Below are 57,671 nucleotides of genomic sequence, written 5' to 3' on the forward strand. Positions count from 1 at the left end.
TCAGTGACTATCAGGACATCATGGCCGACTTCGGTTCACTGGCCGATTTTGATCGCTTGCTGGAAGAAGCCCACAAGCGCGGTTTGCGCATTCTGCTCGACCTGGTGTTGAACCACAGCAGTGATGAGCACCCCTGGTTTCTTGAATCACGCTCGTCGAAAACCAACCCCAAACGGGACTGGTACATCTGGCGCGAGGGTAAGGATGGGCAGCCGCCCAATAACTGGGAGAGCATTTTTAACGAATCGGTGTGGGAATACGATGCGGCGACCGATGAGTATTTCATGCACGTATTTTCGCGCAAACAGCCCGACCTGAACTGGGAAAACACCGACATGCGTGCCGCGCTGTATGACATGGTGCGCTGGTGGCTCGACAAAGGCGTCGACGGGTTTCGTATTGATGCCATTTCCCACATTCGCAAGCAACCCGGCCTGCCGGACATGCCGAACCCCAAAGGACTGCAGACCGTGCCCTCCGCCGCCGGCCACATGAACGTAGATGGCGTGATGGATTACATCAGTGACCTGTGTGCCAACACCTTTGCCCACTACGACATCATGACCGTTGGCGAAGCCAATGGCGTCAACGTCGAACAAGCGCCCGAATGGGTCGCACCCGAAAAACGCAATTTCAACATGCTGTTTCAATTTGAACAGCTCAAGCTCTGGCAAACCGACGGTGCCGCCGGGCTCGATCTGCCGCACCTGAAGCAGGTGCTTACACGCTGGCAAAAAGGGCTGGAAGGCCGCGGCTGGAATGCCTTGTTTGTCGAGAACCACGACATACCCCGCATCGTTTCTACCTGGGGTGACGACGAGCGTTACTGGCGTGAAAGCGCCACCGCCATCGCCACCCTGTATTTTCTGATGCAGGGCACGCCCTTTATTTACCAGGGCCAGGAACTGGGGATGACCAACTACCCCTTCACTGAGCTGCAGCAATTCGACGACGTCGCCATTCACAACCTGGCCCGGCAGCGTCGCGAACAGGGCTGGGGCGAAGAGGATATCCTCACCAGCATTCGCGACAACGCCCGCGACAATTCACGCACCCCGATGCAATGGAACAGCAGCGAACACGGCGGCTTTACCACCGGCACCCCCTGGCTCGCCGTAAACCCCAATACCCGGGATATCAACGTCGCCAGCCAACAACAGGATTCGAATTCCGTATTGGCTTATTACCAGCAACTGATTCGTCTGCGTCGCAAACACCCAACGCTCATTTATGGCCAATACGACTTGTTGCTGGCAGAGCACCCGCAGATTTTTGCCTACAGCCGCAGCGGTGACGACCGCTTCATTGTGCTGTGCAACCTGAGCGACCAACCCGCAGACGTCGACCCGACACTGGTTGAACTGGACCGCGCGGCCCTGGTGCTTGGGAATCAGCCAACCGACATTGCGCCTTATGCATTAGCATTGGCCCCTTTTGAGGCACGGGTGTACCGGATTATTGATTCAAACAACGCTTAATCGTTGCGTTCGTCGTTGAAAATGACGCTATACTGACGGTTGATCCGACGACGGACTGAAGTGAGCGCCATGTCAGACAACCGGAAACCCAGCGCAAATGCCTGCCCCAAATGCCAGCCCCGCTCTGCACTGGGGCTGGCTCTTTGCATTCTGCTAGGGTTTGCTCCGGCGGCTGTATGGGCGGAAAGCGCCCCGACGCTTCGGCTGGTCACCGGTGACAATTATGCCCCGTTTTCCGATCAGAACCTGCCCTGGGGTGGCCTGGCCACGCACCTGGTACGCTATCTGTTCGAGCAAATCGATCAGGCGGTTGAGATTGATGTTACCGGGTGGTCCACTGGCTATCAGGCTGCATTGGACGGTGACTATGCTGGCACCTTTCCCTATATCGAATCGCAGCAACGCCTCAATGACTATCTGTATTCCGGCCCCTTGTTTACCGTCAGCTCCTACGCCTATGTTGATCAGTCGAGCACCATCAACGCCAGCAGCCCGGAAGACCTGGCCGGCTTGTCCCTGTGTCTGCCGGAAGGCTTTGCACACGGACCGGCACTGAACCCCCTGGTGGAAAGCGGCTCGATCACCCGCATCACCCCCTCGGACATGCCAAGCTGCTTTGCCATGCTGCAGTCTGGCGAAGCCGATTTCGTTAAGATCAACCGCTATGTGGCACGCGAATTACTGCGCAATGCCGGTGTTCCTCACTCGGCCATACGGGCGCTGCCGTTTCCGGTAGAAACCGTTTCGATGCACTTTATTGCACCGCGCAACCAAAACGGTTCGCCCGCCCTGATTGCCAGAGTAAACCAGGCCCTGGCAGACCTGCAGCAGGACAACGAATACGCCCGCTTCGTCGATGACTACCTGACGATCATCTACCCTCGTCAGATGCCTTCCAGCTCGGCACCGTAATCTGGCCCCCAGCGTTTGCGAATGCGGTCCATCACCTCTGCCAGGGCCAGAGAATCGGCCCAGCTGTGTTCCTCGCATTGCAGTAGCCCCGCCGCCAGGCTGCGGTTTACCGCGCTGAATTCATAATGGTAGCCCGTACCCAACAGCGGGTACTGCTGCTGGCTGACCGGCGCCTTACCTAGCTGCCAGCGGGCCGCCTGGCTGGCAAACCAGGGCGCCTTGATCTCGACCCAGCCGTCTTCGCCACTGATGGCCGCTTGCGTCGGCAATGGAAAGTCCAGGCTGTACGACAGCGAAGCTCTGGCCCCGCTTGCATAGTGCAATACGAGATCGGCAGACCGGTCCACTCCGAGAGCGCCCAGTGTCACGTCACCTTCGATGTCGTCGGGAACGCCGAAAAGGTCCAGAGGCAGCAGCAAGGGGTAGATGCCAATATCGAGCAGTGCCCCACCGGCCAGTTCCGGCGCATTTAAACGATGTTCCGGGTCAGCCGGTGCAGCGAAACCAAAGCTGGCCTGACAGTGGCGCACCTGACCAATACGGCCCGACTTGAGATCCGCCAGAACAGACCGGTAAACCGGGCTGAAGCGGGTCCACAGAGCTTCAACGCACAGCACCTGACAACGCTCGGCTGTCTCGTACAGGCTTTTGCTCTGGGCCGCGTTCAGAGTAGCCGGCTTTTCCACCAGCACGGCCTTGCCCGCTTCCATGGCCGCCATCGCCTGTTGCCGGTGCTGGGTATGGGGGCTGGCTATGTACACTACATCGATGTTATCCAGCGCGAGCAGAGTGTCGAGATCGTCGAACGCCAGAGCGATGCCATGGCGGTCCGCAAAGGTCTGTGCACTAGCCTGGGAACGCGAGCATACCGCGACAAATTCGCCACCGTTTCCGTGCCGGGCATCGGCCACAAACTGATCGGCCATACCGCCGGTACCAATCACGGCCCAGCGATAGGTTGAAGATGTAGCGGAACTGTTCATAAAAGACACTCCTGTGGTCACGGCAGACCGTTCTTGTTGTTAGATTTGCTTACTGGTACGGGTAGCGGCTCACTGCGTTCGGGTAACCCGGTTCATAAACCGCTGCGCCCGGGCTTCGCGTTCTTCATTCTGGCCTTTGTACAACACGGAGATTTTTACCCAGTCAGAGCCGACAACATAGAGCCGGTGGCGCTGAATCCGGTTTTCGGCATCGTACAACGCATAGCGGGCGGTCGATTCACTGCTTTGCAGGGGCTCATATACGCTCCCTGCCACCTGCTCGCGGTCGGTCTCCAGCATGCCAGCGGCCAATTCGGGCAACGGCTGCGTCAAGTCGCCGGTTTGCACCAGAAAATCCATACCCCGGCGCCGCAAAAACCAGGCGTCATTGTCCGCGTCCGGCTGGGCACTGGGTGCGGCTTCCCATTCCACGGCAATGGCATCGTTGATCGTGGTCGTCACGTAGTCGGGCTGATCAAGCGGTTTCAGGCGGGTTGGCCATTGCAGATAGACAAAGCCAATCAGTAATACGATGACGATCCAGAAGGTGGGGCGGCGTATGGCGTCTCGCCAGCCAGTAACCGGAGTGCGGTCGGCTGACGAATCATCCGGGCGGTGCGACACGGCAGGTTCTCTTTTGTGAGCTGAAATAAATAAACTGGCCGCACTTTACCGCAATGCACCGGTGCGGGCCAGTCGAACGACGGTGTGCGTCAATCCTGAATTTTGGAGAACTCCCGATCCAGCTCATAGCGCTTGGAGGTCACGTACTGTTCCATCCGCTCGACACGGCTCAGTGTCCGGTTCAGGCGCTCCCTGGCCGTACTGAGCCGCTCACCGGGGCTCTCTCCGTAACGAAACAAATTGCGTGGCCGATCCTGGTGGTTGTTTTCGTCGTACTGGTATTCCTGCTGCACCGGGCCCTTGGGGCGCGGCGCCATGGCGACGCAAGCGCCTACATAGGCAAGTAAAGTCAGGAACCCGAAGAACATAAACCCCGCCACGACGATCAGCCGGGCTATCCAGTGCTCAATGTTAAAATGATCGGCAAGCCCGGCACAGACGCCACCCACCCAGCCATCTTTCTTGTTCCGGTACAGGTTCATGCCGAAGCCTTCGCGACGGCGCTGCCAGAATTCTTTCTTAGTCATTAGAGTCTCTCCGACGAGTTAGCGGTCCCGCTTCCAGCGAGGGCTGCGTTCATCCAAAATGCCTTCCAGCGCATCGACCCGGTCGACGACCTTGTCCAGGGTACGTAGCAGGTCATCCAATTTAACCTGGTCATCCTCCGACAGGCCCTGTCGGGTGCGCCCCTTGTGACGATAGTCCAACACCAGCCAGATCGGCATGACCACCACCAGAAACAGAATGGTCGGGACAAACAGAAATTCAAAAAAATGCATGCCTTACTCCTTGCGGGCCGACCACTCTGGCCAGCCCGGGGGCTTAGTTTTGTTCCGGACGGTTTTTCATTTTCGCTTTCAGACGTTCCAGCTCAAGATTGACGCTGTCGTCCCGGACCAGACTGTCGATCTCGCCAGCCAGATCAGAGCGCTCACCCTTGCCCAGATCCATCGCTTCTATCTCGCTTTCCATCGAATCCATGCGCCGCTCATAGCGTTCAAACTTCTCGAACGCATCCTGCAGCGACTCGCGCGACAGTTGTTCTTTCGCCCGACGACGCGTCGATACCGTCTGATGCCGCATGACCATGGACTTCTGCTTCGCTTTGGCATCGGTCAGCTTCTGCTGCAATTGCCCGATTTCACCGGACAGCTGTTTCAGATGCTCGTCCAGCGCCTTGAATTCCTGTTCAATAATAGCCTCTTCCTCCTGCAACACCTGCTTTTCCGCCAGCGCTGCACGGGCCAGATCTTCCCGGTTTTTTTCAAGCGCCAGGGTGGCCTTGGCTTCCCATTCGGCCACTTCCCCATGCAAGCGGTCGAGCCGGCGCTGGGCATCTTTCTTGTCGGCGATGATGCGCGCTGAACTGCTGCGCACTTCCACCAGCGTTTCTTCCATTTCCTGAATGATCAGCCGAATCATCTTCTGCGGATCCTCAGCCCGGTCGAGCAAGGCGGTCAAATTGGAATTAATGATGTCGGTCAGTCTCGAAAAAATACCCATAGCTCATACTCCTGAGTGCCATATAGTCGTTAATAAGCCAGCTGAAACAAGCGTCCAGCGGTGTTCTAGCGTTCGTTGGTCGACCGCCCGACAAGATGCGTGATGCTCTCGTAGAGCATGGTCATCCAGACGAAGGTCAATAATCCGATGCCCAGGTGCGTCACGACGGCCAGGGCGCTGCTCAGCGTAATCATGCCCATGTACAGCGGTGCGCGCGGGTTCAACATAAACATATCCTGTCCCTCTGCGGTTCGGTCCTGAAAATCCCTGGCTACGTCATATCGTCAGTGATTGTGTGCGTTACGCAGTATCTATTACAGATACCATGCCAAGTTCGTAACTCATTGATTTATAAGAGCTTAGGTTATTTCAGGCTAACGCAGGCTGGACTTTACTGGTGTTAATGGCTAATTTATTTAGCCATATAAGCCATTATTAAGAGCAAAGACATGACCGAGCGCAGCCCACAGCGAATCCTTGGCGAAAGCCCGGCCTTGTCAGACCTGTTAGACCGAGTATCCCAGGTCGCCCCGCTCACCCGCCCGGTACTGGTCATCGGCGAACGGGGCACCGGTAAGGAACTGATCGCCGAACGGCTGCATTTTCTGTCGCAGCGCTGGCAACAACCGTTTCTGAAAATCAACTGCGGCGCCATCAGCGAATCCCTGCTCGATGCCGATCTGTTCGGCTATGAGCCCGGTGCTTTTACCGGCGCTACCCGGTTGCACAAAGGCCGCTTCGAACGAGCGCACGAAGGCACGCTGTTTTTGGATGAAGTGGGCAATATGTCGCAGGCGTTGCAGGAAAAACTGCTGCGGCTGATCGAATACGGCGAGTTTGAACGTCTTGGCGGCCAGCAAACCCTGACCGTCGATGTGCGCATCATCGCCGCCACCAACGAACACCTGCCGGGGCTGGCCGCAGAAGGCCGATTCCGCGCCGACCTGCTCGACCGCCTTGCGTTCGACGTACTTACCCTGCCGCCCTTGCGTCACCGCCACGACGACATCACCCTGCTTGCAGATCAGTTCGGCATTCAGATGAGCAGTGAGCTCGGCTGGGAGGTGTTTCCGGGGTTTACTGACCGGGCCCTGGAACAACTGACCAGACACCCCTTTTACGGCAATGTCCGAGAACTCAAAAACGCCATTGAGCGCAGTGTTTACCGCTGGGGTAATGAAGCCGAACCCATCGACGACCTGGTGCTCGACCCCTTTCACTCTCCCTGGCAGCCGGCACCGGAAACTACAGAAACCGGCTTTGCAGCAAACCCAGACGAAAGCTTCAGCGAACAGGTCAGTCGATATGAAGTGGCATTACTCGAAGGCGCACTGGATGCCAATGGCCGCCACCAGGGACATGCCGCCGAGGCGCTGGGGCTGAGTTACCATCAGTTTCGCAGTCAGTTGCGTAAGCATGGGCTGATTGAGAAGAAGACATAAGACCTTTGACATCAACCGGTCCGAGAGAGGAGTAGAGGTGGAACGGAAGTTATTACTCCGGTATCAAAAGCGACGATAAGGCTAGCGAGGGTTGGTAGGGGGGCTTTTGCGGGGGTATCTGAGGCATGGATGCCGAAGCTAAGCCTACATGGAGGTATTCACGGCGCCCCCGCAAGAGCGTCCCTGCCAACCCTCGCGGGTTCGAGGGATGCCCTTGATTTGGCCGCCGTATTTCGAGTAATTAAACCGCGTCCTCGCCCGTTTCGCCGGTGCGGATACGGATGACCTGCTCCAGGGAGGAGACGAAGATCTTGCCGTCGCCGATCTTGCCGGTGTTAGCGGCCTTGGAGATCGCTTCGATGACGGACTCCACTTTGGCATCGTCGATGGCGACTTCGAGTTTGATCTTGGGCAGGAAATCGACCACGTATTCAGCGCCGCGATACAGCTCGGTGTGCCCCTTCTGGCGACCAAAACCCTTGACTTCGGTAACGGTAATGCCCTGCACACCCACTTCAGAGAGGGATTCGCGAACATCGTCGAGTTTGAACGGTTTAATAATGGCAGTTACAAGCTTCATGCTGAACTCCTCAGAGTAACGGAATAGCTGGTGGATGCCTTGAGCATACCCTACCGGCCAGGCCATTCACAATTCAAGTGTAGGAGATTTCAAACACCTGTCAAAACCAGAACTCAATAGACTCACCCAACAAAAAAGGGCCCGAAGGCCCTTTTGGAAGTCAGAACGTTTTGTCCGGTATCACTTTGAACCTGTGAATTCCGGGTAAGCGTCCATGCCGCACTCGGCAATGTCGACGCCTTCGTATTCTTCTTCCTCGGTGACGCGAATGCCCATAACCGCCTTGAGGATTCCCCAGACAACCAGTGAGGCAACGAATACCCAGACGAAGATGGTCAGCGCGCCGATGATCTGGCCGGAGAAGGTCGCACCATCATTGGTGAACGGCACCAGCAACAGACCCAGCAAACCTACGACACCGTGCACCGAGATGGCACCAACGGGGTCATCAATCTTCATCTTATCAAGTGTTACGATGCTGAAGACCACAACCAGGCCACCCAGGGCACCGAAGAGCGTAGCCAGCAGAGGCGTCGGCGTTGACGGTTCAGCGGTAATGGCCACCAGGCCAGCCAGGGCACCGTTCAGGGCCATGGTCAGGTCAGCTTTCTTGAACCACAGGCGTGCCAGGATCAGGGCGGCAATAGAGCCACCGGCAGCAGCAGCGTTGGTGTTCAGGAACACCAGGGCGACGGCGTTGGCGCTTTCGGCATCCGCAACTTTCAGTACGGAACCACCGTTGAAGCCGAACCAGCCCATCCACAGGATGAAGGTACCCAGAGTCGCCAGCGGCAGGTTGGAGCCCGGAATGGCGTTGATTTCGCCGTTCTTGCCATACTTGCCCTTACGAGCACCCAGCAGCAGAACACCGGCCAGTGCAGCAGACGCGCCTGCCATGTGCACGATGCCAGAGCCAGCGAAGTCACTGAAGCCCAGGTCGCCCAGGGTGTACATGCCAAACACAGCCTGACCACCCCAGGTCCAGGAACCTTCCAGCGGGTAGATCACGCCAGTCATCACAACGGCAAACACCAGGAAGGCCCACAGCTTCATCCGCTCGGCAACCGCACCGGAGATGATCGACATGGCCGTGGCAACAAACACCACCTGGAAGAAGAAGTCGGAAGACGGTGAGTAGTAGCCGTCGCCGATTTCAGTAATGCCCGTCAGGAACAGGCCACCGTCGTACATGATGGCGTAGCCGCAGATCAGGTACATGGTGCAGGAAATGGAATACAGGGCCACGTTCTTGGTCAGAATTTCCGTGGTGTTCTTGGCGCGAACCAGGCCAGCTTCGAGCATGGAGAAGCCCGCTGCCATCCACATCACCAGAGCGCCACAGATCAGAAAGTAAAATGTATCGAGTGCGTATTGTACTTGCGTCAATTCGTTCATTGTTCAGTCTCTCCCGTTAGTCAACCCGGCTCAGATCGCGTCGTTGCCAGTTTCGCCGGTACGAATGCGAATCGCCTGTTCCAGCGGGGTCACAAAGATCTTGCCGTCACCAATTTTTCCGGTGTTGGCGGCCTTGGTAATCGATTCGATGGCGCGGTCGAGCAGTTCGTCTGAAATACCGACCTCAACCTTCACCTTGGGCAAAAAATCCACCACGTACTCTGCGCCGCGATAGAGTTCGGTGTGGCCTTTCTGACGACCAAAGCCTTTCACTTCAGTCACGGTAATGCCCTGCACGCCAATTTCTGACAGCGCTTCGCGGACGTCGTCCAACTTAAAGGGCTTGATAATGGCTGATACGAGTTTCATGTCGTTCACTCCTGTTGATTCCACCGTTGCGCTGAGAATCAGCACCGGCCCGAGGGTTTGGCCGCCACGATCAGTGCGGCAGCCGGTCACCCGAGTTACAATGTCCAATGCAACGGTTGGCTGCGATTGGTTTCATCCGTGGAGGGTCTATAGCGAAGCCCGTGCCAACTCGACTAACCCTTTAATATCAAGCAGTTAGCCATTGAACTGCGTCACAAACCGCGATGAGACGCACTGATTTGGAGCGCTGCACAATAAGTGTGCGGCATGAAAGCACCCCGATGGAGCACAGCCATGAAACTGCCCGAAGACCTACTCGACCAGATCAGCCGTCAGGCGAGTGAACTGTTCAGCCAGGGCCAGCAGGCCCGCAGCGAGGTGCGCCAGAACCTGCGCAGCTTAATGCAATCACAACTGAGCAAACTCGATGTCGTCAGCCGCGAGGAATTCGAAGCGCAACAGGCCGTGCTGCAGCGCACCCGCGAGCAGCTGGCCGACCTTGAGCAACAACTGGCCGACCTGGAAAGCCGGTTCAAGCCGTGACTTCCGCCACTGGCCCGGGCCAGGCACTCGCCTACACTCACTGACATCTGGTTCCCAGCGGAGAGAGACACGATGCGCACCAACCCATTGATCGCCCCGGCACTGGCCGGCACTGCCTTACTGTTGCTATGCCTGCCTGTCCAAGCATCTGACCACACAAAAACAGCGCTGATCGATATGGAAGATGCGCGTTCGGGGGGCTTTGGCGGGCCCCTGGTCAAGTTGGGGACGATCAACGGTGACAATGCCGTCATGATCGGTGGCGAGGGTGGCGCAACCTTCACTTCCGGCCCCCATTCGCTGATCATCGGCGGTGCCGGGTACGGCCTGGTCAATGAGCTGGAATGGGACGACACCGGGCGCAAACTGGAGATGGGCTATGCGGGCTTGCTGATGGGCTATACCCACCAGCCCGACCGGGTGGTGCACTGGGAAAGCAAAGTATTGCTGGGGGCGGGAAATGTATCCATCGTCGACAGCGGCGGCAGCAACGATGAAGATGCCAACTTCCTGGTCAGCGAATTCAGTCTCTCAGGCGAGGTCAATGTGACCGACTTTCTGGAAATCGGCATCGGCGGTGCCTACCGGCTGACCAGCGAACCGCTGATCGACAACCTGGATGCCGGCGACATTTCCGGCCCAAGCGTATTCATCAGCTTCCAGTTCGGGCAGATTTAACTCCGAGTTTAACTTTCCTAGGGGCCTGGAATCCGTGTCAGGCACCGGGTATACCTATACGGGTGGTGCGACACATCGCCCGGCATGAACCCATCCATGGGGCCTAGGCTTCGGGATATGAATCCCCTCCCTGGGATTCACCCTTCGGGCTCGCTGCGCTCATGCTAAAACGCTCCAAGCGTTTTAGTCCATGCTTCAGACTTCCCCAGATAGGTACACCCGGCACCAGACACTCAGTTCGTTGTTAAATTTAAAGAGTCGTTGTCAAACAGGCAAAGGGATATCAATCTTACGCATCAGGCTCAGCCCGATGTGCTGATCATAATAAGCCGCTTCATTGATGAAGGCCCCGTACAGGGTTTCGGTGCCTTCATAATTCAGGGTTTCACCTTCCAGTGTAATGAACAGCGGGTCGCCCGGCTGAATGGGCTGGTAATCGGTGTCTTGCCGATCGGGATGAATCATCGCTGTCAGCTCACCGCGTTCGTTTTCCGGTAACTTCAGCTTCTCGACAAACTGGAACCCTGGCAAAGACGCTGGCAATTCCGGCTGGTTGCCCGCGCGCACGGCCGCCAGGTAATCCAGCCCAAAGCGGGTTGCCTGGCGTGTTTTGTCAAACACATCCCAGCGCAGCATGCCCTGTGGCACTGGCCCTACCTCCACCAGTAAACCATGATGTTTAGCCAGTGAGATCAGGAAATTATCGCTTAGCCGGTCTTCCGGTTCGTAGAACAGCGTGACCTCAGGCATTTGCTGTTTGATGTAGAACGCCATGCCCACCACCAGGGCATCGTCTGATTTGATCACCAGGGTCGTCCCCATGTTCGCGGTGGTGGTGTGCAGATCGATTATAAAGTCGACGCGAGGCGCATCTTTCGGCCCCAGCAGGGTATTTAGCGACTTGGCGCGGTTTTGCTCGTAACCACAGAGACTATGGTCCGAAAGATCATCCCAGCTGAACTGCCGGTTCAGATCCTGATCCAGATAGCGCCGGTTGCAGCCATTGGCCTTGGGGTTGGCCAGATGCAATTCGGTCACCAGGCCATCCCGGCAGATTTCTTCGGGGTTGTTGCGCCAGTGCTTGAGCAAATGCACCCCGGTAAGCTCGTTACCGTGGGTACCGCCAGTGATGGCAACGTGTTTGATCGGGGATGTCGACATGAGGCACCTGCTTGGCTTGGCTGTATTCTCCTACCCAGTATGAGGTAGTTGGAGAAAAAGCCAATCCCCCACCCTATTCATCCTACCCAAGGCGATCGGAGAGATGGGTCATACAGGGCGTTGGTGGGTATTACTCAATCTATAGTTCGGTGTTCACGACCAATAAAGTGTCAGGTGCCGGGTGTGCCTATCCGGGGAAGTCTGAAACATGGACTAAAACGCCAGGAGCGTTTTAGCATGAGCGTCGCGAGCCCGAAGGGTGAATCCCATGGAGGGGATTCATATCATTCAGTCTAGGCCCCATGGACGGGTTTATGCCGGGCGATGTGTCGCACCACCCGTATAGGCATACCCGGTGCCTGACACGGACTCCTGGCACCAAGGCATATGCCGACCACCGAAACGCCTGTTACTTAACCAGCCCAATCTCGCGTAGCCGCTCCATCAGGTATTCATCGCTGGTGATCGGCGGGTAGCGTTTCGGGTTGTCTTCGGTGACGCACTGCGGCAGGGCATCCAGCGAAGTACCCGGGTTCGGGTGGACAAAGAACGGAATGGAGAACCGCGATACCTTGCCGGCCTCGCCTTTGGGGTTAACGACACGGTGCGTGGTTGAAGGCAGCACGTGGTTGGTCAGGCGTTGCAGCATGTCACCGACGTTGCAGACGATGGTGCCTTCAATCATCGAAATGCCAACCCACTCGCCGCGCATGTTCTTCACTTCCAGCCCTTCCTGCTCGGAACCGACCAGCAGCGTGATCAGGTTGATGTCTTCGTGAGCGCCGGCGCGAACGTTGGGCAAATTCGGGTCGGTGATGGGCGGGTAATGCAACGGCCGGAGAATGCTGTTGCCGTAGTTAACCTTTTCGTCGAAATAGTGCCGGTCTTCGCCGATAAACAAGGCAAAAGCTTGCAACAGTTCCTGAGACAGCGCATCCAGCTCGTAGTAGAGCCGCAGCATGGTGTCTTTGAACTCGGGCACTTCTTCTGGCCAGACGTTCGGGGTCAAGTCTTTGTGGGGGGCTTCGCCTTCGATCTCGCGGCCCACATGCCAGAACTCTTTCAGGTCGACGTGTTCTGCGTTCTTGGCAATCTCGGTACCAAAGGGGGTATAACCCCGGGTGCCGCCATTGTTTTTGAAATAGGCTTTCTTGGTGTCATCGGGCAGCGCGAAGACTTTTTCGGCCGCGCGCAGGGCGTTAATGGCCACTGACGAATCGATGCCATGGCCGGTAATGCCAGCAAAGCCCCAGGCTTGATAGGCCGCGCCCATTTCCTGAACAAAGCCTTCGGGGTCGGTTTTGAAACGGCGTAAATCGAGCGTAGGAATGGTGTTCATATCGGCAGTCTCTCGTTCAGGCGATGCCTGATAATACGGTTATCCCCCGCTACGGTGAAAATGCCGCAGCGGGGGATGGTCTCAGTGAGATCCCGAATCTTGTCGGGTGAGGCGTTTATTCACCTTCTAATCTCAAGTGTGTGACTGACCCGGCCGGGGATCACCCGGCCCAATGATCAGGCACGTTCTTTCACGTAGGGTTTGCCAATGGCCTTGGGCGCTACAGCGCGGCCAATAAAGCCACCCAGCAATACAACGGTCAGAATGTACGGCAATGCCTCTACCAACTGCACCGGCACTTCAAAGCCAAGGATGATGGCCCCCTGGCTGCGGTCGGCAATGGCTTGCAAGGCCCCGAACAGCAAACAGGCCAGCATGGTGGTTTTAGGCCGCCACTTGCCGAAAATCAGTGCTGCCAGTGCCATGTAGCCTTTACCGGCACTCATGTTCGGCGAGAACTGGGCGGTCAGTGCCACGGCCAGATACACACCGGCAAAGCCCGCCAAAACGCCACACACCAGCAACGCCAGGTAGCGCACCTGTGTTACAGAAATACCAGCCGTATCGACGGCCTGGGGGTTTTCACCCGTGGCCCGCAGACGCAAACCAAAACGGGTGCGGAACAGCACGAACCAGCACAGCGGCACCGCCAAAAAGGCCAGGTACACCAGAATATAGTGACCACTGAGTAATTCGGAGTAGATGCCACCGATAATCGGCACATCGGCCAGGGCATCAGCAAAGGGGAACACGATCGGCTCGAAGCGAGCGTTCAGCTCCTCGGCCCGGCTGACCAGGTTGGGCGTATTACCGCCCTGGCTGAACCAGTAGTTCCCCACCGCCGCCGTCAGGCCCGCAGCCAGAATATTGATCGCCAGACCCGAGACCACATGGTCACCGTTGTGGGTGACGGTGGCAAAGGCGTGCAGTTGGGCAAAGACAACCGAGGCCATGATGCCCGCGAGCAGGCCCATCCACGGCGAGCCGGTGTAATAGGCCGCCGAGGCACCGGCGAAGGCGCTGATCAGGATCTTGCCTTCCAGTGCAATGTTCACAATGCCCGAGCGCTCGGAAAACATGCCGGCCAGTGCGGCAAAAATCAGCGGCGTGGCATTACGCAGAGTGGCGTCCAGAATCAGAATAATGCTGTCGAATAGTTCCATGATCAGGCCTCCGCCGCGAGTTCTTCAGAGGCCTTTCTGCGGTTACTGGTTACCCGCAAATAGAGCCGTTCAATCGGATGCTTCATCATGTTTTGCAAGGCGCCCGAGAACAGGATAACCAACCCCTGCAACACAACAACAATGCGTGCGTCCACCGAGTATTCGAACTGCAGTTCACTGCCACCCTGGGTGAGGAAGCCAAACAGCAAACTGGCGATCACGATGCCGAATGGGTGATTGCGCCCCATCAGAGCAACCGCAATACCGGTGAAACCCATTTGGTTGACCAGATTCAGTTTGATCTGGTGGGCTTCGCCCTGCACCACGTTCAGCGCCATAAAGCCGGCCAAACCACCGCCAATAATCATGATCATGATGACAGTGCCCGGAATGCTGATGCCACCGTACTGGGCACCGGAGGCATTGCTGCCCATGGCCCGTACTTCATAGCCCCAGCGAGTCCGCCAGAGGAAGAACCAGACGGCAAAGGCAACAAACAGCGCCCAGAACATCGACAGGTTAAGCGGCGAACGGTCAATTGAAATACCAATCAACGCCAGCGCTTCATGCATCTTCGGGATCCAGGAAGACGGATCAAAGACCGCACTTTCCACCGACATGGTGCCGGCCGGTTTCATGAAGTTGATCAGCAGGTAGTTCATCAGCGAGGCGGCGATGAAGTTGAACATGATGGTGGTAATAACGATGTGCGAGCCGCGCTTGGCCTGCAGCCAGGCGGGAATCAGCGCCCAGAGGCCACCGAACACAAAGGCCGCAATAATGCTGATCGGCAGCAACACAATGAACGGCACATGGCCGCCCAGCCCCAGACAGACCAGGCCCACGCCCAGTGCACCGATATAGGCCTGGCCTTCACCGCCGATATTGAACATACCGGCCTGAAACACCACCGCCACGGCCAGCCCGGTAAAGATGTAGCTGGTCATGTAATAGAGGGTGTAGCCCCAGCCATAGGAGCTGCCAAAGGCGCCATAAACCATGGCCTGTAACGCATCGAGCGGATTAATGTTCAGATACCAGAAGACCAGAGCCGCTGCCAGGGCAGCCATGGCCACGTTGGCCAGGGGGATGACCCCCACGGTAATCCAGGCGGGTATACGGTGTTGACTCATGCTGGTTCCTCCGCCTGCAACGCCTTGATTTCATCGGGAACAATGTTGGCCATCATCAGGCCAAGTGTCCGTTCGTCGGCTTTGTCGGCCGGTACTTCACCGACGATGGTGCCGTCGAACATCACCAGAATGCGGTCTGAGAGCGAGCGGATTTCATCCAGCTCAACCGAGACCAGCAAAATGGCCTTGCCCGCGTCGCGCATTTCCAGGATACGTTTGTGAATGGATTCGATCGCGCCAATGTCGACGCCCCGTGTTGGCTGCCCAATCAGCAGGACATCCGGGTTCTGTTCAATTTCGCGGGCAATCACCAGCTTTTGCTGATTGCCCCCGGAAAAGTTGGCCGTTTTCAGATAGGGATCCTGCGGGCGAACATCCCAGCGCTCCATCTTTTCTTTACAGTCTTCAATAATGGCGCCTTGCTTCATTTGCAGAGCACCGTTGTATTCATGATTGCGGTGGTAGCCGAGCACAAAGGCTTCGTAGGCCGAAAACGTATTAATCAGGCCCATGCGATGCCGGTCTTCCGGAATGTGCCCGATGCCAGCCTTGCGCACTTGCGACGGGTTCATCGGGTGCTGGGCATCGAGGGTGTGGCCATTCAAATCGATGGTGCCACTGTCGACCGGAGTAATGCCCGCCAGCGTCTCCAGCAATTCAGACTGACCATTCCCGGAAACCCCGGCAATACCAACGATCTCGCCGGCACGCACATCCAGTGACACGTTATCGAGTCGTTTAACCCCGGCACTGTCAGTCATGCTCAGATTGCGCACAGACAGTTTTACATCACCCGGTGCGGAATCGCCTTTGTCGACTTGCAGCAAGACCTTGCGACCGACCATCAGCTCCGCCAGTTCTTCCTGGTTGGTCTCGGCCGTTTTTACATGGGCGACCATCTCGCCGCGTCGCATGACCGATACGTTATCGGTCGCCGCCAGAATTTCGCGTAACTTGTGGGTAATCAGAATGACCGTGGTGCCCTGAGCCTTTAGCGAGTCGAGTACTTTGAACAGATGCTCGGTTTCCTGCGGGGTCAGCACGCCGGTGGGTTCGTCCAGAATCAGAATCCGGGCGCCGCGGTACAGCGCCTTGAGAATTTCGATGCGTTGCTGAAACCCGACCGACAATTCTTCAACGGGTTGGTCCAGCGGTACCGACAAGCCGAATTCATCCGATAACCGGTTCAGTTCAGTGCGGGCTTTATCGAGGCTGTCGTCAATCAGTTCACCACTCTCGGCGCCCAGAACGACGTTCTCCAGCGCAGTAAAGTTCTGAATCAGCATGAAATGCTGATGGACCATACCAATGCCCGACGCAATGGCGGTTTTGGAATCCCTGATCTTCAGCACCTTGCCATCGATGGCAATATCACCCTGGTCAGCTTCGTAAAAGCCGTAGATGATGCTCATCAGCGTGGACTTGCCAGCACCGTTTTCGCCGACGATACCGTGAATGGTGCCTTTTTCGACCTTCAGATCGATGTTTTTATTGGCATGTACCGCACCAAAGTGCTTGTCGATGCCGCGCAGCTCGAGGGCGTATTCTGCAGCAGAGTGGGTCTGGGCAGTCATGGGTCACCCGGTCAGTAGAGGTTAATGGAAACGCTGTATGCTCTGAGAGTAGCCGAACATGCGTCGGGTCTCACTCGGTTCGGAAATCGTCCGAACCGGACGTCGCCCTCCCCGGGAGTCTGACAGACTCCTGGGGAGGGCGTTAATAATACATCGGCCGGAACCGGGGCAGGCCCGGGAACCGGCCGAAAGGGGAATGACTGACGAGAATCATCACCCCAATAAAAAAGCACTTGCCGCCAGGCAGGTGCTTTTAACAGCATCGAGCTGTGATCAGATATCGCAGCTGCTGGTAGCAGTGTAGTCGTGAACGCTGATGGAACCGTCCACAATACCGGCCCGGATTTCAGCCATACGAGTCTGCATTTCTTCGGTGATCAGGTCTTCGTTGAACTCGTCCAGTGCCCAGTCAACGCCGTTGGCACCCAGATCCAGAACCTTGATACCGCCTTCCCATTCACCGGCCTGAGCTTCTTCCCAGGAGGCGTAAGCCGCAACACCTACACGCTTGACCATGGAGGTCAGCATGGTGCCTGGCTGCAGGTAGTTCTGATTGGAGTCGACGCCGATGGCGTAAACGCCTTCGTCAGCCGCAGCCTGGTACACACCGATACCGGTACCACCGGCAGCCGCGAAGATCACGTCTGCACCCTGAGAAATCTGAGACTTGGCCAGTTCAGAACCACGGGCCGGGTCGTTAAACGCCGCCGGGGTTGAACCCGTCATGTTCTCGAAGTACTCGATGTCGCTGTTCACGTACTGGGCACCTTGCTGGTAACCACAGGCGAACTTGCGAATCAGCGGGATGTCCATACCACCGACAAAACCAACCGCGCCGTTCTCAGACGCCATGGCAGCCAGCGCACCGACCAGGAAAGAACCCTGATGCTCGGCGAAGACGATGGACTGAACGTTTGGCAGGTCAACAACAGAGTCGATGATGGAGAACTGAACATCTGGATATTCAGCCGCTACTTTCTCAACCGAAGATGAGTAGTTGAAGCCTACCGCTACGATCGGGCTGAAACCACGATCGGCCAGACGACGCAGACCCTGCTCACGCTGCTCTTCGTTTTGCGGTTCAAATTCACGGACGGCAATGCCTTTGTCCATGGTGAACTGCTCGGCACCGTTGCGATAGACCGCTTCGTTAAAGGATTTGTCGAACTTTCCTGCTGTGTCATAGACAACCGCAGGTTGAAAATCTTCCGCTGCGGCGATGGCAGCAGAAAAGGACAGCACAGCTGCAGCAGCCGCTTTCAACATTGGTTTCATGGTGAATCCCCTTTCAGCGTTAATGTTATGGTTGTTTTGCATACGCCCAACGAACCCCTCAAGGGGCCATTGGAAGCACTCTAGGCAAAGCTGACCGTTTGGTCAACCCCGCAAAGCTCGTTTGCAACAAACTGTTGCATTATACACAGCCACCTCGTCGTTACATCGCTAGAATCACAGCTGATTCATCCTGGATTCATCTATCGCGAAAAGCCCCGGTATCAGTGGCTCTCTCAGCCTTCCAGTAAGGGCACCGGGCACTGATTGTTCGAGGCATAGTTGTGCACCCGAATACGACCGTCAATGATGCGCTCACGCAACTGGGTCATCTCTTGCTCCATATCCAGCGTGACCAGTTGTCGATTGAAAATATCCAGCGACCAGTCCACGCCGTTTTCGGCCAGACCCAACTGTTGCACCCCGGGCTGCCACTGGCCGTTCACGGCCTGCTCCCAACTGGTGTAGGCCGCCACACCTACCCGCTTGACCATAGAGGTCAGCATGGTGCCCAGGTGCAGGTAGTTCTGGCTGGAGTCGACCGCAATAGCCAGAGTGCCACTGTCTTTGGCCGCCCGGTAGACACCAACGCCACTGCCACCGGCGGCGGCGTAAATCACTTCAGCACCCCGTTCTACCAGCTCCAGCGCCAGCTCGTTACCGCGCTCGGGGCTGGACCATGCCTGGGGGGTGTCGCCGATCATGCGCACCATGACCTGGGAATCATCGTCGACGTAATGCGCGCCCTGGGCATAACCGCAAGCGAAGCCACGAATAAAGGGCAGATCCATGCCACCGACAAACCCCAGTGGTGCGCCGTCTGTTCTCATCGCCGACAGCGCTCCGACCAGAAACGACCCTTCCCACTCTTTAAAGATCAGGGACTGAACGTTTGGCAGATCAACCACAGAGTCGATGATGGTGAACTGGATATCCGGAAATTCAGGCGCCACGGCGGTAAGCGCAGGGGCATATGAGAAGCCAACCGCAACGATCGGGCTGCGCCCCTGACTGGCCAGGTCCCGCAGGGCCGATTCAAAAGCATCGGCGGTGGAGGGGTTCACCTCCACTACATCGATATCGTAGGTGGACTGAAACCGGGTCACCCCTTCGCGAAACACCGCTTCGTTAAAGGAGTTATCAAATTTAACACCGTCGGAGTAAGCCACGGCGGGTAACACCTCGGCACTTGCCCAACTAACGCTTACAGCCAGAACAACACTGAATATACGAACCAATTTCATGCAAACCTCATATTTGACCTAGCGGTTAGTTTTTACACAGTATAAGGACTCTTGTCTGCCTGATCGAGCCTTGTCGACAACAATCATCAGCAGTACCTCCGGCAGATAAAAGGCGTACTCACATCACCCTCTCCCGGGCGCAGGAATCCGGGTCTATCCATTAGGTTCAGTCGGTTTTCAATAAGAAAGGGCCAGCCGATTGGCTGGCCCTTTCCGTTGGGCGGGAATTTTAAAGCGAGGATTGTACCAAGTTGACCAATGAGTCAGATGTGATGCCAAAATGAGCATACAGATCACCGGCGGGAGCCGATTCACCAAAGCTGGTCATGCCCAGCACAGCACCGTCGAGACCCACGTACTTGTACCAGTAGTCGGCAATTCCCGCTTCCACGGCAAAGCGCTTGATGCCGCGTAGCAAAACGGTATCCCGGTAGGCGACGTCCTGGGCGTCGAAACGCTCGGTGCACGGCATGGAGACCACGCGCGTCGCCACACCTTTCGCTTCCAGGGCTTCAGCGGCTTCAACCGCCAAACCCACTTCGGAACCGGTGGCGATCAGAATCGCCGCTGGCGTGCCGTTGCTGTCTTTGAGGACGTAACCGCCCCGTTCGATGTCAGCCAGCTGCTGCGCTGAGCGTTTTTGGTGCGTCAGACCCTGACGGGAGAACACCAGGGCACTTGGCCGGTCGCTGCTTTGAATCGCCGACTTCCAGGCAACGGCACTTTCCACCGCATCGGCCGGGCGCCAGGTATCCAGATTCGGCGTCAGGCGCAGTGAAGACAGCTGTTCAACCGGCTGGTGCGTTGGGCCGTCTTCGCCGAGACCGATCGAATCGTGGGTGTAGACGTGAATCAGCGGCTGCTTCATCAAGGCCGACATGCGTACCGCGTTGCGGGCGTATTCCATGAAGATCAGGAAGGTAGCGCCATAGGGGCGGAAGCCGCCGTGCAGAGCCAGGCCGTTCATGATCGCGGTCATGCCAAATTCACGCACGCCATAGAAGCAGTAGTTGCCGTCTGGCTCGGCCTGGCTGATGCCACGCGCGCCGCTCCACAGCGTCAGGTTCGACCCAGCCAAATCGGCCGACCCACCCAGCAGTTCAGGCAGGTTGGGCGCCAGTGCTTCAATGGCGTTTTGCGACGCCTTGCGGCTGGCGATGGTTTCCGCTTTGTCGTTGACACTGGCGATGTAGTCGTTGGCGATCTTGTCGAAATCAGCCGGCAGCTCACCTTTCACGCGGCGCTCAAATTCAGCCGCCAGGTCCGGATAGGCCGCTTTATATTCGGCGAACTGGTCATCCCACTTTGACTCCGCCTTACGTCCCTTGCCACGGGCATCCCAGGCGTCGTAGATGTCTTGCGGGATCTCGAAGGCACCGTGAGTCCAGCCCAGCTTCTTGCGGGCCAGCTCGATTTCATCATCACCCAGGGGTGCGCCGTGGCTGGATTCCTTGCCCTCTTTATTGGGTGAACCGAAGCCAATGATGGTCTTGCAGCAGATCAGCGTTGGCTGGTCGGTGTTTTCCCGGGCGGTTTCGATGGCCTGTTGAATCTCTTCCGGGTCGTGACCGTTTACCCGCGGAATCACTTGCCAGCCGTATGCCTCAAACCGCTTAACGGTATCATCGGTAAACCAGCCAGCGACTTCGCCGTCGATCGAAATGCCGTTGTCGTCATAAAACGCAATCAGTTTGCCCAGCCCCAGAGTCCCCGCCAGTGAAGACACCTCATGAGACACCCCCTCCATCAGACAGCCGTCACCAAGGAAGACGTAGGTATTGTGGTCAACAATGGTGTGACCCTTGCGGTTGAACTGAGCCGCCAGGGTTTTCTCTGCCATGGCAAAGCCAACAGCGTTGGCCAGGCCCTGACCCAGCGGGCCGGTGGTGGTCTCTACGCCCGGCGTATAACCGTATTCAGGATGGCCCGGGGTGCGTGAATGCAACTGGCGGAACTGTTTCAGATCGTCAATGCCCAGGTCGTAGCCTGCCAGGTGCAGCAGTGAATATTGCAGCATGGAGCCATGTCCGTTGGACAGAATAAAGCGGTCGCGATCAACCCACTTCGGGTTGGTCGGGTTGTGCTTGAGGTGGTCACACCACAGCACCTGAGCAATATCGGCCATGCCCATTGGCATGCCCGGATGACCGGATTTGGCTTTCTGCACGGCATCCATACTCAGAGCACGGATGGCATTGGCAAGTTCACTACGTGACGGCATCGAAAAGTCCTCGGCTGTTGGTTTTCGGGAGCGGCAAACACCCGGGTAAGCGGGAAAGGGCGTGAATTGTCCCAAAAATAACCGGTGGGGGCAAAGCGTCTGACGCATCCGTGCAGATTAATCGCACAAATCTATATCAAAATATATTGATATAGTTATTGAGAAAGCGAAGGGGCACTGCTAGTCTTGCCGCCATGAAACTAGACCTCGTACCGACTTTCTTTAAAGCCATCGGTGACCCGACCCGCCTGACCGTGCTGCAGGCGCTGGGCCACGGGGCCTTTGGCGTGCTTGAACTGAGTGATCTGCTCGACGTTCGCCAGTCCGGTATGAGCCATCATCTGAAGATACTGAGCAAGGCCGGCTGGGTGGAAAGCCGCCGCGAAGGTAACAGCATTTATTACCGCCGGTCGCTCGGCGATGCGCTCTCGATTCAGCAGCAACTGTTCCGGGAGCTCGATCAGTATGAACTGCCTGACGATTTGCAACGTAAACTCGCCGACATTCGCGCGGCCCGTCTGAATGCGGCCCAGGCGTTCTTTGCCAACCACGCCGACGAGTTTGAACTGCACCAGGAGCGCATTGCCCTGTTTCATCAGTACGGCCCGGAAACGCTGCAGCTTTTGGACAGCTGCCGCCAACAATCGCACCAGCGCGCACTTGAAGTCGGGCCGGGCAAAGGGGAGTTTCTGACCGCGCTGAATGACCGGTTTCGCCAGGTAGTTGGCATTGATATTTCAGCCGCCATGCTGGAGCAGGCGCGCATTCCGGCACGGCAGCTACGCCACGTCGAGCTGCGCGAAGGCGATACCGAAAGCCTGATGGCCGAGGACGAACAATTCGATGTCGTGGTCTATAACATGGTGCTGCATCACGTACCCGCACCTGGCCAGGAAGTGATCAATTGCGCACACCTGATGGCGCCGGGCGCCTTGCTGGTGATTACCGACCTGTGCCGCCACGATCAGGAATGGGCACATCACCAGTGTGGCGACCAGTGGCTCGGTTTCGAGCCGGATGAATTGCACCAGTGGGCCGAATCGGCCGGGCTGGATCACGAACAGGGGCGCTTCCTGGCCCTGCGCAACGGCTTTCAGGTGCAGACCCAGGTCTACCGCAAGCCGCCGCAAACACCGCTTTTTACTGATACCAGCGAGGCAAACGCCGCTGCTGGACACCCACTCACGTCGCTGAACTGAGGAACACAGCCCATGAGCGAGTACAGCCTCTTTACTTCCGAATCGGTCTCTGAAGGCCATCCGGACAAAATGGCCGACCAGATATCCGATGCCGTGCTGGACGCCATTCTGACTGAAGACAAAAACGCCCGCGTCGCCGTCGAGACCATGGTCAAGACCGGCATGGCGATCATCGCCGGTGAAGTCCGCACCGATACCTACGTCGATCTGGAAGACATTGTCCGTGATGTGATTCTCGACATCGGTTACGACAGCTCCGACGTCGGTTTCGACGGCGCTTCCTGTGCGGTATTGAACGCCATTGGCAAGCAGTCGTCCGACATTGCCCAGGGCGTTGACGAAGCCGACAACAAAGACCTTGGCGCCGGCGACCAGGGCCTGATGTTCGGTTACGCCACCAACGAAACCGACTCCTACATGCCCGCCCCGATTTACTACAGCCACCGTCTGGTTGAACACCAGGCCAAGCTGCGCAAAAACGGCGTGCTGCCCTGGTTGCGTCCGGATGCCAAATCCCAGGTCACGCTGCGTTACGAAAACGGCCTGCCGGTCGCCGTCGACGCCGTCGTACTGTCGACCCAGCACAACCCGGAAATCAGCCTGTCCGATCTGCGCGAAGCAGTGATGGACCACATCATTAAACCAGTATTGCCGGAAGAATGGCTGCACAGCGACACCCGCTTTCACATCAACCCAACGGGTAACTTTGTGATCGGCGGCCCGGTTGGCGACTGTGGCCTGACCGGCCGCAAGATCATCGTCGATACCTACGGCGGCATGGCCCGCCACGGTGGCGGCGCTTTCTCGGGCAAAGACCCGTCGAAAGTTGACCGCTCCGCCGCCTACGCCGGACGCTACGTCGCCAAGAACATCGTCGCCGCCGGCCTGGCCGACAAGTGCGAGATTCAGGTGTCCTACGCGATTGGTGTTTCCGAACCGACCTCGATCTCGATCAACACCTTCGGCACCAACAAGGTCGACGAAGCACTGATCGCCGACCTGGTGCGCGAACACTTCGACCTGCGCCCGCGCGGCATCATCGAAATGCTCGACCTGCTGCGCCCGATTTATCGCCCCACTGCCGCCTATGGCCATTTTGGCCGCGAAGGCTTCAGCTGGGAAGCCACGGATAAGGCAGCGGCACTAAAGGCCGCTGCCAAGCTCTAAGCTACGAGCTGTTAGCTGTTAGCTGTTAGCTGTTAGCTCAAAACTCGCAGCTCGCAGCTCGCAGCTCGCAGCTCCAAACTTTATTAGGAGAATTCTATGACCACCGCCGTAAATCTGGATACCTTCACCGACTATAAAGTCGCCGATATTTCGCTGGCCGCCTATGGCCGCAAAGAAATCAACATCGCCGAACGTGAAATGCCGGCGCTGATGGCCCTGCGCAACAAGTACAAGGCCGACCAGCCGCTCAAGGATGCACGCATCATGGGCTGCATTCACATGACCATTCAGACTGCCGTACTAATCGAGACCCTGGTGGAACTGGGTGCCGAAGTGCGCTGGTCGTCATGCAACATTTTCTCGACTCAGGATCACGCCGCTGCCGCCATTGCCGCTGCCGGCATCCCGGTCTTTGCCTGGAAAGGCGAAACCGAAGAAGAGTTCCTGTGGTGCATCGAGCAAACCATTCTGGCTGAAAAAGAAAGCAGCGACGTCTGGAATGCCAACCTGATTCTCGACGACGGCGGCGACTTGACCGAGATGGTTCACAGCAAATACCCGCAGTTGCTGAACGACATCCACGGTATTTCGGAAGAAACCACCACCGGCGTGCACCGTCTGCTGGAAATGCTGGAAGAAGGCGCGCTGAAAGTACCGGCGATCAACGTCAACGACGCCGTGACCAAATCAAAGAACGACAACAAGTACGGCTGCCGTCACTCGCTGAACGATGCGATCAAGCGCGCCACCGACCACCTGCTGGCTGGCAAGAAAGCGCTGGTCATCGGTTACGGTGACGTAGGCAAAGGTTCAGCCGCGTCATTGCGTCAGGAAGGCATGATCGTCAAAGTAACCGAGATCGACCCGATCTGCGCGATGCAAGCCTGCATGGACGGTTTCGAAGTGGTATCGCCGTACAAGAACGGCATCAACGACGGCACCGAAGCCAGCATCAACACCGACGTTCTCGGCACCACCGATCTGATCGTCACCACCACCGGCAACACCAATGTCTGCGACGCCAACATGCTCAAAGCATTGAAAAACGGTGCTGTGGTCAGCAACATCGGTCACTTCGACAACGAAATCGATACCGCCTACATGCGCAAAAACTGGCGCTGGGATGAAATCAAACCCCAGGTCCACCAGATTTTCCGCTCTGACGATGCCGATGATTATCTGATTCTGCTGTCCGAAGGCCGCCTGGTAAACCTGGGCAACGCCACCGGTCACCCAAGCCGCATCATGGACGGTTCTTTTGCCAACCAGGTACTGGCCCAGATGTACCTGTACGAGCAAAAGTTCGCCGACCTGCCGGCCGATCAGAAAGCCGAAGCACTGTACGTGAAAATTCTGCCGAAGAAGCTCGACGAAGAAGTCGCGGCAGAAATGGTGCGCGGTTTTGGCGGTGTCATCACCACCCTGACCGAAACCCAGGCCAAATACATCCGGGTACCGGTTGAAGGCCCATTCAAACCAAACGACTACAAATACTGAGTCGAGGTTGGGTTGGCCTTTGAGGCACTAGTCCGCAGCGGCCACCGGGTATACCCCTGTGGGGTCGGCGTGAATCCTTCCGTGGAGCCTAGGCCGCATGATATGAATCCCATCCGTGGGATTCACCCTTCGGGCTCGCTCCGCTCATGCTAAAATGCTCCTGGCATTTTAGTCCATGCTGCGGACTACCCCACAGGGGTATACCCGGCACCCGCTGCTAGTTTCATGGGCAAACCTGACGCTTATACTACTAAGCGAATGTAGATCGTTAGGCAGCCAACTGAGTGTCAGTTGCCGGGTGGGCCTCTCCGGGGGTAGTCCACAACATGGATGTTGTGGTCTAGGCCCCATGGATGGGTTCACGCCGACCTCCGGAGAGGCCCACCCGGTGACTGACACGGACTCCTGGCACATTAGCAGGAATGGCCAGTCAGCATGACTGGTCATTCCGACACAAACCAGAGAAGATAACTCATGCCTAATTCCGTTCCTGTCAGCTTCGAGTTTTTTCCACCGAAGACAGACGCTGGCTACGAAAAACTGCTGAACGTTCACAGTGAACTGAAGGCTGCTGATCCCGAATTTTTTTCGGTCACCTACGGTGCCGGTGGCTCCACTCAGGAGCGTACCATCAGCACGGTGATAGAACTGAACCAGCGCGGCGTGCAAACGGCGCCGCACCTGTCGTGCATTGGTGCGACTGAAGCGACGCTGACTGACCTGCTCGACCGTTACAAAGACGCCGGCATTCGTCGCATCGTTGCGCTGCGGGGCGACTTGCCTTCGGGTATGGGTGGTACCGGGGGTGATTTCCGGTACGCCGCTGATCTGGTGCGGTTTATTCGTGAGCGCTACGACGACACCTTCAAACTGGAAGTGGCCGCCTACCCGGAAATGCACCCGCAGGCGCCCAATTTTGATCGCGATGTCGACAACTTCGTCGCAAAAGCCAATGCCGGTGCCAACACCGCCATTACGCAGTATTTTTACAGTGTGGATGCCTACGTTCACTTCGTCAGCGAAGTACGCAAGCGCGGTTGTGAGATCGATATCGTACCCGGCATCATGCCGATTACTCAGGTGTCGAATCTGATCCGTTTTTCCGATTCTTGCGGTGCCGACATTCCGCGCTGGTTGCGCAAGCAACTGGAAGCCTGCGGCGATGACAGCGCCCGTATTCAGTCGATTGGTTTGGAAGTGGTCAGCAGTTTGTGCCGCGAACTGATCAATGCCGGCGCCCCGGCACTGCATTTTTACACCATGAATCGGTCTGAGCCGTCACTGGCGATTATCGACCGGCTGTAGCTACCGCTCAGGCTCTTACCGCCGGTCGCAACAGTTCGACCGGCAGCCCCAGCTTAACCGGGTCTGCCGGCCCTTCCACGGAAATGCCGTCTGCTTCGATATCGATGTCTCTGGGCGGCAGGGGCGACTGTTCGCTCAGCTTGTACAACTGACGCACCCGGTTAGGCTGGTTTTTATCATTGTGTCGCAACACCAGCCCGGCGCAGCCATTGCTCAGCCGAACGCAGGACCCTAGCGGGTAGAGACCCTGAGTCGCGATCAATTGTTGAATCAGCCGTGCATCAAAAGCCGCCTGTTTGTGCAGCGCACCGAGCGCCGCCGTTGGCCGGTAATAGACCTGTTCATCCACCACCTTGTAGGCCAGTCGGTCCACCGCTGCAATCAGCTTTGCCATGGGCTGCTCTTTGGCACCCAGCCGTCGCAACAGTGCATGCGTCATCCAGGGGGTGATGCCCGCATCGGCATAGGCGTTCTTTGAGGAGGGTGACCGCACCTGATGGTCGGCCTGCACCAGGCTGATCGCCAGGCGCTGTTCAATGTCGGAATTGTCTTCGCTTCGAATTCGGCTGTGTACCAGCAAACCGAAGCGGTCCTGGTGCCAGACCTGACTGAGCGTTCGCAATGATTCAACCAGCTCGGTACTGGCTTCGGCCTTGTTAAGCGCCTGCTGTTTGCGCACGGCCGCCAGGGCATTGCGCCAGGTCGCGGCGATGTCGAGCGTTACAGTCAGTTCCGGTGACTTTGAGGTCGCCCTGGGCGCAGACGTCGCCTTGTTGGTGTGCGGTTTAAAGCGCACCGGCACCTCGCCATTGGGCAACAGAAACCGGGCGGGTATTTCATCCCGGTTACCGCCGTTCTTAACAAAGTTGATGTGGTCGCGCTGCAAATCGGTAACGACCGCTGAAAATTGCACCTCGGTTTGCGGCAGCAGCGCGGCGTACTTGCAGCCAATGCCGGTCACGCCAGTCGATTCATCGTAGTCTGAGCGCAGCATGTCAACCTGGAAACTCAGCTGCGTTTCGTTGGGAAAGGTCAGCTCGACCGACAGCGTTTCGCCCTGCGTGCCATAAAGCTCGGTCAGGTCGCCTTCAAACTCCAGCCGACAGCCTTCCACCGACATATCGCGCAGTACGCCGTAGCGTACCTCACCGGTTTCACTGAGTACCCGGGCATCGATGATCAGGCTGCGCCGGGCCAGCGCGCGGAAACTTTTACGACGTTGCAGATAATAGAGCTCGGTTGGCAGCGGGCACTGGTAGCGCGGGTCGGACTCGGTACCGATCGATTTTGCCTGTAACTGACGGGCACGAATGCGCACGCCGTCGAAATAGGTTTCCAGCGTAAACGACTCGCCTGCCGCCAAGTAGCGGGCCATGACTTTGGGCATGGGCTCATCGAGCACCAGCACGCGCTCGCGGGGCCTGATCTCCACCAGGTAGGTGGTCAGGCTGCGATGCCTTTCGGGGAACACCAGCGTAACCGGGGCCACCTGCTGCTTCGCCTGACGAAACATGCGCAGAATATCGGCCTCTTTGGTTACGAACTCGCCCTCTGTATCGGTTGTCACCGAAGCCTCTTGGTTTTATCACTAAGCCGTCAGTCTAGCACTGTCTGCGGGGTGGCTGAACAAGCAACGGACAGGCACCCTCCGCCCTGTTTTGCACGCTTCATTCACGATGCCCGTCTACCGCCGCAGGTCAATCAATAGTACCCTTGGCGTCTGGTTCACTGGCACGGAATTCTCGCATGGCACACAAGGTATTCATCGACGGACAATACGGCACCACTGGCCTGCAAATCCAACAGCGTCTGGAGGCCCACCCAGAAGTCGACCTGCTGACCGTCCCGCAGGATAAGCGCCGCGATGCCCTGCTGCGCGATGAATGCCTGAACGAAGCCGATGTCGTGTTTCTGTGCCTGCCGGACGACGCCGCGCGCGAAGCCGTAGGCCTGGTCACTAACCCAAAGACCGTCATCATCGATGCGTCCAGCGCCCACCGGGTCTCACCGGACTGGGTTTACGGCGTGCCCGAGCTGCCCGGCCAGCGCGAACTGCTGCTTAACAGCAATCGCATTGCCAACCCGGGTTGCTACCCGACCGGCATGACGCTACTGACCAAGCCGCTGGTCGATGCCGATCTGATTCCCAAAGACTACCCACTCGCAGTTCACGCCATCACCGGGTACAGCGGTGGCGGCAAGGCCATGATTGCTGACTACAAAAGCCGCAGTGGTGCAGACCTTGAAGACATTGCCGCCCGGCCTAAAAACCTCGACCTGATGCACAAGCATCTGCCGGAAATGCAGCGCATACCGGGCTTCCAGTTCCCGCCCGTGTTCGTGCCGACCGTCGGAAATTTCGAACAGGGCATGATCGTTCAGGTTCCGCTGCACGCCCGCCTGCTGGGTGGCCCGGCAACAGCCCTGCATGAGCGCCTGGCCGCCACCTACGGCGGTGAGCCTTTCGTGCACCTGTTCCCGCTGAACGACCAGTCGCAGCTTGAAGACGGCTTCCTGAAGCCCACCGCCTGCAATGGCACCAACCGGATTGAACTGTTTGTTTACGCGGCCGACAACGGCCTGATCATGCTGATGGCCCGGCTCGACAATCTGGGCAAGGGCGCCTCCGGTGCTGCGGTACAAAACATGAACCTGCGCCTGGGGCTCGATGAGACCACAGGCTTGCTGTAACGCGCCGACCATCCGATGAGAATCTCCCGAATCTACCTGCCCGACGCCGACGGCCCGGGCACTCTGCTGGCATTGCCCGAGGGCGCCCATGGCCACCTGGTGCGCGTGCTGCGCCTGGGCGATGGCGCGCCCGTTGAGGTGTTCAATGGCCGCGGCGAGCGCTTTGCCGCCCGGTTAACCGACGTCTCAAAGCGCAGTGCATCGATCAACCTGGACCAATTGCTTGAACCGACACCACCTTCACCGCTGGCAACGCACCTGGGCCTGGTCATGTCCAAAGGCGACCGCATGGACATTGCCTTGCAGAAAGCCACCGAACTCGGTGTCAGCGAGATCACCCCGCTGACCAGCGAACGCTGCGATCTGCGCCTGAAGGCCGACCGGCAAGACAAAAAACAGCAGCATTGGCAGGGCGTGATCACCAGCGCTTGCGAACAATGCGGCCAGGACACCCTGCCGACCCTGAACCCCATCACCTCATTGCATAACTGGGCCAACGCCCGGCAGCAACCGCTCAAACTGGTGCTGCATACCGCCGCCCAGCGTCCGGCCTGGCCGGCTGAAGCCCCTGAATCCGTGGCGTTTCTGGTTGGCCCTGAAGGCGGGTTAACAGACGAAGAAGTAGCCCATGCCCAACAACAGGGCTTTCAAAGCTGGCAGCTGGGGCAGCGCATTCTCAGAACCGAGACGGCCCCATTGGCCATGCTGGCCATTTTGCAGCACCGCTGGGGCGATTTGTCGTGACCTATGGCGTCTGGCCGGGGTAGCTTTGCTTGGTTAAACTGACGGTTATTGACTAACAGGGAGACACCCGCATGGATGTTTTTGTATTTATACTCGCCATCATCGCCATAACCACCATTGGCGGGCTGATCAAAGAACAGATGAAACAGCGGCGCAAGGCCGATAACGCTATGGGTGTCGACCAACAAGCGCGCATCGACAAACTGGAAGCCCGCGTCGCCACACTGGAGCGCATTCTGACCGACGAGAAATCCCAGCTACGCCAGGACATCGACGCCCTGCGTCATGGCTAACGCCATTCCGGCCTAATACACCTATTGCCGGGAATGTAGCCCAGCGGCCACAATCGCGTCGGCTACCGGTGATGCCTCTGTGGGGTCGGCGTAAATCCATCCTGGCGGTCCGACGTCTCGGGCCTAGACCGCATGATATGAATCCCCTCCATGGGATTCACCCTTCGGGCTCGCTGCGCTCATGCTAAAACGCTCCCGGCGTTTTAGTCCCTGTTGCGGACTTCCCCACAGAGGCATCACCGGCACCCACCGCTCGCATCGTACATACCCATACACTCAGTCGTTCAATTTCACTTACTGAAAAGCAAACAACCGGCGCGCGTTGGCATAGCTCTGGCGCAGTACTTCCGCCACAGGCACCTGTTTCACATCCGCAATTTTCTCAATGATAAACGGCAAATACTTGGGCGCATTCTCGCGACCCCGGTAGGGTGCGGGTGTCAGGAAGGGAGCGTCGGTTTCGACGACCAATTGGTCCATGGGCGTCGCCGCCAGCACTTCGCGCACGTTCTCTGCCTTGTTGAAGGTGATGATGCCGTTGAACCCCAGCATAAAGCCCTGTTCAAGGCAGAACTGCCCCAGCTCCAGGCCAGAGGTAAAGCTGTGAATAACGCCCTTCTTCGCCAGACTGGGCGCGAACTCCTTTAAAATAGCCTGGGTATCGGCATCGGCTTCGCGGGTGTGGATGACCACGGGCTGATCCAGCTCGGCGGCGATGGCCAGTTGCTCGGCAAACACCCGGCGCTGAACCTCCCGGTCGGCGTGGTCGTAGTAATAATCGAGCCCAATCTCGCCGATGGCGACAATGCGTTCATCGCGGCCGTGCTTGCGCAATTCCGCCGCCGTGTCAGCCGTGTAGGCCTCGGCATCGTGCGGGTGTACGCCCTGGGTGGCGTGAATCATCGGGTCGAGGTCGCGCAGCTCCCGCACTCTGGCCAGGTTATCCGGCGATACCGCTATGGTCACCACTCGCTCAACACCGACTGCGCGCGCCTGGGCCAGCACCTCGGTCAGGGCCTCATCTTTCAGGTAATCGAGATGGCAGTGGGTTTCGATGATCGGGTGGTCAAACACCGGTATATCGCGCTTGTTTCGGCTCATCAGAGGCCTCAATCGGGTAGCTTGGTAGAGGGCCGCCAGTGTAATGATCCGAACACCGTAACGCCAATCGATAAACAGCGAATAATGGCACCGTCTGAGGGGTATGCCGTAAACTGATGTAATGACACTGAATAGAAACTCAAGTTTTGGAGTTCGTAAAACTCTAGCGTCGGATGCCGGTGTTGCCTCTGCGGGGAAGTCCGCAGCATGGATGCTGCGGCCTAGGCTCCACGGACGGATTCACGCCGACCCCGCAGGGGCAACACCGGTAGCTGACGCGGACGATGGCCACGAAATGGAACTGAACTCCAAAACTTGAGTTGGCAATAGCCAAAATAGTGGCAACCTAAATAAGAGGCTCTATGACCCCGATCAAACACCTCGTTTTCGACATGGGTGGTGTGCTGGTGCGCATTCACTGGCATCAGGAAGTCAGCCGTATTTTGCAAAAAGACGTGCCCTTCGAGCAGATCCACGCCCTCTGGGGTAACGCCTATTCGACCCACGCTTTCGAGACCGGCCAGCTCGACTTCGAAGCCTTCACCGATGCCTTTATCGACGAATTCAAACCCGCACTCGACCGTGGAACTTTCCAGGCAACCTTTCGCAACATCCTCGATGACGATTTCCCTGGTATCTCCGACCTGCTAGACAGCTTGCGCGAGCGCTATACCCTGAGCCTGCTCAGCAACACCAACCCGTGCCACTGGCAGATGCTGGTCGACCGCAACACCTTTCTGCCACTGATCGAACACCATTTCACCAGCATGACTCTAGGTGTAATGAAGCCCGATCCGGCCATTTATAACGCGGTGCAGAGAACCTTGAATGCGGACCCGGGTACCATTCTGTTTTTCGACGACGGCCTGAAAAACGTCGAAGCTGCCCGTGCGCTGGGCTGGCACGCCGAACAGGTCTTTGGGCCAGAAGACATTCGCCTGCAACTGAGTCGTTACCAGCTAGACTGACTTCACCCACATGTGAAGGAGCAGAGTCATGGCTACGGTTCAATTTCTCGGTGCCGCCCAGGAAGTCACCGGCTCCTGCCATCTGGTGACCATGCCCGGCATCGGCCGGGTCTTGCTCGATTGCGGCATGCACCAGGGCGGCGATGCCGTCGACCGGCTGGGGGATGAAACCTTTGAGTTTGATGCCGCCACCATTGATGCGCTGGTGCTCTCCCATGCCCATATGGACCATTCCGGTCTGTTGCCATTACTCGCCAAACAGGGGTTTCGCGGCCCCATTCTGTGTACGGCGGAGACCGTTGAGCTGCTTCCGATCATGCTTGAAGATGCCGCAGGGCTTTACGAGCGAGACCTCGAACGCAAGAACCGAAAACTGCTGCGCAAAGGCAAGCCGCCCATAGAGCCGCTGTACACCCAGGCTGATCTGGAGACTGTTTTCTCGCTGTGCGTCGGCCAACCCTATGATGAGCCCTATTCGCTACTGCCCGGCCTTTCAGTCACCCTGTTCGATGCCGGCCACATATTAGGGTCGGCCATTGTCCAACTTGAGTTCAGCGAACGAAACCAGACCAAAAAACTGGTCTTCAGCGGTGACCTCGGTAAAAAAGACACACCGCTGATGAATGATCCAACTCAGCTATCCGACGCCAGCATCGTATTGATGGAAAGCACCTACGGTGATCGCGATCACCGCTCCCTGCCCGATTCCATTGTGCAGATGGAACACATCCTCAAAGAAACCTGGGAACAGGGTGGCAATGTGTTGATCCCGGCCTTTGCCGTCGGTCGCACCCAGGAAGTCCTATACCACCTCGGCGCCATGCATCAGCGCGGCACGCTCGATGGCTGGCAGATCTACCTCGACAGCCCCATGGCCCACAAAGTAACCGAAGTCTATGACCACTGGTTGCACACACTCGATTGCGGCGGTGTTAAAAAACTGTGCGACACGGACGTAAGCTTCCTGAAAGACTTTCTGCCCAGACTGTCGGTAACCTCCAGCACCGACGATTCCATGGCCATCAACCGAATTAAAAGTGGCGCACTGATCATTGCTGGCAGCGGTATGTGCACCGGTGGCCGCATTCGGCACCACTTCAAAAACAGAATCTGGGATCGTAAAACCACGGTCGTTTTTTGCGGTTATCAGGCCCGGGGAACCCTGGGCCGACTGTTGGTCGACGGCCTGAAAACCATCAAAATGTTTGGCGATGAATTCGCCGTTAACGCCCGCATAGAAACCATTGGCGGCTTCTCCGCCCATGCCGGTCAGCAAGAATTGCTGAACTGGGCTGCCGGCTTCACCAGCCAGCCGGACTTCTACCTGGTGCACGGCGAACCCGGTGCTCAGGATGCCCTGGCCAGTGAGTTGTGGAAACGCCATGAGATAGCGGCCACCATTCCGAAGCAGGGGCAAACCGCGGTTTTTTAGAAGGGAAGTCGCCCTTCGAGCGGAGATCAGCGTACTGGTCTCGCCCGAAGGGTTTAATCGGCAGTTTGGCTATTGCGCTTCCAGCGTCAGCATTAGCCGGCTGGGGTTGGTGGCATTGAACCTGAACCGGTAGTCGCCGGCCACCGGGATAGTCGCGGCGATGTTAAGGCCACCGAAGCCATCATCTACCCCGCTCAGTGGCAGCCCGCCGTTTGGTACGATATCAGCAAACTGCACCTGCAAACTCCAGTCGTCATTGACCAGTTTGAACAGGGCTTCGCCTGCGGGCAGTGTGAGCGTTTCACTGTATTGAACCCCATCTTGCAGCACCGGCACACTGTTGCTCCAGCCATTGAAATTACCGCGCAGATACATCGGCTGGCCAAAGCGGTCGCCATAGGTGAATTCTGTGTTGGCCGAGAGGCTGAGCATGGGCGCACTGGCATTGGCCGATGCATCCAGCAACAAGTCGTAATAGCCAGTGCTGAGGCCAGCATCCAGCCTGTTGTTGTTGCCTACGGCATCGCTCAGTGTGACGCTGTTGATTGTCGTTAGCACATCACCCGCACCGGCCAGCTTGAACCCCCAGCCTGCGTTGGCAATGGCGAAATCGATGGCACTGGCATCGTCGCCGCTGTAATCAATGGCGGCAGGATCAATACCGACAGTAGTGTGATACTGGCCACCCCCCAAATAAGTAAACTGATAGGCAGGCACGTTAGCCCAGCCGTTCAATTCCCCTTTCAAATACAGCGCTCCCTGGGCCTGGTAGGGCGCCACTTCGCTGGATGTTACCGACAACACCGGATTGGCCGGGTCGCTGGCTTCCAGCACAAAGGTGTAGTCGTTCACCGCCGCCACCGACAGGCCAATATTTCCGTTGCCAGGGTTAGTGATGCCGATTGAGTCATCACTGACGGTTAGATCACCATAGCCAAGGTTAATATCCGCCCAGTCGTTGTCGGCGAGTTTAAACTCATAATCGCCTGCCGCCAGATCGTTCAGTATCAGTTCATAGCGGTCATCACCGAGGTGCGCCAGGCGACGTCCTTCGTTCCAGTCGGTCAGCGTTCCGCGCAAATACACGGGCTCTGCCAGCACACCGGCATCCATTGCCACTATGGGTATTATTCGATCGAGCTCACCATCGGCGTCTTCATCGGCACCAATCACCCAGAAATCGTAGACCGAATCGGCTTCGAAAAAGCTGAGCAAATTGGCCGGGTTCGCACCCCAGCTTAAACCCGTCTCAGTCACCGGTGCACCGAGATTAATCGCCGCCCAGAGATCATCGGCAAATTTGAATTCACCGTCTCCGCGCAATACGAACGCTTCGGTGTGGTAGGTGCTGTATTCGGTGTTGTTCATGTCGACCGCACTGCCCTGATCCCAGCCGACAATGCCACCGCGCAGGTTAAGCCCATCGATGCTGTCGTCAGATACTCGGGCCTGTTCAACCAGTTGATCGACCTGGGTACCGCTCAGGCTCAGTTCTGGCTGAGCGTCTACCGTCAGATGAGCGGTTAAGCCACCCGCACCATCCTCTTCCGCCACCGCAAAGACGGCACTGCGCGTCAGCGCATACGGCTGGTCCAGTTCTGCTACGCCGGTGGCGTCGTTCAGGGTTGCCCAGGTCAGTGTTTGCCGGGTATCGGTCGGGCCCCATGACATCGAATAAACACCCCCCTCTGCAACAATGGGTCCCTGAAAACGACCACTGTTGCTGACCGCGTACAAGGCATCCCGCTGGTTGAGGTTGGAGTAATCGAGCGTCACGGTTTCCGGGTAGCGGCTGTCAACCCGCAGCGTGCGGGTTGCGGTGCCCGTTTCGCCATCGCCATTGCTGACGGTCACCTGCACTTTCACATCGGTGCCGTCTGCAACCTCATTCAGGCGGAGATAGGCACGGTAGGGCGCATCGAAATCGTCCGCAATGCGATGCCAGCTTTGGCCGTCGTCGGTGGAATACTCAAAGCGTGCTTGGTAGTCGGGCAGTGCAATGTCCTCGAGCCCGTCTATGTCAGCCAGCAAGGTGACCCGGCCTGTGAGCGGTTCATCGGCATTAAAACCCGACAACTCAACCTCGGGGGCGGGAGACACCGGCACGGGTTTGTTGGCCCGGTAAATGGCCATGCCAAAGGGCTCAAGTTCCAGCTCAACCTGGTCGCCATTGCGCCGTGCAGCCGCCCGCTCCGGGTAAACCCCCAGGTAGGCTTTGGCAACCGCAGGCAGGCTGACCACAACCGGTTCGGCCGAGGTGTTGAACGCCACCAGATACTCTTCACGTTCATACACACGGGATACGACAAAGGCACCTTTACCCCCGGTTTCGACATAACGCTCGTGCTGTACACCGCGACGCAACGCCGGGTGGGCACGCAGTACTTCGGCGTATTCAGCGAAGGCCTGGTACAGTGGGTGTTCGGTATCGAAATTGTCATCCCCCGGTGTCGCCGATGACCCTATGTTGTCGTTCGCCAGGTACTCATCCACCTGGGAGGGAAACATGTTCTGGCGCGATGCCTGGTCGCCACCGGTGCCGGTAAAGCCCTGCTCATCGCCGTAGTAAATAACCGGTACGCCCCGAAGGAAGTACATCATGGCGTGTGCCAGCTTCATTTTTGCGAGTGTGTCTGGCGTATCCGTTTCGCCCAGAAAATGGCCGAAGCGACCCATGTCGTGATTACCGGTAAAGGTCATCAGCGTCGACGCATCGCTGTCGGCATCGCTGTATTTATCGTCATCGCGAAACAGGTTCGCCAGCGTAACCGGTGCGTCGCCGCCAGAGACGCTGGCTGACACGGCCGCCTGAAAACCAAAGTCCAGCACCGATGGCAATTTGCCTTCCGTGGTGTACATGCTCAGCAAGTCGGTATCGGCGCTGTAGACTTCGCCAAAGAGCGTGAAGTTCTCGATGCCCTCGTTGCGAGCATGCTCGATGATCGCGGGCGAAAAAGCTTGCCAGAATTCAGTATGAACGTGTTTAACGGTATCGATACGAAAGCCATCGGGTCTGAAATCGGTCACGATATTTTTGAAAATATCCGTCATGCCTTCGATGACCGCCGGATCCGATGTAGCCAGATCGTCCAGCCCGACAAAGTCGCCATAGACTGAGTTTTCGCCGGAGAACAGGCTGTCCCCCTGGTTGTGGTAATACTGAGGGTCATTCAACCAGGCCGGTACCTTGGCGTTAGCTTCAACAGCGGGCACAAAGGGTGTGTAGGTATCGCCGGCGGCCAGGTCTTCGAGGGATTTGTAATCACACAATGCCTGGCCTTCCGGCAGGCTGCCGTCACTGTTGTGGCACTCCTCGTACTTGATCACATCAGCCGTGTGATTGGTGATAATGTCGAAAAATATTTTAATGTCCCGCTCGTGAGCGGCGTCGATCAGTTCTCTCAGTTCTTCGTTCGTTCCCAGGTGCGGATCGATCTGCGTAAAGTCGAGTGTCCAGTAGCCGTGGTGCGCTGCACTGGCATTCGGCGGTGTGCCCTGTACCGCCTTGTTCTTGAGAATCGGGGTCATCCAAATCGCAGTGACGCCAAGCCCTTCCAGATAATCGAGCTTGTCGACCAGGCCAACCAGGTCACCGCCGTGGTAAAACGCCTTGTCGGTCGGGTCGAAACCGTGCGTGTATTTGTCGCCCCCCAGGTCTCCGTAATCGTTCGCCGGGCTGCCATTACTGAACCGGTCTGGCATGACAAAATAAAACACATCGTCACGTATATCGCGCTCCTGGTAAGGCGCCAGTTCCTGAGGCGGCTTGCAGCCAGTCACCAAAATGGCGGCCGACAAAGCCGTTACAACGGCCAGTTTTTTGAGTGGCAATTTTCTGAGTAATAGTAGGGGCTTGCCTGAATCGTGCGTCAGCATGGTCATCCTGTCCCTCGACTTTTTTATTGTTAGACGGTTTCACTGAGCGGCGCTCAGTAGAGATGGGAAATTACAGCCGGAACAGTCTTCATCATGCAGCTGGTAAAAGGGAGGCTGAAAAAGAGGAGGGATGGGTTTCTTGCACGCCGAACAGGGTTTAAATGTGACCTGGCTGGCACTTTTTGGCCCGCCTGCAGCGGAGACAATGCCAGATCATCCGCAAACGAATCACCCGCTATTTTCCACCCCGGGGCTAACTGGATCCCGGGCGCTCCGGTTGGGAGATCGATTCAGCTTACCCCAGAAAAGCCACCAGCAGCCCCAGCAATAAAGAAGCTACCATCGGCACGATCACCAGACGCCACAATTGAGCACTCCCCAGCCATACTGTCAGCCCGGCCTTGACCAGGTTATTGACCGCCGAAGCGATCACGATGCCCAGTACAGCGGTATCGAGCCCAATACCGTTCGTCGACAGCCGGGTAAGTGACAGGGTTATGGCATCGACATCAGCTATGCCAGAGGCCGCCGATAGCAGGTAAATACCGGCATCACCCACGGTGTTGCTCAACCATTCACCCAACAGCAGTATGACGGTGATCAGCACCGCAAAATACAGCGCCGCACTCAGGTCGAGCGGGTTACGATCGAGTACGGGCTTTTCCAGGCTAACGGTCTGTTCAATGCCCCGCCAGATAAAAACAGCGGGCAAAAACAACGTAAGCGCCATGGCGATAACTGGCACCAGCAGTCGGCCAATCAGCTCCGGGTTAATCAGGTACGCATACACCAATAGGCGGGGGAACATGGTGCCACAAGCGATCAGCACACCGGCGGCCAACAACCGGCTCGCTTCCGGAGCCTGGCGTGAGAGCCGGGCAAAATTTAGGGTGAGCGCCGTGGTGGAACTGAGCCCGGCAAACAAACTGGTAAAGAGAATTCCCCGCCGTGCTCCAGCCATTCGCACGGCAAAATAACCCACAAAGGAAATACTGGCGATCAGCACCACCAACCACCAGATCTCATAGGGGTTAATCGAAGCACCCGGCCCGTAACCCTGGTTGGGCAGTAGCGGCAACACCACCACTGAAATCAACAGCAGTTTGAGCCCGGCGTCCAGCTCATGCTCTTCCAGTTTGGCAAGCAGCCCGTGAATTTCAGTTTTGTAGTCCAGAATCAGAGCGGTTACTACGGCACCGGCGGCGGCCAGAAAGACACTGACCGAGAGTGCAATGGCGCCCAGCATAAACGTCAGCAACAAGCCGATCAGACCGGTAATGCTGAAGTTGCGTTCATGCTGCAAACGGGCCCGGTAAGCCACCAGCGCGATGGCGGCCACACCCAGAAAAGCGACCGGAAATACCCAGGGCGTCAGTACATCGGACAGGAGGGCCGAGAAACCACCCAGCAAGCCCACCAGAGCATGGGTGCGAATGCCCGCTATGCGCTCCCCCGCGGCCAGATGCCGGGCGATCCAACCCCGCTGCAGGCCAATAAGAGCACCAAGCAACAGAGCCGCGAGTAAGCGAAACGCCAGGTCTGTTTCAGACATCGAAGACAGCTTGGTTAAATCCATGATGTGACTGCTCTGCAACTCGTACGCAGAGTGTAGCCAACGTCAACGGCTAAAACCATCGAGCCCGATCAGGCCAGCTGCTCGTCGGCCACCGCCAGTTCACGATCCAGCCGATCCTGCTCTTCCTGCTGCGGTTTGCTGAAACGCGCCAGCAGCAAATAAGCGACCGGTGTCAAAAACAACGTTGCCACTGAGGCCATGCCCAACCCCAGCACAATCAACCAACCCAGCGCTTCGCGCGCTTCAGCACCGGGCCCGGTCGAGAGCACCAGTGGCAAGGCCCCCAGCACGGTAGACATCATCGTCATCATTACCGGGCGCAACCGAATGATCGCGGCTTCTTCAATGGCCTCACGAACCTCGTACCCCCGGTTGCGCAACTGATTGGCAAATTCCACCATCAGAATACCGTTTTTGGCCATCACACCGACCAGCAACACCAGGCCAATCTGGCTGTACACATTCAGACTCACGCCCGACAACAGCAAGGCAAAAATCGCACAGGCCAGTCCGAACGGTACGGTAAAAATCACAATCAACGCACTGACGAAACTTTCGAATTGTGCGGCCAACACCAGAAACACAATCAACAGTGCAAACCCAAAGGTCAGCAGCATGGCGTTGGACGTTTCATCCAGTGCGGCGGCTTCCGACAAGGGCAATATGCGCATGCCATCCTGCAGCAGGGGTTCGGCCAGCCGCTCGGCTTGTAGCAAGGCATCACCCAACGCAAAACCGGGCGTCAGGCTTGCCGTAATCGAAACTGACCGCAACTGGGATTCCCGGGCCAGTGATGGCGCCACGGCTTGCTCCTGCAAAGAGACAACCGTCGACATCGGCACCATGCGCCCATCCCCGGTGCGCAGGAATATGCTTTGCAGGTCGCTCGGGTCGCGGACCGGGTGCGTGGTCGACAGCATCTTCACATCAAAGCTGCGGTCTTCAATAAACACCGAGCCCACTTCACGCCCTTCAAGCAAGGCTTGCATGGCCTCCGCCAACCCATTGATGTTGATGCCAAGGTCCGCTGCACGATCCCGGTCAATCGTCACCGAAAGCTGGGGCTGTGTGGTTTCATAGGAGGAACTGATTCGGCCAAACCGGGGGTTCTCTTCCAGCGCAGCAATCAGAGCGTCGGCCGTATCGCTCAATCGATCGTAGTTACTGCCGACGACGGCAAAATTCAACCCACGGCCACCGCCGCGAATACCCAAGCTGTTCGGCTGAATGGCAAAGGCGCGAATGCCGGGTATGGTCGCCATTAAGCCGTTGATTTGCCCGACAATCTCTTGCTGGCTGCGCTCACGCTGATCTTGTGGCGACAACCCCATCACCATAAAGCCCCGGTTACCGGAACCAATGCCCGCAATTGAAAAGGTATTCTCTATTTCACCGGAATCCAACAGTGGCTGCACCAGCTCTTCCACCCGGCGCATTTGCTGCGTGGTGAAATCGAGACTCACCCCTTGCGGTGCCGAAACCGACAACAACGCCACCGACCGATCTTCGGGCGGTGTGACTTCCTGATCCAGTTGATCCCACAGGCTAATTGCCAGCGCAAACACCAACACCGAGATCGTCAGAATGATCAGTGGTGCCCGCAGTGAAAAATGCAGAATGGCCACGAACAAACGTTGCAGCGCATCACCCAGCACATCAAACAAGCCCCGCTTTGCTGGCGAACCATCGGGCGATTCCGAATGCGCCTTGAGCAGCCTGGACGACAACATGGGGCACAGTGTCAGTGCCACTACCGAACTCAACACCACCGCCATGGCCAGGGTAAAGCCAAACTCTCTAAACAGACCGCCCGCCTGCCCTGGCAAAAACGACAACGGAATGAACACGGCTGCCAGAGTTGCTGTGGTGGTGATAACCGCGAAGAACACTTGCTGAACACCCAACACGGCCGCCGCACGGGAACCCATGCCCTGGTTGCGTTTGCGCACAATGTTTTCCAGCACAACAATGGTGTCGTCCACTACCATACCGGTGGCCAAAACCAGTGCCAGCAACGTCAGAATATTAATTGAAAAGCCGGCCAGATAAATCGCCGCCAGAGTACCGATCAACGCTACCGGAATGGTGATGGCTGGAATCAGCGTGGCTCGCCAGTCACGCAAAAAGACAAAGATAATCAGCGTCACAATTGCGACAGCAAACAACAAGGTTTTCACCGCCTCTGAAATGGCGCCGCCAATGTAAGTCGCATCGTCACTCGATACCCGGATGTTGGCCCCCTCGGGCAAGATGTCCTGAATGTTATCCACCGCCTGTCGAACCGCCGAGGATATTTCCAGGGTATTGGATTGCGCCTGCCTAATAATGCCAATGCCCACCCCAGCGGCACCGTTAGCCCGCAAGACACTGTCGCCCGGGTCTTCACCCAGGGTCACGGTGGCCACATCGCGAATGCGGATTTCCTCGCGGATGCGCAGGTCCATGAAGTCTTCGGGTTCGCTTATCTGAGCCGAGGTGCGCACTACCAGGCTCTGGTCGTTACTCGATAACGCCCCGGCCGGTGAATCAAACGACACATTGCTTAACGCCTGGCGCACATCAGCGACGGTTAGGCCAAAACTCGCCAGCCGGTACTGGTCGATATCGACCCGGAAAATACGCTCGCGCGCGCCGAACACTTGCAAATCGGCAACACCGGGCACGGCCGCCAGCCGATCAAGCACTTCGTTTTCAACCAGCAACGAAAGATCCTGTATCGAAAACGTGGCCGAGGTGACCGACAAACGCATTACTGGCGAGGCATCGGAATCGGCCTTGATGATTTGCGGGTCATCGACGTCACCGGGTAACCGGCCCGTGACGCGGCCAATGGCATCGCGAATGTCGGACGTCGCCGAATCGAGGTTCACGTCGCTGCGGAATTCGAGTGTGATGCGACTGCGACCAAAACTGGAACTGGACGAAATGGAATCGATCCCCGAGACACGGGAGACGGCACCTTCCAAAATGCTGGTTACCTCCCGGTCTATGGTTTCCGGAGCGGCGCCATTGTATGAGGTGCTGATGGTAACGACTGGCGAATCGACAGCGGGCAATTCTCGAATTTCCGCACCAAACAAACCGGCGATGCCCGATACGACGATCAGTGCACTGACCACCAGGGCCAGCACCGGCCGGCGAACAAACAGGGCGGTAAAGCCCCCCATGCGAGCCATTCTGGGTTCTGCAGACATGATCAGCCTCCGTCCGACTGGCGCACAGTGGCACCCGCCCGAACCGACTGCACACCCTCGGTGACCACGGCATCACCCGGCTGCAACGGCGCATCGACCAGCACGGCGTCGGAATTGCGCTGAATGATGCGCACGTCCACACGCTCGGCGCTGTCATCGCTGTTGATTCGCCACACGTAAGAGCCTTCAGACCGCCATTGCACGGCCAGCGGATTCACCGTGGGAAAGGTATCACCCGGGAAGCGCATATCCAGTACGAACGACATCCCGGGCCTGAGTTGATCGGCTTCGTTATCGATCAGCGCCTGAACCCGGAGTGTGCGGCTATCCGGTTCCAGCCGGCTGTCTATGGCAGTAATTGAGCCTTCCAGCAACGCGCCCGGGTTCGACACCGGCGTCACCGTGATGGCACGCCCGACGGTAATGGCCCCGACAAAACGCTCCGGAACGCGAAATTCAACCAAAAGATCGGACCGGTCATCCAACCGGGCCACTTCATTCTGCGTGCCCACCAGGGTGCCCGGCTCAAGCGAGACGATGCCAAGCACGCCGGCAAAGGGCGCTCGAATCGTGCGCCGGTCCAGTGCAAGTTCAGCTTCTCTGACCTGCAAGCGAGCGCCTTCCAGGGCCGACTCAGCATCGGACCGTTCAACCTGAGCAATACTGTTGCCCTGCTGCATGCGCGTCAGTCGTTCAACCCGGTTTTCAGCATCGCGCACGGCAAGCCGGGCACGATCGAGCGCGATGCGTTCGGAGCCGGAATCCATACGCGCGATCACATCACCCGCCGCTACCCGGTCGCCAGACCCTTTCAGTACCTCAGCGATTCGTCCGCCAACTTCGGGGTTTATGGACACAGAACGCAAGGCCGCCCCGTCGCCAATGGCCGTCAGCTGATCATTGATCACCGCCTGGCCCACGGTATCGGTCACCACCAGCGTGGCGCCACCACCAAAACCAAAGCCCGGACGACCGCCGCCGCCACCGCCTTCAGAGGCCTCTGCCAGGCCCAGTTGCACCCGCACACCCTCTCCTGAAGGGTGCCAGACCAACCAGCCACCACCGGCCAACACGATTAACGCCAGCGTCACCGCACTTTGCTTCCAGAGGGACATGCAGATACTCCTTGAATAAACCGAACTCATAATTACGCAGCAGCCCGACAATCAGGCCAACCTGTCCAAACAAAATCACGTTGCATTACCTTGCACAGGGAAAGCCGGGCACGATGCAGCATGCGCTGTTCGCGTGGCTTGCGCCATCTACAAACCCGTCAAGCCATACACCACCGCACCCGCCAGGGTCGCCAGGCCCACGTGACCACTGACCCGCAAGGCCACTAATACAGAAACACCACCAACCAACAGCCGCACGGCAGAACCCAGCGCCTGGTCCGGCTGCCAGAGCCCGACCAGCGATAACACAATCAGCGCCGCAATGGCGGTCACGCCCAGGGCACTGAGCATCAGCGTCAGCGGCGACGGCCGACGGGATAACCCCGCACCCGTGACCAATGGCAGAAACCGCATCAAAAACGTGCCTGTACCGGCAAGCAAAATCAGCGCCATGAAACTCATTTGCCCGCCTCCTCAGCCGACCCTATCCAGGGCCGAACGAGGGCGCCGCCAATCATGCCGATGATCATCGCCACGTGGCCCGGCAGCGAGATCAGTGACAGCCCAGTCAGCACCGCACTGACCACCACCACTGGCCATAAAGCACGCTGAAAGGCCTGCCCCAGCAACGCAATAAACAACGCCGGCAACACAAAACTGAGCGCCTGGCCGATGAAGCCCTCGTCGTCACCGAGACCCGCACCCAACAGCACCCCGAGCGCCGTACCCAATACCCAGGAACCGTAAGCCCCCATGCCAACGCCCACGCACCAGACCGGCGGCAGCTTGCGCCGCGTCGCTTCCGACATAGCAGTGGCAAAGGCTTCATCAGTTAACCCGAACGCCAACAACGGCGACCAGCGCCCGGGCTTGCGCGTCAGCTGCACCGCTAGAGCCGGGCCGTAAAACACATGCCGCACATTCAGCAACAACACCGCCACCAGTGCCGTCAGCCCGCCGGTTCCGGCGGCCAGCAAACTGACCAGAATAAACTGCGCCGCACCGGCAAACACAATGATCGAAATGGCCATCGCCTGCCACGGCGACAAGTCGGCTTGCAGGGCAACCACACCAAAGGAAAACGCCATCGGAATATACCCAATGGCCAGGGATGCACTGGCGCGCAGTCCGGCTAAAAAATGCGAAACCGTTGAAAGGGAAGCGTCTGACACAAAAGCCGCCGAAACCAGAATTCAGCAGACGTTGTAACCAAGCTGACGTCATCACTCAAGCTCTATTGCAGTGACACTGCGTTCACTGTTCGGCATTTAGCGAACGTACCAGCCGCAACGGCTGAGTATGCCCTCCTACAAACCCCAGCAGCTTGCTACACTGACCCAAACCCGACGAGCTCGCTTCATGTTTCACGTTCTGCCCGGCAACCAACTCGACACCCTGATCGACCCGCTCGCCACCCTGCTGGCGCTGCCGGTCGATAACCCGCTGCAGCCCGACATCATTCTGGTGCAGCACCAGGGCATGGCGCACTGGCTGAACATGAAGCTCGCCGACCACCCCAGCCGCCAGATCAGCATGAACCTTGAGTTCCCGCTGCCCATTCAGCAAATGTGGACGCTGATTCGCCAGGTGCTGGGCGCAAGCCAGGTGCCGGAACAATCGCCTTACCGGCGCGAAGTGCTGGTGTGGCGCCTACACGATTTACTCGGCCAGCCGGTCATTACCGACGAACCCGCCTTTGCCGAGCCCACGCGTTACTGGCAGAACCAGTCTGGCCGCCAGCAACCGCTGCGTCGCTACCAACTGGCCGAACAACTCGCCGACTTGTACGAACAATACCTGATGTACCGGCCCGACTGGATAGACCAGTGGGAAGCCGGGCAAGACGACCACTGGCAGGCGCAACTCTGGCGGCATCTGGTGCGCGATAACCCAAACCACCCGCTCGCCCTGTTAAAGCGCGCCATGGCGCAACTCGATGCCCCGGCCGAGCCGTTGCCCGAACGGCTGTTCATTTTCGGCATCAACAGCCTGGCGCCCTTGTGGCTGGATTTTTTAAAGGCGCTGTCCGACCGGGCTGGCCTCGACATCCACCTGTTTCACCTCAACCCCAGTGACGAGTACTGGGGCGAAACCACCAGCGAAAAACAAGCCGCCCGGCGCCGGGCCGACTGGGTTTTAAAAGGCAACGACGCTGAAGACCTGGCCATCGACGTCGGCAACCCGCTGATCGGCAACCTCGGCAAACAGGGCCAGGCGTTCGTCAGCCTGCTCAGCGACCGCGCCGACATCGAAACCCCGGTGTTTGTGGAACCCCCCGGCGATACCCTGCTCACCCAACTACAGCAAGACCTGCTGAAACTGCGCGACGGCCGCGACCAGCCAACCGACGTGAGTGACCCATCACTCTGCATGCGCAGCGCTCATAGCGCCTTGCGTGAAGTACAGGGCCTGCACGACTGGCTGCTGCACCAGTTCAATGCCAACAAGACCCTCACCCCGAAAGACGTGCTGGTGATGTGCCCCAACGTCGAAGACTATGCCCCCTTTGTTGAAGCCGTGTTCGCCCGCCGCTTCGACGACATTGGCGAAGACGTCCCGCCCTTGCCCTGCTCCATTGCCGACCGCAACCTGAAAGACGCCGACCCCACCGTCGCCGCCTTTCTCGATTTGCTAACACTGCCCGACGCCCGCTTCCAGGTGACCCAAGTCATTGGCTGGCTGCGCGTACCGGCCATTCAGCAACAATTCGGCCTGGCCCAGAACGACCTCGACCCGCTCGCCCGCTGGCTGAACGCCGCCTGCGTTCACTGGGGCCTCGACGACCGCCACCAGCATCAGTTCGTGCAAGCCAACGCCCAACCGACCGGCCGCAACGACAGCTACACCTGGCAACAGGGCCTGGAACGTTTACTGGTCGGCTTTGCCTGGGGCGATACCGAAACCGTACTCGGCCAGCGCTTGCTGCTGCCCAACGTCGAGGGCAGCGATGCCCAACTGCTGGGCAAGCTCGCCGCCTTCGTTCACACCCTAAAATACCTGGCCGCCGACCTGCACCAGCCGCGCACCGCCAGCGACTGGCAAGGCTTTTTGCAAGAACGACTGCGCCTCGCCCTGTTCGCCACCGGCGCTTCTTTTGAAGCCGCACACGATGACCTGCGCGACGCCTTGCGCGAACTCAGCGAACACAGCCAGCAAGCCGGCTTCACCGGCACCCTGCCCCTGGCCGTGGTGCGCCACGCCCTGCAACAGATGTTCGCCAGCCCCGCCCGCACTGGCCGCCAGTTCATGACCGGGCAAATCACCGTCTGCTCCATGGTGCCAATGCGCTCAGTACCCTTTAAAGTGCTCGCCATTCTTGGCCTGAACGACGGCGACTTCCCGCGCCAGCGGCCCCCGCTCGGGTTCGATTTAATGGCCAACGATTCGCCTCGCCTCGGCGACCGGTCGCGCCGGGGGGATGACCGTTATTTGTTTCTGGAAGCCTTGCTGTCAGCGCGCAACGCCCTCTACCTCAGTTATCAGGGCCGCGACGTAAACACCAACACCGAACGCCAGCCCTCATTGGTACTGACCGAATTGTTCGCCTACCTCGAAGGCGCTACCGGCTGGCGCGCAAACACCGGCATTAACGCCCTGCCCCTACAGCCGTTCGCTCCTGAAAACTATGCATCAGAACCGAATAACGCCAACCCGGCCAACCCCTGGCCCAGTTTCGACAGCCGCTGGTTACGACTCGGCCAGCCACTGCCCAACCCAAACAACACCCCCGTGTTGGCGGAACCCGAATGGCCGGAGGCCTTAACCATCGAGCAACTGGTCAGCTTCGCCGAGCACCCGGCCCGCGCGTTTGCGCGTGAGCGGCTAGGCCTGTATCTGGGCAGAGACGACGCCCCCGAACTGACCGACGCCGAACCCTTCGCCGCCAACCACCTCGACCGGTACAAACTGCAGCAAGGTTTAATCGACGCCCGATTCGACACAACCCTGCCTGATTCGACCGCCCTCATCACCAAGGAGCGCCTCTCCGGCCGCTTGCCCGACAACCCCCTAATCGACGACACCCTCGCCGACTGGCAAGCCCAGGCCGATGCCTTCAGTGAGCACTTACTGTCGCTCGAGGCCGCTCAGCTGGAGCACGAACCCGTCGAACGCGTCTTCGACATCGGCACAGACCAGCGCCTGACAGTAAGCGCCAACCTACCGCGACTGCCTGGCGGCGAACTGCTGTTCTGGCGACTGGCCGATGCCAAAGGCAAAGACCATCTGCGCCTCTGGCTGCACCACTTACTGGCCAACACCCAATCGGAAACGATCACGATGGGTGTCTTCCGCGAGCGCAAAAAAGACGAAGTCTACGCAATCAACTTCGCCCCGCTGACGGCCGACACCGCCCGAACCGAACTTGGCCACTGGCTCGCCTTCTGGCGACGGGGCCAGTGCGAACCCCTGCCCTGGCACACCGACATCGCCATGGAAATGGCCAAACCCCGCGAGCGCCGCGACTACACCCCGGCCGATTACGACAAAGCCTGGTACGGCGACGGCTGGTTCAGCAACGGACTCAGCGACGACGCCTACATGGCCTGGTTCTGGCCCGAGCAGCCGGAGCACGATGCGATTTACGAAGGCGTAACCGAACTCTATGCGCCAATGTTCGAATACCTTGCGCAGGAAAAGTTGAAGACTCCGGCTTAGTGTCATGAGTCAGAAATTCGGTAGGTAATTTAGTTCGGTGGCCACTTGGACTTCGATGGCTATCGGACTATCGGGTACGCCTACTGGAGGCACGCCGTAAATCCATCCATGGAGGCTCGCTGCCCGCATCCCTGCGGTCAGACGACCTCCAGTACGCGCACCCGACAGTCCTTCAATTCTGCATTGGCTAATCATCACGAATTTCTGACTCATGACACTAAGGGCTCACTAAACGCCCCAATTTGTGAATATAAGCTACAATTGCCCCTAATTAACCCATAACGTAGCGTATTTTCACATGCAACTCAGCGATCTGGGCTTACTCATCCGCAAAAAACGCAAACAGGCTGGCCTATCCATACAAACCCTGGCCGAACAATCCAACGTTCACAGAACCATGCTCTCCAAGCTCGAAAACCAACGCCTACCCGAAATGGGCTACGCAAAACTAGAACGGGTACTGGCCGTTCTGGAGCTCGAACTAACCACTAAAACTACTGTTCTACCGACCCTAAACGACCTCGTCAGAATGAACAGGGAAGCCGAGTGAAAGAGTTATCGGTACAGACACTACCAGTACATTTATGTGTTGCTTGTTAACAACCGTTTAACCGTTGCACAGCAACCGGTCATAAAAGAAATTTTTGCCTTCATATGTCGATTTTGCCGCAACCAGTTCGACTATCCGATATGAGGCGCGGTGGATTCAGCCCGCTGTCGCCCTATCGCCATTCAAGTGCGGCAAAGCTGCACTGGAATGCCCTGAACGGTCACATCAAGGAGACACACCATGAGCACACCAGCCAAAAACACAATCTGCCTCTGGTACGACGGCGATGCCGAAGAAGCGGCCCGTTTTTACGCCGAGACCTTTCCCGACTCGTCCGTTCAGGCCGTGCATCGCGCGCCAGCGGATAACCCTTCGAGCAAAGCAGGGGAAGTCCTGACCGTAGACTTCACCGTCATGGGCATCCCGTGCCTCGGGCTTAACGGTGGCTCCACATTCAAACACAGCGAAGCCTTTTCGTTTCAAGTGGCCACCGATGACCAGGCCGAAACCGATCGCTACTGGAACGCCATTGTCGATAATGGCGGGCAGGAAAGCATGTGCGGCTGGTGCAAGGATAAGTGGGGCCTGTCGTGGCAGATAACCCCCGTCGCAATGATAAAAGCGTTCACCAACCCCGACCCTACCATCGCCAAACGCGCCTTCGAAGCGATGATGGAAATGAAGAAGATCGACATCGCCACGGTCGAAGCGGCTTGTCGCGGCTGACGCAGAGAGTCAGACACTGGTCAGGCAGGTTCTGTTGATTCAAGTCAACGCGAGCCCCGCCTCTGATTCTATACTCTGGGAGACGGTCACGCCTTGAGAGAGCAGCGCCATGACAGTGTCTTCGACAACGCCGGATAAGGCCCCATCGGTCATTGACTGGCTATTAGAGGGCGATGTCTCCATACAGTACCAAACCCATAGAGACCTGCTCGGACAGGATCGACCGGACCTGCGTGCCCGAATTGCCCGCGAAGGCTGGGGTGCCCAGTTCCTCGAACTTCGGGATCCGAAAGGGCACTGGGGTGAAGCCTTCTACCAGATGAAATGGACCTCTACCCACTACACCCTTCTGGACCTCAAAAACCTGGCCATTGCGTCCAACCTCGCGCCCGTGCAGGAGACGATTGCCCAGGTGATTCGAACGCACCGGGGGCCAGATGGTGGCATCGTCCACGCGACTGATGCGAAAAAAAGCGACGTCTGTATCAACGGTATGTTCCTGAACTATGCCTCCTATTTCGGGGCAAACGCAGACGACCTGACCTCGGTGGTGGAATTCCTGATGACGGAACACATGCCGGATGGCGGATGGAACTGCCAGTCCAACCGGCGGGCAATCGTCCACAGCTCCGTACACTCAACGCTGTCGGTTCTTGAGGGCATACATGAGTACCGAACCAACGGCTATCGGTACCAACTGGACACCTTGTTATCAGCAGGAGAGCAGGCGGTCGAGTTCCTGCTGCGGCACCGGCTGTTCAAGTCCCAGCGAACCGGCGAGGTGTTCGATCCCAAACTGCTTATGCTGTCATACCCGTCCCGCTGGCGCTTTGACATCTTACGAGCCCTGGATTATTTCCAGCAGGCAGGCGTCGACTACGACGAACGCATGCAAGATGCGCTGGATGTTCTCCTTCAAAAACGCAGAAAGGACGGCACCTGGCCCGTTCAGGCCAGGCACCCTGGCAAGGTTCATTTCACTATGGAGCGGACGGGCGGCGCCAGTCGCTGGAACACCCTGCGGGCGATGCGTGTGTTAAAGCATTTCAAACAACTGCCAGTGGTATAAGGATCAACGGTGACTGTTCTGGCAGGTACGATCTATCCGCCGATGGTCAACTGTTCATCATGAAGCGCTTCGACCGAACCGGCACCGGCCAATGGCTGGGCTTTGAAGACGGCTGCGTACTGCAAGGCCGGACACCCGAAGATAAATACTCCGGTAGCTATGAGCAACTGTCGAAATCCCTGGTTGCGTTCCTCTCGCCTTTACATCGCAAAAGAGGGCTGCACGCCTTGTTCCTGTCGGTCCTGGTCTCCTGGGCGGTCCGTAATGGCGATGCCCACTTAAAAAACTTCGGTATCCTATACTACCAGCCCTTCGGCGAACGCCAACTGGCACCCACCTACGATATCGTGTCGACCGTGCCCTACCTGAGCCAGGACGTACCGGCCCTGACGTTGGCCGGTCGCAAAGTCTGGTGGCCGTTAAACTACCTGGTCACTTTCGGCCGTAGCTCATGCAGTCTATCGCACTCCGAGATTCGCAACGCGCTGCAAACCACCGGTAAAAGCCTTCAGCAGCATGCACAGCTCATTCAGTAATACCGCCAATCCCACCCTAGTTTTTCCGAGGTGGGAGTTGCCATGGAAAAAGTTTTTCTGGACAGTGCCAAAGATATTAAGCAATTCTTATATAGGCATTAGTAGAAAAAATAACTCAGAAATTACTGGCTAAATTATAGCATCCATCATCTTGGATATATATTTTAACGCCTCTCTAGAGCAATAACGTAAAGCGTACTCCCTACATTTATAAAAATTAATAATATCTTCCTTAGGAGCGATATCATTCTTTATATAACACCAATCAATTTGGTCTGTCATGTCTGCTATAAGTATACTTGCCATCTGAAATTGCTTTTTATTTTCAAGTTCAAAAAACCTTTCATGGCTACTAGGTAATTTTTGAATATACTCATAAATACCAACCAATTCCACAGCATTCGAATTAATTCCATACCCTTTTAATTGATTGATGTTAGCGACTCCATTGCCATAACCACTCTCCTCGGAATATACAGAATGTAAAAGGCCTGCCAAACATGTATCGAACCCTTCGCCCCATTTAGACAAAAGATTATAAGTTTCTATGGCATGTGCCATATGCGTTCGTTCGTACAAGCAGTGCTTATGGTATTCAAGCTCCTTTAGCAAGGAAATACCCAGTCTATACTGCTCACACTGATAGTCTCTGTCTTTTATAGATTCAGTACCCATAATGCCTGTCATAATACCCGCCAATCTTGTCTAATGGGGTTCTCAAAAAGTCAGTGGTGTGCTTACTACATGCCAGATAAACAACCACGACGAATAGCGTTAGAAAACCAGCTACCAAAGAAACCTCGATAGATAATCTGTCTGAGATTACCTTTGAAATGAGCAGCCCGACAGGCACTCCTGCTTGTATCAGCAAGGAATGAATTGTTTGAAACATCCCTCTATTTTTTTCACTAATAGCAATTGATCTTTTTGATTCCACCGTCGTATTGTTAACTACCAATGCTACACCAAAAATTATGGATGTAATCATCCAAGCGAACTTATTTAGTGCAAATGAATACAATAAGAAGCAGAAGGACAGTACCAATAGGCTGGCAATAACCAATACACGATCAGATAAAAACCGAGAAAGCTCTTTATGAACATAAATAGAACCTATTATTACCCCCAGGGAAACAGCGGCCTCCATCAACCCTACATATATTGATGAAGCATCCATTACCTCTTTTACAGCTAAAGGAATTATAAAGGTTGAAAATGCCACAACTACGGAATTAATAATCAATGAACAAATAGACCACTCGAACTCAAATTTTACAGCTCTGTATTCACGAAAGTTTTTCAATGGATTCACAAATAATTTTGACGGCTCAAAATCAAAACATACCTTTCTCAAACCAAAGTTTAATGCGAACATTGGCACACATGCTGCCAAAAGAACTAAAATCAAATAATTTAGGTTGAAAACTTCATATCCAGCAAATCCAATTGTTAAGCCTGCTGCATTTGATACTGCCATCAAGAAGAAAGAAATTCGATATGCTGAATGTAACTGTTCTTCACGTACCACATCAGGGATCAATGCGTTTACTGTTGGGGCATAATATGCATCTATAACACCTAATAGAAATATCACTAAAATTAGGTAGCCATAGCTTTCTGTATTGATGAAATATAAGTATGAAACCAACGCAGGGAACATAATCAATTGAAGAATCAAGATAAACGTATATTTATCAATATTATCTGATACGTTCGGGAAAAAACCTCCAAGAAATATTCGTGAAGAGAAAAATGCTACAGGCAACCAAATAGTTAGCAAAGGTGCCGACTCCAGAGTAAGCCATATCGCCAGTGCAAGTAATATCTTAATAACTACTGTAAAATACACTTCTGTTGATTTTAGCTTTAGGAACTGTTTCATTCTAGTGCCTCAGTCCGAGAGTCATCATTTGCTTCGTGATCAAAGATAGTATGTGTTCTCCTGTCTTAGTAAATATTCCATTGTCACATACAATTTCATGGGTATTGAGTATGAGGTCTGATAATTCCATAAGGCGGTCATCAACATTTTCTCCATGATTATATGAAAGCACGTCTTTACATTGATCGAGTGCGACATAGGATTTTACAAGGACAAATAGGGCATGGAACAGTCCAAACATAGGCCTATAGTCATCTCTCAAAGGCGCAGGAAACCTCTCCTCCGAAGGATTTAAGACAAGCTCATCTGCACCATTGTATGCAAATAGCAGGTGATGAGCTAATTCATGAATAATATGCTCTACGTAATAAGATACAGTATTCTTCTCATCAGCAAGTATTAAGACGAGGCCATAAGTGTAATAACTGCTTGCGGAACGGATATGATATCCTTCACTTTTAGCACACAACGCTATTTCCTGGATAAAGGTCTTTAATTCGCGTTCGGAATTGGGAAGTTTCGCGGCAATAATGTCTAATGCCTTATTTGCCTTCTCTTTTTCTAACATGAACAACGCTTCGCTTGTTAGCTCTCCCGCAACCACCCCTTTGTCATCTTTTCTTAGCATTTCTTGAACTAGATCATAGTCTGCTTCTAAAAACTCTTTTGAATATGGCACCAAATCGAAATTACGTCTGATTTTTCCTTTCTTATGTTTTAGGACATTTTTAATTAACTCTTTTCCTAATTTATACTGACCACTCTCGACTGCTTCAACAGCCAAGTTGTATTGCGCAAAAGTTTGCCAAGAGAAAATTACAGGTTCTTTCCCTCCTATACAAAACTGCTTCATTAAATAATTGACAGATTCCACAAATGGCTGAACAAGGGAGTTCTTAAGTTCGAGATAATTATAGTCCCCGCTGACAATGTCTGCGTTCATAAATCTCACCAATCCTTTTCACTAAAAGGCCCGGTATTTAAAACCGGGCCAAAAGGCTAAAATACTAAATCAAGCCTTATCGTTTACAACCCACGTAGCTGCGGCCTGACTTTTACTTTTGAGAAGTTTTGATGTGTCAATAGTCATTTGCATTTCCTTTTGGCTAATTAATGATATTGTTCCTTGGCAAGAGCAATTAGAAAGTAACCAGCCTTAAACCATCGTTCAATAAGTGTTTTAGGAAAAAAGACAATCTTGTGATCTGATTCGAAAGCATATTGCTATATGCTTCACAAAATTCACCACAGCACCAAAGGTTTTTCAACGTTATCGGTCCAGGCACCACCAGAACATTCAAATATCGTCTTTTAACGACGATTTAAACAACAAGCAATCGCTGGTTGTAAATGATATTTTTTACATCCCCCTGTCGATGCTCCAGCACCCCGTTCGACTATTTTATAAAAGGCGCCGCGAGACCAGCCCGTTGACTCCCTGTCTCCATTCAGGTGCGGTGACCCTGCGCTGGAATGCCCGAAATGTCACTGCAAGGACATACATCATGAGCACACCATCCAAAAACACAATTTGCCTCTGGTACGACGGCGGTGCCGAAGAGGCGGCCCAGTTTTACGCCGAGACCTTTCCTGATTCGTCAGTGCAGGCCGTACATCGTGCTCCGGCAGGCAACCCCTCAGGAAAAGAAGGGGACATCCTAACTGTAGACTTCACTGTTATGGGCATCCCGTGTTTAGGGCTTAACGGTGGGCCCGCATTCGCCCACAGCGAGGCTTTTTCGTTTCAAGTGGCCACCGATGACCAGGCCGAGACGGATCGCTACTGGAACGCCATTGTCGATAATGGCGGGCAGGAGAGCATGTGCGGATGGTGTAAGGATAAGTGGGGGCTGTCGTGGCAGATAACTCCGGTCGCGCTGACGAAAGCATTCACCAACCCCGACCCTGCCATTGCCAAACGCGCCTTCGAAGCGATGATGGAGATGAAGAAGATCGATATCGCCACCATTGAGGCGGCTTGTCGCGGCTGAACCTTCACACTAATCCTCACCGGATAAGGCCGCTAGAGTGATTCCTGGTTGACGGACACCGATAATGAAATAAAGGGACTGCCGGTGATTACATCTCAAGTTTCGGAGTTCGCTACAGGTTAGCGACGGGTGGCAGGGCTGCTCTTGCGGGGGTATCTGAGGCATGGATGCCGAAGTTAAGCCTACATGGAGGTATTCACGGCGCCCCCGCAAGAGCAGCCCTGCTATCCGGCGCGGACTCATGGCACTGCAGCCAACTCGAACTCCGAAACTTGGGTTACGCCACCGGACACGTCCCCTGGCACCAAAGCCAAACCAACCTCCATTTAGTTTGCACACCCACCCCCACCTTGCCAGAATGCCCTGAACGCAACCGGTACCCCGAACGCTGATGTTGGACCAAGCCCCCAAGCAACTCAAAGCCGAGACGCTGCCTCTGCAAGGCCGCCAACTCATTGAGGCCAGCGCCGGCACCGGCAAGACCTACAACATCACTCGGTTGTACCTGCGCCTGCTGCTGGAGCAACAGCTCAGTGTTGAACAGATACTGGTGATGACCTTCACCAAGGCCGCCACCGCCGAACTGAAAGGCCGCCTTGGCCAGCTGATTCGCCAGGCGCACGACCACTGGGGCGAGATAAACGAGCCCTTCTTTACCGAACTCGCCAGCCGCATCGAGGCCCCCAAAGCCCGCGCCCTGCTGCACAACGCCTTGCTCAACCTCGACGAAGCCGCCGTGTACACCATTCACGGCTTCTGCAAACGCGCCCTCACCCAGCAAGCCTTCGCCAGCGGCATCAGCTTTCACGCCGAGATGGAAGCCGACAGCAGCGCGCTTATTCTCGAAGCCCTGCAGGACTGGTTCCGCCGCGAAGCACGCGGCGATGGTTTCGAACACCTGCAAAGCTACTGGGCGACACCGGACGACTTCGCCAAAGAATGGGGCCGCACCATCGGCGGCAGCGAAACCGTTGCCGAACCGGAACTGACGGACCCGCAAGCCGAATGGAACGCCTTCTGCCAGCACTGGGCTGAAGAAGCCGAGGCGTTTTACACCCTGAACGTCAAACCCCGCCGGGGCGACGCCAGCACCGCTGAGTGGCAAGCCAAACTCGATGAACTGACCGAACTGAGCCGCCAGCCCTGGCCCGGTGCCGTGCCCGAGGTGTTCACCGGAAAATTCAACAAAGACGCCTTCAGCACCGCCAAAAAAGAAGCCGCCCTGCCGCACCTGCAAGCGCTCGCCCAACAACTGGCCGGCATGGAACGCGAACACAAAGCCTGGTGGGCCTGGCAGGGCATTACCTTCGCCCGCGCGCACCTGCTCGCGAGCAAAGACCGGCTCGACCAGCTCGACTTCAACGACCTGATCATCCAACTGCGCCAGCGCCTGCAAGACGCCGACGCCGGACCCGTGCTTGCCGCCAAGCTCGCCGAGCAATTCCCGGTCGCCCTGGTCGATGAATTTCAGGATACCGACCCGGACCAGTACGCCATTCTCGACGCCCTGTACCCCAAAGGCAGCCAAACCCTGCTGTGCATGATCGGCGACCCGAAACAGGCCATTTACGGCTTTCGCGGCGGCGATGTGTTCGCCTACCTGAAAGCCCGGAACGACGCCGACCAGCGCTGGCACATGGACACCAACTTCCGCTCGCACCCGGCCGTGGTGCAGGGCTACAACCGACTGTTTTATGGCGCGCACCCGCTCGATGCCAACGGCGAGGTTCGCACCGGGGCATCGGGCGCAGACGTATTCGGGTTCGGCATCGATTACCTGCCGGTGAAAGCGGGCCGAACCGACATGCCCGACATTCACGACCCGGCCGATCGCGGCGCCGTGCAATGGTGCCTGCTGCCCGCCACCGAAGACGAACCCAAAGGCTACAGCCGCACCGCTCTGGATACCCTGGCCGACTGGTCGGCCCGGGAGATCCGCCGCTTGCTGGCTGAAGCCCGGCTCGACGACAACCCGGTGCAACCCGGCGACATCGCCGTACTGGTGCGCAGCAAAACCGAAGCCGAGGTCCTGCAAGCCGCCCTGCGCGAGCACCAACTGGCCTCGGTGTACCTGAGCGCACGCGACAACGTTCTGCAAAGCCCGGAAGCCGACACCCTGGCCCTCGCTCTGAACGGCATTCTCAACCTCGAGAACGACCGCGCCCTCATCGCCGCGCTCGCCACGCCCTGGTTCGGGTACGACACCGACCGGCTGTTCCAACTGCAAAACGACGAACACGCCTGGGCCGAAGCTCTGTTCGAACTGACCACCCTGCGCGAGCGCTGGTTCAGCCAGGGCCTGATGAGCATGGCGCTGCAACTGTTCCAGCGCCACGTGCGCCCGCACCCCCAGCGCCACGAACGCACGCTCACCAACAGCCTGCACCTGCTCGAACTGCTGCAACAGGCCAGCCAGCAACACCGCCAACCCTGGGAACTGCTGCACTGGTTCGACCAGGTCCGGCAAGACGACACCCTGGCCAACATCG

Annotated in this window: 48 protein-coding genes (2 of these 48 cut by a window edge); 20 read left to right on the forward strand and 28 right to left on the reverse strand. The window is 56.8% G+C overall.

Annotated features, from left to right (window positions below; translation table 11 throughout):
- Together ABJT94_RS07415 and ABJT94_RS07420 are read left to right on the forward strand one after the other, a co-directional pair.
- On the forward strand, positions 1–1,478 hold the 3' portion of the coding sequence (locus ABJT94_RS07415) for an alpha-glucosidase (protein WP_348474593.1). Its footprint begins 220 nt before the window's first position; the window shows 1,478 of its 1,698 coding nt (coding positions 221–1,698); its start codon lies beyond the left edge, outside the window; its stop codon occupies positions 1,476–1,478.
- Between the two features lie 69 nt (positions 1,479–1,547).
- Complete coding sequence (locus tag ABJT94_RS07420) at positions 1,548–2,390, forward strand: transporter substrate-binding domain-containing protein (RefSeq protein WP_348474594.1); 843 nt, start codon at positions 1,548–1,550, stop codon at positions 2,388–2,390.
- Here ABJT94_RS07420 and ABJT94_RS07425 read toward each other — a convergent pair.
- The 6 genes from ABJT94_RS07425 to ABJT94_RS07450 form a co-directional block, all read right to left on the reverse strand.
- Positions 2,363–3,373 (reverse strand): Gfo/Idh/MocA family oxidoreductase, encoded by a 1,011-nt coding sequence (locus ABJT94_RS07425; RefSeq protein WP_348474595.1) that lies wholly within the window; start codon positions 3,371–3,373, stop codon positions 2,363–2,365. The genes ABJT94_RS07420 and ABJT94_RS07425 overlap by 28 nt on opposite strands.
- A gap of 69 nt (positions 3,374–3,442) precedes the next feature.
- Positions 3,443–3,997, reverse strand: coding sequence for a hypothetical protein (locus ABJT94_RS07430; protein ID WP_348474596.1), 555 nt, complete (start codon positions 3,995–3,997; stop codon positions 3,443–3,445).
- Positions 3,998–4,086: 89 nt separating this feature from the next.
- Positions 4,087–4,524, reverse strand: coding sequence for a PspC domain-containing protein (locus tag ABJT94_RS07435; RefSeq protein WP_348474597.1), 438 nt, complete (start codon positions 4,522–4,524; stop codon positions 4,087–4,089).
- Positions 4,525–4,542: 18 nt separating this feature from the next.
- Positions 4,543–4,776, reverse strand: a complete 234-nt coding sequence (pspB, locus tag ABJT94_RS07440; RefSeq protein WP_028670783.1) for an envelope stress response membrane protein PspB — start codon at positions 4,774–4,776, stop codon at positions 4,543–4,545.
- 43 nt (positions 4,777–4,819) lie between these two features.
- Entirely contained in the window at positions 4,820–5,500 is a 681-nt protein-coding gene (gene pspA / locus ABJT94_RS07445) for a phage shock protein PspA (RefSeq protein ID WP_348474598.1), read from the reverse strand.
- Positions 5,501–5,565: 65 nt separating this feature from the next.
- Complete coding sequence (locus tag ABJT94_RS07450) at positions 5,566–5,727, reverse strand: hypothetical protein (RefSeq protein WP_348474599.1); 162 nt, start codon at positions 5,725–5,727, stop codon at positions 5,566–5,568.
- Positions 5,728–5,949: 222 nt separating this feature from the next.
- Here ABJT94_RS07450 and pspF point away from each other — a divergent pair, with 222 nt between their 5' ends.
- Positions 5,950–6,942 (forward strand): phage shock protein operon transcriptional activator, encoded by a 993-nt coding sequence (gene pspF, locus ABJT94_RS07455; RefSeq protein WP_348474600.1) that lies wholly within the window; start codon positions 5,950–5,952, stop codon positions 6,940–6,942.
- A 241-nt stretch (positions 6,943–7,183) separates the two neighbouring features.
- Here pspF and glnK (ABJT94_RS07460) read toward each other — a convergent pair whose 3' ends face one another.
- The 3 genes from glnK (ABJT94_RS07460) to glnK (ABJT94_RS07470) form a co-directional block, all read right to left on the reverse strand.
- Positions 7,184–7,522 carry a P-II family nitrogen regulator gene (glnK, locus tag ABJT94_RS07460; protein ID WP_028670786.1) on the reverse strand — a complete coding sequence of 113 codons (339 nt, stop codon included), beginning with the start codon at positions 7,520–7,522 and terminating at the stop codon, positions 7,184–7,186.
- A gap of 180 nt (positions 7,523–7,702) precedes the next feature.
- The gene (locus tag ABJT94_RS07465) at positions 7,703–8,917 is read right to left on the reverse strand and encodes an ammonium transporter (protein WP_127557675.1); all 1,215 of its coding nucleotides are present in this window, start codon (positions 8,915–8,917) and stop codon (positions 7,703–7,705) included.
- A gap of 30 nt (positions 8,918–8,947) precedes the next feature.
- Positions 8,948–9,286: a P-II family nitrogen regulator gene (gene glnK / locus ABJT94_RS07470; RefSeq protein ID WP_028670788.1), complete on the reverse strand. Its 339-nt coding sequence runs from the start codon at positions 9,284–9,286 to the stop codon at positions 8,948–8,950.
- Positions 9,287–9,580: 294 nt separating this feature from the next.
- On the opposite strand from glnK (ABJT94_RS07470), the gene ABJT94_RS07475 reads away from it, so the two are divergent.
- A complete protein-coding gene (locus ABJT94_RS07475) occupies positions 9,581–9,829 on the forward strand; it encodes an accessory factor UbiK family protein (protein WP_348474601.1) in 249 nt (82 codons plus the stop codon).
- A gap of 72 nt (positions 9,830–9,901) precedes the next feature.
- Positions 9,902–10,507 carry a hypothetical protein gene (locus tag ABJT94_RS07480; RefSeq protein WP_348474602.1) on the forward strand — a complete coding sequence of 202 codons (606 nt, stop codon included), beginning with the start codon at positions 9,902–9,904 and terminating at the stop codon, positions 10,505–10,507.
- Positions 10,508–10,771: 264 nt separating this feature from the next.
- On the opposite strand, the gene ABJT94_RS07485 is transcribed toward ABJT94_RS07480, so the two are convergent.
- From ABJT94_RS07485 to tkt, 8 genes are all read right to left on the reverse strand, one after another.
- A complete protein-coding gene (locus ABJT94_RS07485; protein WP_348474603.1) occupies positions 10,772–11,668 on the reverse strand; it encodes an aspartoacylase in 897 nt (298 codons plus the stop codon).
- 409 nt (positions 11,669–12,077) lie between these two features.
- Positions 12,078–13,007, reverse strand: coding sequence for a 2-oxoglutarate and iron-dependent oxygenase domain-containing protein (locus ABJT94_RS07490; RefSeq protein WP_348474604.1), 930 nt, complete (start codon positions 13,005–13,007; stop codon positions 12,078–12,080).
- A gap of 176 nt (positions 13,008–13,183) precedes the next feature.
- Positions 13,184–14,170, reverse strand: a complete 987-nt coding sequence (locus ABJT94_RS07495) for an ABC transporter permease (RefSeq protein ID WP_348474605.1) — start codon at positions 14,168–14,170, stop codon at positions 13,184–13,186.
- Between the two features lie 2 nt (positions 14,171–14,172).
- Positions 14,173–15,303 (reverse strand): ABC transporter permease, encoded by a 1,131-nt coding sequence (locus ABJT94_RS07500; RefSeq protein ID WP_127557686.1) that lies wholly within the window; start codon positions 15,301–15,303, stop codon positions 14,173–14,175.
- Positions 15,300–16,877 (reverse strand): ABC transporter ATP-binding protein, encoded by a 1,578-nt coding sequence (locus ABJT94_RS07505; RefSeq protein ID WP_348474606.1) that lies wholly within the window; start codon positions 16,875–16,877, stop codon positions 15,300–15,302. The genes ABJT94_RS07500 and ABJT94_RS07505 overlap by 4 nt, the downstream gene beginning before the upstream one ends.
- Before the next feature lie 273 nt (positions 16,878–17,150).
- Positions 17,151–18,152, reverse strand: a complete 1,002-nt coding sequence (locus ABJT94_RS07510; RefSeq protein WP_348474607.1) for a BMP family ABC transporter substrate-binding protein — start codon at positions 18,150–18,152, stop codon at positions 17,151–17,153.
- 233 nt (positions 18,153–18,385) lie between these two features.
- Positions 18,386–19,393 carry a BMP family ABC transporter substrate-binding protein gene (locus ABJT94_RS07515; protein WP_348474608.1) on the reverse strand — a complete coding sequence of 336 codons (1,008 nt, stop codon included), beginning with the start codon at positions 19,391–19,393 and terminating at the stop codon, positions 18,386–18,388.
- Between the two features lie 229 nt (positions 19,394–19,622).
- On the reverse strand, positions 19,623–21,614 hold the full coding sequence (gene tkt, locus ABJT94_RS07520; RefSeq protein ID WP_348474609.1) for a transketolase: 1,992 nt from the start codon (positions 21,612–21,614) through the stop codon (positions 19,623–19,625).
- A 194-nt stretch (positions 21,615–21,808) separates the two neighbouring features.
- On the opposite strand from tkt, the gene ABJT94_RS07525 reads away from it, so the two are divergent.
- The 4 genes from ABJT94_RS07525 (at position 21,809) to metF (ending at position 26,782) form a co-directional block, all read left to right on the forward strand.
- Entirely contained in the window at positions 21,809–22,813 is a 1,005-nt protein-coding gene (locus ABJT94_RS07525) for a metalloregulator ArsR/SmtB family transcription factor (protein ID WP_348474610.1), read from the forward strand.
- Between the two features lie 12 nt (positions 22,814–22,825).
- Positions 22,826–23,980 carry a methionine adenosyltransferase gene (gene metK, locus ABJT94_RS07530; RefSeq protein WP_348474611.1) on the forward strand — a complete coding sequence of 385 codons (1,155 nt, stop codon included), beginning with the start codon at positions 22,826–22,828 and terminating at the stop codon, positions 23,978–23,980.
- A 96-nt stretch (positions 23,981–24,076) separates the two neighbouring features.
- Positions 24,077–25,477 carry an adenosylhomocysteinase gene (gene ahcY, locus ABJT94_RS07535; protein WP_348474612.1) on the forward strand — a complete coding sequence of 467 codons (1,401 nt, stop codon included), beginning with the start codon at positions 24,077–24,079 and terminating at the stop codon, positions 25,475–25,477.
- Between the two features lie 474 nt (positions 25,478–25,951).
- The gene (gene metF / locus ABJT94_RS07540) at positions 25,952–26,782 is read left to right on the forward strand and encodes a methylenetetrahydrofolate reductase [NAD(P)H] (protein ID WP_348474613.1); all 831 of its coding nucleotides are present in this window, start codon (positions 25,952–25,954) and stop codon (positions 26,780–26,782) included.
- Between the two features lie 7 nt (positions 26,783–26,789).
- Here the strand turns inward: metF and ABJT94_RS07545 are convergent, their stop codons facing one another.
- Positions 26,790–28,349: a flagellar regulator YcgR PilZN domain-containing protein gene (locus ABJT94_RS07545; RefSeq protein WP_348474614.1), complete on the reverse strand. Its 1,560-nt coding sequence runs from the start codon at positions 28,347–28,349 to the stop codon at positions 26,790–26,792.
- A 179-nt stretch (positions 28,350–28,528) separates the two neighbouring features.
- Between ABJT94_RS07545 and argC the strand changes: the two genes are divergently transcribed.
- The 3 genes from argC to ABJT94_RS07560 all read left to right on the forward strand — a co-directional run bounded on the left by argC (position 28,529) and on the right by ABJT94_RS07560 (position 30,510).
- Positions 28,529–29,473 carry an N-acetyl-gamma-glutamyl-phosphate reductase gene (argC, locus tag ABJT94_RS07550; RefSeq protein ID WP_348474615.1) on the forward strand — a complete coding sequence of 315 codons (945 nt, stop codon included), beginning with the start codon at positions 28,529–28,531 and terminating at the stop codon, positions 29,471–29,473.
- Positions 29,474–29,488: 15 nt separating this feature from the next.
- Positions 29,489–30,217 (forward strand): 16S rRNA (uracil(1498)-N(3))-methyltransferase, encoded by a 729-nt coding sequence (locus tag ABJT94_RS07555; protein WP_348474616.1) that lies wholly within the window; start codon positions 29,489–29,491, stop codon positions 30,215–30,217.
- 71 nt (positions 30,218–30,288) lie between these two features.
- Positions 30,289–30,510 carry a hypothetical protein gene (locus ABJT94_RS07560; RefSeq protein WP_348474617.1) on the forward strand — a complete coding sequence of 74 codons (222 nt, stop codon included), beginning with the start codon at positions 30,289–30,291 and terminating at the stop codon, positions 30,508–30,510.
- A gap of 294 nt (positions 30,511–30,804) precedes the next feature.
- Here the strand turns inward: ABJT94_RS07560 and ABJT94_RS07565 are convergent, their stop codons facing one another.
- Positions 30,805–31,611: a TatD family hydrolase gene (locus ABJT94_RS07565; RefSeq protein WP_348474618.1), complete on the reverse strand. Its 807-nt coding sequence runs from the start codon at positions 31,609–31,611 to the stop codon at positions 30,805–30,807.
- Between the two features lie 362 nt (positions 31,612–31,973).
- Here ABJT94_RS07565 and ABJT94_RS07570 point away from each other — a divergent pair, with 362 nt between their 5' ends.
- Both ABJT94_RS07570 and ABJT94_RS07575 read left to right on the forward strand, forming a co-directional pair.
- A complete protein-coding gene (locus ABJT94_RS07570; RefSeq protein ID WP_348474619.1) occupies positions 31,974–32,579 on the forward strand; it encodes an HAD family phosphatase in 606 nt (201 codons plus the stop codon).
- 28 nt (positions 32,580–32,607) lie between these two features.
- On the forward strand, positions 32,608–34,011 hold the full coding sequence (locus ABJT94_RS07575) for an MBL fold metallo-hydrolase (protein ID WP_348474620.1): 1,404 nt from the start codon (positions 32,608–32,610) through the stop codon (positions 34,009–34,011).
- Positions 34,012–34,080: 69 nt separating this feature from the next.
- Here ABJT94_RS07575 and ABJT94_RS07580 read toward each other — a convergent pair whose 3' ends face one another.
- The 6 genes from ABJT94_RS07580 to ABJT94_RS07605 all read right to left on the reverse strand — a co-directional run bounded on the left by ABJT94_RS07580 (position 34,081) and on the right by ABJT94_RS07605 (position 44,944).
- Positions 34,081–37,887, reverse strand: coding sequence for an alpha-amylase family glycosyl hydrolase (locus ABJT94_RS07580; RefSeq protein WP_348474621.1), 3,807 nt, complete (start codon positions 37,885–37,887; stop codon positions 34,081–34,083).
- Positions 37,888–38,182: 295 nt separating this feature from the next.
- Entirely contained in the window at positions 38,183–39,463 is a 1,281-nt protein-coding gene (locus ABJT94_RS07585) for an MgtC/SapB family protein (RefSeq protein ID WP_348474622.1), read from the reverse strand.
- Positions 39,464–39,531: 68 nt separating this feature from the next.
- A complete protein-coding gene (locus ABJT94_RS07590) occupies positions 39,532–42,657 on the reverse strand; it encodes an efflux RND transporter permease subunit (RefSeq protein ID WP_348474623.1) in 3,126 nt (1,041 codons plus the stop codon).
- A 2-nt stretch (positions 42,658–42,659) separates the two neighbouring features.
- The gene (locus tag ABJT94_RS07595; RefSeq protein ID WP_348474624.1) at positions 42,660–43,772 is read right to left on the reverse strand and encodes an efflux RND transporter periplasmic adaptor subunit; all 1,113 of its coding nucleotides are present in this window, start codon (positions 43,770–43,772) and stop codon (positions 42,660–42,662) included.
- 147 nt (positions 43,773–43,919) lie between these two features.
- Entirely contained in the window at positions 43,920–44,234 is a 315-nt protein-coding gene (locus tag ABJT94_RS07600) for an AzlD domain-containing protein (protein ID WP_348474625.1), read from the reverse strand.
- Positions 44,231–44,944 (reverse strand): AzlC family ABC transporter permease, encoded by a 714-nt coding sequence (locus tag ABJT94_RS07605; protein ID WP_348474626.1) that lies wholly within the window; start codon positions 44,942–44,944, stop codon positions 44,231–44,233. Before ABJT94_RS07605 ends, ABJT94_RS07600 begins: the two co-directional genes overlap by 4 nt.
- 187 nt (positions 44,945–45,131) lie before the next feature.
- Here ABJT94_RS07605 and recC point away from each other — a divergent pair, with 187 nt between their 5' ends.
- From recC to ABJT94_RS07625, 4 genes are all read left to right on the forward strand, one after another.
- On the forward strand, positions 45,132–48,428 hold the full coding sequence (gene recC / locus ABJT94_RS07610; protein WP_348474627.1) for an exodeoxyribonuclease V subunit gamma: 3,297 nt from the start codon (positions 45,132–45,134) through the stop codon (positions 48,426–48,428).
- Positions 48,429–49,218: 790 nt separating this feature from the next.
- On the forward strand, positions 49,219–49,704 hold the full coding sequence (locus tag ABJT94_RS07615) for a VOC family protein (RefSeq protein WP_348474628.1): 486 nt from the start codon (positions 49,219–49,221) through the stop codon (positions 49,702–49,704).
- 109 nt (positions 49,705–49,813) lie between these two features.
- The gene (locus tag ABJT94_RS07620; RefSeq protein WP_348474629.1) at positions 49,814–50,773 is read left to right on the forward strand and encodes a hypothetical protein; all 960 of its coding nucleotides are present in this window, start codon (positions 49,814–49,816) and stop codon (positions 50,771–50,773) included.
- 50 nt (positions 50,774–50,823) lie between these two features.
- Positions 50,824–51,309, forward strand: a complete 486-nt coding sequence (locus ABJT94_RS07625; RefSeq protein ID WP_348474634.1) for a HipA domain-containing protein — start codon at positions 50,824–50,826, stop codon at positions 51,307–51,309.
- Between the two features lie 129 nt (positions 51,310–51,438).
- On the opposite strand, the gene ABJT94_RS07630 is transcribed toward ABJT94_RS07625, so the two are convergent.
- From ABJT94_RS07630 to ABJT94_RS07640, 3 genes are read right to left on the reverse strand one after another with little or no spacing between them, the layout of a single operon-like run.
- Positions 51,439–51,996 carry a DUF6817 domain-containing protein gene (locus ABJT94_RS07630; RefSeq protein WP_348474630.1) on the reverse strand — a complete coding sequence of 186 codons (558 nt, stop codon included), beginning with the start codon at positions 51,994–51,996 and terminating at the stop codon, positions 51,439–51,441.
- Entirely contained in the window at positions 51,974–53,191 is a 1,218-nt protein-coding gene (locus ABJT94_RS07635; protein ID WP_348483092.1) for an MFS transporter, read from the reverse strand. Before ABJT94_RS07635 ends, ABJT94_RS07630 begins: the two co-directional genes overlap by 23 nt.
- A 1-nt stretch (position 53,192) precedes the next feature.
- Positions 53,193–54,134, reverse strand: a complete 942-nt coding sequence (locus ABJT94_RS07640) for an HEXXH motif-containing putative peptide modification protein (RefSeq protein WP_348483093.1) — start codon at positions 54,132–54,134, stop codon at positions 53,193–53,195.
- Positions 54,135–54,696: 562 nt separating this feature from the next.
- On the opposite strand from ABJT94_RS07640, the gene ABJT94_RS07645 reads away from it, so the two are divergent.
- Positions 54,697–55,182, forward strand: coding sequence for a VOC family protein (locus ABJT94_RS07645; protein WP_348476389.1), 486 nt, complete (start codon positions 54,697–54,699; stop codon positions 55,180–55,182).
- Between the two features lie 391 nt (positions 55,183–55,573).
- On the forward strand, positions 55,574–57,671 hold the 5' portion of the coding sequence (recB, locus tag ABJT94_RS07650) for an exodeoxyribonuclease V subunit beta (protein ID WP_348476387.1). 1,412 nt of this gene lie beyond the right edge of the window; only the first 2,098 of its 3,510 coding nucleotides appear in the window; the start codon lies at positions 55,574–55,576; the stop codon falls past the right edge of the window.

Origin of the sequence: Saccharospirillum sp. (assembly GCF_039982735.1) — a bacterium.
Lineage (GTDB): Bacteria > Pseudomonadota > Gammaproteobacteria > Pseudomonadales > Natronospirillaceae > Saccharospirillum.

Bases quoted from the DNA above. Each gene is read 5' to 3' on its own strand.
- ABJT94_RS07420 (WP_348474594.1), top strand. From the start codon at position 1,548: ATGTCAGACAACCGGAAACCCAGCGCAAATGCCTGCCCCAAATGCCAG.
- ABJT94_RS07425 (WP_348474595.1), bottom strand. From the start codon at position 3,373: ATGAACAGTTCCGCTACATCTTCAACCTATCGCTGGGCCGTGATTGGT.
- ABJT94_RS07435 (WP_348474597.1), bottom strand. From the start codon at position 4,524: ATGACTAAGAAAGAATTCTGGCAGCGCCGTCGCGAAGGCTTCGGCATG.
- pspB (WP_028670783.1), bottom strand. From the start codon at position 4,776: ATGCATTTTTTTGAATTTCTGTTTGTCCCGACCATTCTGTTTCTGGTG.
- pspA (WP_348474598.1), bottom strand. From the start codon at position 5,500: ATGGGTATTTTTTCGAGACTGACCGACATCATTAATTCCAATTTGACC.
- ABJT94_RS07450 (WP_348474599.1), bottom strand. From the start codon at position 5,727: ATGTTGAACCCGCGCGCACCGCTGTACATGGGCATGATTACGCTGAGC.
- pspF (WP_348474600.1), top strand. From the start codon at position 5,950: ATGACCGAGCGCAGCCCACAGCGAATCCTTGGCGAAAGCCCGGCCTTG.
- glnK (WP_028670786.1), bottom strand. From the start codon at position 7,522: ATGAAGCTTGTAACTGCCATTATTAAACCGTTCAAACTCGACGATGTT.
- ABJT94_RS07465 (WP_127557675.1), bottom strand. From the start codon at position 8,917: ATGAACGAATTGACGCAAGTACAATACGCACTCGATACATTTTACTTT.
- glnK (WP_028670788.1), bottom strand. From the start codon at position 9,286: ATGAAACTCGTATCAGCCATTATCAAGCCCTTTAAGTTGGACGACGTC.
- ABJT94_RS07475 (WP_348474601.1), top strand. From the start codon at position 9,581: ATGAAACTGCCCGAAGACCTACTCGACCAGATCAGCCGTCAGGCGAGT.
- ABJT94_RS07480 (WP_348474602.1), top strand. From the start codon at position 9,902: ATGCGCACCAACCCATTGATCGCCCCGGCACTGGCCGGCACTGCCTTA.
- ABJT94_RS07485 (WP_348474603.1), bottom strand. From the start codon at position 11,668: ATGTCGACATCCCCGATCAAACACGTTGCCATCACTGGCGGTACCCAC.
- ABJT94_RS07490 (WP_348474604.1), bottom strand. From the start codon at position 13,007: ATGAACACCATTCCTACGCTCGATTTACGCCGTTTCAAAACCGACCCC.
- ABJT94_RS07495 (WP_348474605.1), bottom strand. From the start codon at position 14,170: ATGGAACTATTCGACAGCATTATTCTGATTCTGGACGCCACTCTGCGT.
- ABJT94_RS07500 (WP_127557686.1), bottom strand. From the start codon at position 15,303: ATGAGTCAACACCGTATACCCGCCTGGATTACCGTGGGGGTCATCCCC.
- ABJT94_RS07505 (WP_348474606.1), bottom strand. From the start codon at position 16,877: ATGACTGCCCAGACCCACTCTGCTGCAGAATACGCCCTCGAGCTGCGC.
- ABJT94_RS07510 (WP_348474607.1), bottom strand. From the start codon at position 18,152: ATGAAACCAATGTTGAAAGCGGCTGCTGCAGCTGTGCTGTCCTTTTCT.
- ABJT94_RS07515 (WP_348474608.1), bottom strand. From the start codon at position 19,393: ATGAAATTGGTTCGTATATTCAGTGTTGTTCTGGCTGTAAGCGTTAGT.
- tkt (WP_348474609.1), bottom strand. From the start codon at position 21,614: ATGCCGTCACGTAGTGAACTTGCCAATGCCATCCGTGCTCTGAGTATG.
- ABJT94_RS07525 (WP_348474610.1), top strand. From the start codon at position 21,809: ATGAAACTAGACCTCGTACCGACTTTCTTTAAAGCCATCGGTGACCCG.
- metK (WP_348474611.1), top strand. From the start codon at position 22,826: ATGAGCGAGTACAGCCTCTTTACTTCCGAATCGGTCTCTGAAGGCCAT.
- ahcY (WP_348474612.1), top strand. From the start codon at position 24,077: ATGACCACCGCCGTAAATCTGGATACCTTCACCGACTATAAAGTCGCC.
- metF (WP_348474613.1), top strand. From the start codon at position 25,952: ATGCCTAATTCCGTTCCTGTCAGCTTCGAGTTTTTTCCACCGAAGACA.
- argC (WP_348474615.1), top strand. From the start codon at position 28,529: ATGGCACACAAGGTATTCATCGACGGACAATACGGCACCACTGGCCTG.
- ABJT94_RS07555 (WP_348474616.1), top strand. From the start codon at position 29,489: ATGAGAATCTCCCGAATCTACCTGCCCGACGCCGACGGCCCGGGCACT.
- ABJT94_RS07560 (WP_348474617.1), top strand. From the start codon at position 30,289: ATGGATGTTTTTGTATTTATACTCGCCATCATCGCCATAACCACCATT.
- ABJT94_RS07565 (WP_348474618.1), bottom strand. From the start codon at position 31,611: ATGAGCCGAAACAAGCGCGATATACCGGTGTTTGACCACCCGATCATC.
- ABJT94_RS07570 (WP_348474619.1), top strand. From the start codon at position 31,974: ATGACCCCGATCAAACACCTCGTTTTCGACATGGGTGGTGTGCTGGTG.
- ABJT94_RS07575 (WP_348474620.1), top strand. From the start codon at position 32,608: ATGGCTACGGTTCAATTTCTCGGTGCCGCCCAGGAAGTCACCGGCTCC.
- ABJT94_RS07580 (WP_348474621.1), bottom strand. From the start codon at position 37,887: ATGCTGACGCACGATTCAGGCAAGCCCCTACTATTACTCAGAAAATTG.
- ABJT94_RS07585 (WP_348474622.1), bottom strand. From the start codon at position 39,463: ATGGATTTAACCAAGCTGTCTTCGATGTCTGAAACAGACCTGGCGTTT.
- ABJT94_RS07590 (WP_348474623.1), bottom strand. From the start codon at position 42,657: ATGTCTGCAGAACCCAGAATGGCTCGCATGGGGGGCTTTACCGCCCTG.
- ABJT94_RS07595 (WP_348474624.1), bottom strand. From the start codon at position 43,772: ATGTCCCTCTGGAAGCAAAGTGCGGTGACGCTGGCGTTAATCGTGTTG.
- ABJT94_RS07600 (WP_348474625.1), bottom strand. From the start codon at position 44,234: ATGAGTTTCATGGCGCTGATTTTGCTTGCCGGTACAGGCACGTTTTTG.
- recC (WP_348474627.1), top strand. From the start codon at position 45,132: ATGTTTCACGTTCTGCCCGGCAACCAACTCGACACCCTGATCGACCCG.
- ABJT94_RS07615 (WP_348474628.1), top strand. From the start codon at position 49,219: ATGAGCACACCAGCCAAAAACACAATCTGCCTCTGGTACGACGGCGAT.
- ABJT94_RS07620 (WP_348474629.1), top strand. From the start codon at position 49,814: ATGACAGTGTCTTCGACAACGCCGGATAAGGCCCCATCGGTCATTGAC.
- ABJT94_RS07630 (WP_348474630.1), bottom strand. From the start codon at position 51,996: ATGACAGGCATTATGGGTACTGAATCTATAAAAGACAGAGACTATCAG.
- ABJT94_RS07635 (WP_348483092.1), bottom strand. From the start codon at position 53,191: ATGAAACAGTTCCTAAAGCTAAAATCAACAGAAGTGTATTTTACAGTA.
- ABJT94_RS07640 (WP_348483093.1), bottom strand. From the start codon at position 54,134: ATGAACGCAGACATTGTCAGCGGGGACTATAATTATCTCGAACTTAAG.
- ABJT94_RS07645 (WP_348476389.1), top strand. From the start codon at position 54,697: ATGAGCACACCATCCAAAAACACAATTTGCCTCTGGTACGACGGCGGT.